Origin of the sequence: Mesorhizobium sp. WSM4935 (genome assembly GCF_029625735.1) — a bacterium.
GTDB lineage: Bacteria > Pseudomonadota > Alphaproteobacteria > Rhizobiales > Rhizobiaceae > Mesorhizobium.
Genome location: NZ_JARTVR010000004.1, coordinates 1 through 55639, shown reverse-complemented (window position 1 = coordinate 55639; position 55639 = coordinate 1). Strand labels below are relative to the sequence as shown.

55 protein-coding genes and 1 tRNA gene (1 of these 56 cut by a window edge) are annotated in these 55639 nt (G+C 64.2%); 25 read left to right on the top strand and 31 right to left on the bottom strand.

Annotated features, from left to right (window positions below; translation table 11 throughout):
* Positions 1–418, top strand: partial view of a DUF992 domain-containing protein gene (locus P9273_RS11915; RefSeq protein ID WP_040997316.1) — the 3' portion only. It extends 59 nt beyond the left edge of the window; only the last 418 of its 477 coding nucleotides appear in the window; its start codon lies beyond the left edge, outside the window; it ends in the stop codon at positions 416–418.
* A 228-nt stretch (positions 419–646) separates the two neighbouring features.
* Positions 647–2113, top strand: coding sequence for an MFS transporter (locus P9273_RS11910; RefSeq protein ID WP_278049089.1), 1467 nt, complete (start codon positions 647–649; stop codon positions 2111–2113).
* A 65-nt stretch (positions 2114–2178) separates the two neighbouring features.
* Here P9273_RS11910 and coaBC read toward each other — a convergent pair whose 3' ends face one another.
* The 3 genes from coaBC to ubiE form a co-directional block, all read right to left on the bottom strand.
* Positions 2179–3654: a bifunctional phosphopantothenoylcysteine decarboxylase/phosphopantothenate--cysteine ligase CoaBC gene (gene coaBC, locus P9273_RS11905; protein ID WP_278049088.1), complete on the bottom strand. Its 1476-nt coding sequence runs from the start codon at positions 3652–3654 to the stop codon at positions 2179–2181.
* A 74-nt stretch (positions 3655–3728) separates the two neighbouring features.
* The gene (gene ubiB, locus P9273_RS11900) at positions 3729–5303 is read right to left on the bottom strand and encodes a 2-polyprenylphenol 6-hydroxylase (protein ID WP_278049087.1); all 1575 of its coding nucleotides are present in this window, start codon (positions 5301–5303) and stop codon (positions 3729–3731) included.
* A gap of 64 nt (positions 5304–5367) precedes the next feature.
* Complete coding sequence (gene ubiE, locus P9273_RS11895) at positions 5368–6144, bottom strand: bifunctional demethylmenaquinone methyltransferase/2-methoxy-6-polyprenyl-1,4-benzoquinol methylase UbiE (RefSeq protein WP_278049086.1); 777 nt, start codon at positions 6142–6144, stop codon at positions 5368–5370.
* 168 nt (positions 6145–6312) lie between these two features.
* Here ubiE and P9273_RS11890 point away from each other — a divergent pair, with 168 nt between their 5' ends.
* From P9273_RS11890 to P9273_RS11880, 3 genes are all read left to right on the top strand, one after another.
* Positions 6313–7287, top strand: coding sequence for an adenosine deaminase (locus tag P9273_RS11890; RefSeq protein ID WP_278049085.1), 975 nt, complete (start codon positions 6313–6315; stop codon positions 7285–7287).
* A gap of 160 nt (positions 7288–7447) precedes the next feature.
* Positions 7448–8077 (top strand): uracil phosphoribosyltransferase, encoded by a 630-nt coding sequence (gene upp / locus P9273_RS11885; RefSeq protein ID WP_278049084.1) that lies wholly within the window; start codon positions 7448–7450, stop codon positions 8075–8077.
* Between the two features lie 105 nt (positions 8078–8182).
* Positions 8183–8749 (top strand): TIGR02281 family clan AA aspartic protease, encoded by a 567-nt coding sequence (locus P9273_RS11880; protein WP_040997738.1) that lies wholly within the window; start codon positions 8183–8185, stop codon positions 8747–8749.
* A gap of 108 nt (positions 8750–8857) precedes the next feature.
* Here the strand turns inward: P9273_RS11880 and deoA are convergent, their stop codons facing one another.
* The 6 genes from deoA to P9273_RS11850 form a co-directional block, all read right to left on the bottom strand.
* Positions 8858–10174 (bottom strand): thymidine phosphorylase, encoded by a 1317-nt coding sequence (deoA, locus tag P9273_RS11875; protein WP_278049083.1) that lies wholly within the window; start codon positions 10172–10174, stop codon positions 8858–8860.
* Positions 10174–10977, bottom strand: coding sequence for a purine-nucleoside phosphorylase (locus P9273_RS11870; protein ID WP_040997329.1), 804 nt, complete (start codon positions 10975–10977; stop codon positions 10174–10176). The genes deoA and P9273_RS11870 overlap by 1 nt, the downstream gene beginning before the upstream one ends.
* On the bottom strand, positions 10974–11366 hold the full coding sequence (cdd, locus tag P9273_RS11865) for a cytidine deaminase (RefSeq protein WP_040997740.1): 393 nt from the start codon (positions 11364–11366) through the stop codon (positions 10974–10976). The genes P9273_RS11870 and cdd overlap by 4 nt, the downstream gene beginning before the upstream one ends.
* Before the next feature lie 76 nt (positions 11367–11442).
* Positions 11443–12414 carry an ABC transporter permease gene (locus P9273_RS11860; RefSeq protein ID WP_278049082.1) on the bottom strand — a complete coding sequence of 324 codons (972 nt, stop codon included), beginning with the start codon at positions 12412–12414 and terminating at the stop codon, positions 11443–11445.
* 1 nt (position 12415) lies between these two features.
* A complete protein-coding gene (locus tag P9273_RS11855; protein ID WP_040997333.1) occupies positions 12416–13555 on the bottom strand; it encodes an ABC transporter permease in 1140 nt (379 codons plus the stop codon).
* Positions 13552–15084 (bottom strand): ABC transporter ATP-binding protein, encoded by a 1533-nt coding sequence (locus tag P9273_RS11850; protein WP_278049081.1) that lies wholly within the window; start codon positions 15082–15084, stop codon positions 13552–13554. The genes P9273_RS11855 and P9273_RS11850 overlap by 4 nt, the downstream gene beginning before the upstream one ends.
* Before the next feature lie 255 nt (positions 15085–15339).
* Here P9273_RS11850 and P9273_RS11845 point away from each other — a divergent pair, with 255 nt between their 5' ends.
* On the top strand, positions 15340–15549 hold the full coding sequence (locus P9273_RS11845; RefSeq protein ID WP_278049080.1) for a SlyX family protein: 210 nt from the start codon (positions 15340–15342) through the stop codon (positions 15547–15549).
* Between the two features lie 20 nt (positions 15550–15569).
* Positions 15570–15977, top strand: coding sequence for a hypothetical protein (locus tag P9273_RS11840; RefSeq protein ID WP_278049079.1), 408 nt, complete (start codon positions 15570–15572; stop codon positions 15975–15977).
* A gap of 94 nt (positions 15978–16071) precedes the next feature.
* Here the strand turns inward: P9273_RS11840 and P9273_RS11835 are convergent, their stop codons facing one another.
* From P9273_RS11835 to P9273_RS11820, 4 genes are all read right to left on the bottom strand, one after another.
* Positions 16072–16530, bottom strand: a complete 459-nt coding sequence (locus P9273_RS11835; RefSeq protein WP_278049078.1) for a GNAT family N-acetyltransferase — start codon at positions 16528–16530, stop codon at positions 16072–16074.
* A gap of 64 nt (positions 16531–16594) precedes the next feature.
* Positions 16595–17584, bottom strand: a complete 990-nt coding sequence (locus P9273_RS11830; RefSeq protein ID WP_040997342.1) for a BMP family lipoprotein — start codon at positions 17582–17584, stop codon at positions 16595–16597.
* A 236-nt stretch (positions 17585–17820) separates the two neighbouring features.
* A complete protein-coding gene (locus P9273_RS11825) occupies positions 17821–18147 on the bottom strand; it encodes a hypothetical protein (RefSeq protein ID WP_040997344.1) in 327 nt (108 codons plus the stop codon).
* A gap of 83 nt (positions 18148–18230) precedes the next feature.
* Positions 18231–18926: a hypothetical protein gene (locus tag P9273_RS11820; protein ID WP_278049077.1), complete on the bottom strand. Its 696-nt coding sequence runs from the start codon at positions 18924–18926 to the stop codon at positions 18231–18233.
* A gap of 465 nt (positions 18927–19391) precedes the next feature.
* Between P9273_RS11820 and P9273_RS11815 the strand changes: the two genes are divergently transcribed.
* From P9273_RS11815 to P9273_RS11805, 3 genes are all read left to right on the top strand, one after another.
* Positions 19392–19481 (top strand) — tRNA-Ser (locus tag P9273_RS11815).
* 174 nt (positions 19482–19655) lie between these two features.
* On the top strand, positions 19656–20081 hold the full coding sequence (locus tag P9273_RS11810; RefSeq protein WP_278049076.1) for an SGNH hydrolase domain-containing protein: 426 nt from the start codon (positions 19656–19658) through the stop codon (positions 20079–20081).
* A complete protein-coding gene (locus P9273_RS11805; RefSeq protein WP_278049075.1) occupies positions 20054–20374 on the top strand; it encodes an SGNH hydrolase domain-containing protein in 321 nt (106 codons plus the stop codon). The genes P9273_RS11810 and P9273_RS11805 overlap by 28 nt, the downstream gene beginning before the upstream one ends.
* A 199-nt stretch (positions 20375–20573) precedes the next feature.
* On the opposite strand, the gene P9273_RS11800 is transcribed toward P9273_RS11805, so the two are convergent.
* The 3 genes from P9273_RS11800 to P9273_RS11790 form a co-directional block, all read right to left on the bottom strand.
* A complete protein-coding gene (locus P9273_RS11800) occupies positions 20574–21731 on the bottom strand; it encodes a glycosyltransferase family 9 protein (protein ID WP_278049074.1) in 1158 nt (385 codons plus the stop codon).
* A gap of 345 nt (positions 21732–22076) precedes the next feature.
* The gene (locus P9273_RS11795; protein ID WP_278049073.1) at positions 22077–22775 is read right to left on the bottom strand and encodes a hypothetical protein; all 699 of its coding nucleotides are present in this window, start codon (positions 22773–22775) and stop codon (positions 22077–22079) included.
* The gene (locus P9273_RS11790; RefSeq protein ID WP_278049072.1) at positions 22772–23410 is read right to left on the bottom strand and encodes a hypothetical protein; all 639 of its coding nucleotides are present in this window, start codon (positions 23408–23410) and stop codon (positions 22772–22774) included. The genes P9273_RS11795 and P9273_RS11790 overlap by 4 nt, the downstream gene beginning before the upstream one ends.
* A 755-nt stretch (positions 23411–24165) precedes the next feature.
* Between P9273_RS11790 and P9273_RS11785 the strand changes: the two genes are divergently transcribed.
* Together P9273_RS11785 and P9273_RS11780 are read left to right on the top strand one after the other, a co-directional pair.
* Entirely contained in the window at positions 24166–25134 is a 969-nt protein-coding gene (locus tag P9273_RS11785) for an RNA polymerase sigma factor (protein WP_278049071.1), read from the top strand.
* A gap of 105 nt (positions 25135–25239) precedes the next feature.
* Positions 25240–25719, top strand: coding sequence for a carboxymuconolactone decarboxylase family protein (locus tag P9273_RS11780; protein WP_278049070.1), 480 nt, complete (start codon positions 25240–25242; stop codon positions 25717–25719).
* A 280-nt stretch (positions 25720–25999) separates the two neighbouring features.
* Here the strand turns inward: P9273_RS11780 and P9273_RS11775 are convergent, their stop codons facing one another.
* Positions 26000–26209: a KTSC domain-containing protein gene (locus P9273_RS11775; protein ID WP_040997358.1), complete on the bottom strand. Its 210-nt coding sequence runs from the start codon at positions 26207–26209 to the stop codon at positions 26000–26002.
* A 103-nt stretch (positions 26210–26312) separates the two neighbouring features.
* Between P9273_RS11775 and P9273_RS11770 the strand changes: the two genes are divergently transcribed.
* The 3 genes from P9273_RS11770 (at position 26313) to P9273_RS11760 (ending at position 28685) form a co-directional block, all read left to right on the top strand.
* Complete coding sequence (locus P9273_RS11770) at positions 26313–26924, top strand: alpha-ketoglutarate-dependent dioxygenase AlkB (protein WP_278049069.1); 612 nt, start codon at positions 26313–26315, stop codon at positions 26922–26924.
* Positions 26925–27005: 81 nt separating this feature from the next.
* Positions 27006–27416: a hypothetical protein gene (locus tag P9273_RS11765; RefSeq protein WP_278049068.1), complete on the top strand. Its 411-nt coding sequence runs from the start codon at positions 27006–27008 to the stop codon at positions 27414–27416.
* A gap of 78 nt (positions 27417–27494) precedes the next feature.
* The gene (locus P9273_RS11760; protein WP_278049067.1) at positions 27495–28685 is read left to right on the top strand and encodes an NADH-quinone oxidoreductase subunit D; all 1191 of its coding nucleotides are present in this window, start codon (positions 27495–27497) and stop codon (positions 28683–28685) included.
* Between the two features lie 81 nt (positions 28686–28766).
* Here P9273_RS11760 and P9273_RS11755 read toward each other — a convergent pair whose 3' ends face one another.
* Positions 28767–29201, bottom strand: a complete 435-nt coding sequence (locus P9273_RS11755; protein WP_040990203.1) for a hypothetical protein — start codon at positions 29199–29201, stop codon at positions 28767–28769.
* A gap of 300 nt (positions 29202–29501) precedes the next feature.
* Between P9273_RS11755 and P9273_RS11750 the strand changes: the two genes are divergently transcribed.
* Positions 29502–29801, top strand: a complete 300-nt coding sequence (locus P9273_RS11750) for a hypothetical protein (RefSeq protein WP_278049066.1) — start codon at positions 29502–29504, stop codon at positions 29799–29801.
* A gap of 31 nt (positions 29802–29832) precedes the next feature.
* On the opposite strand, the gene P9273_RS11745 is transcribed toward P9273_RS11750, so the two are convergent.
* Positions 29833–30492 (bottom strand): class I SAM-dependent methyltransferase, encoded by a 660-nt coding sequence (locus tag P9273_RS11745; RefSeq protein WP_278049509.1) that lies wholly within the window; start codon positions 30490–30492, stop codon positions 29833–29835.
* Between the two features lie 209 nt (positions 30493–30701).
* Here P9273_RS11745 and P9273_RS11740 point away from each other — a divergent pair, with 209 nt between their 5' ends.
* A complete protein-coding gene (locus tag P9273_RS11740; protein ID WP_278049065.1) occupies positions 30702–31328 on the top strand; it encodes a TetR/AcrR family transcriptional regulator in 627 nt (208 codons plus the stop codon).
* 30 nt (positions 31329–31358) lie between these two features.
* On the opposite strand, the gene P9273_RS11735 is transcribed toward P9273_RS11740, so the two are convergent.
* Positions 31359–32543, bottom strand: a complete 1185-nt coding sequence (locus tag P9273_RS11735) for a Gfo/Idh/MocA family protein (protein ID WP_278049064.1) — start codon at positions 32541–32543, stop codon at positions 31359–31361.
* Between the two features lie 208 nt (positions 32544–32751).
* Between P9273_RS11735 and P9273_RS11730 the strand changes: the two genes are divergently transcribed.
* The 8 genes from P9273_RS11730 (at position 32752) to P9273_RS11695 (ending at position 41839) form a co-directional block, all read left to right on the top strand.
* Positions 32752–33651 (top strand): MurR/RpiR family transcriptional regulator, encoded by a 900-nt coding sequence (locus tag P9273_RS11730; protein WP_278049063.1) that lies wholly within the window; start codon positions 32752–32754, stop codon positions 33649–33651.
* A 171-nt stretch (positions 33652–33822) separates the two neighbouring features.
* Positions 33823–34605: an SDR family oxidoreductase gene (locus P9273_RS11725; protein WP_278049062.1), complete on the top strand. Its 783-nt coding sequence runs from the start codon at positions 33823–33825 to the stop codon at positions 34603–34605.
* Positions 34602–36128 carry a mannitol dehydrogenase family protein gene (locus tag P9273_RS11720; protein WP_278049061.1) on the top strand — a complete coding sequence of 509 codons (1527 nt, stop codon included), beginning with the start codon at positions 34602–34604 and terminating at the stop codon, positions 36126–36128. The genes P9273_RS11725 and P9273_RS11720 overlap by 4 nt, the downstream gene beginning before the upstream one ends.
* Before the next feature lie 19 nt (positions 36129–36147).
* Positions 36148–37059, top strand: coding sequence for a sugar phosphate isomerase/epimerase family protein (locus P9273_RS11715; RefSeq protein ID WP_278049060.1), 912 nt, complete (start codon positions 36148–36150; stop codon positions 37057–37059).
* 71 nt (positions 37060–37130) lie between these two features.
* On the top strand, positions 37131–38183 hold the full coding sequence (locus P9273_RS11710) for an ABC transporter substrate-binding protein (protein WP_442920211.1): 1053 nt from the start codon (positions 37131–37133) through the stop codon (positions 38181–38183).
* A 178-nt stretch (positions 38184–38361) separates the two neighbouring features.
* Positions 38362–39873: a sugar ABC transporter ATP-binding protein gene (locus tag P9273_RS11705; protein WP_278049058.1), complete on the top strand. Its 1512-nt coding sequence runs from the start codon at positions 38362–38364 to the stop codon at positions 39871–39873.
* Positions 39870–40856, top strand: a complete 987-nt coding sequence (locus tag P9273_RS11700; RefSeq protein WP_278049057.1) for an ABC transporter permease — start codon at positions 39870–39872, stop codon at positions 40854–40856. Before P9273_RS11705 ends, P9273_RS11700 begins: the two co-directional genes overlap by 4 nt.
* Positions 40853–41839, top strand: coding sequence for an ABC transporter permease (locus P9273_RS11695; RefSeq protein WP_278049056.1), 987 nt, complete (start codon positions 40853–40855; stop codon positions 41837–41839). The genes P9273_RS11700 and P9273_RS11695 overlap by 4 nt, the downstream gene beginning before the upstream one ends.
* 20 nt (positions 41840–41859) lie before the next feature.
* Here the strand turns inward: P9273_RS11695 and P9273_RS11690 are convergent, their stop codons facing one another.
* From P9273_RS11690 to P9273_RS11640, 11 genes are all read right to left on the bottom strand, one after another.
* The gene (locus P9273_RS11690; RefSeq protein ID WP_278049055.1) at positions 41860–44529 is read right to left on the bottom strand and encodes a nitrate reductase; all 2670 of its coding nucleotides are present in this window, start codon (positions 44527–44529) and stop codon (positions 41860–41862) included.
* A gap of 3 nt (positions 44530–44532) precedes the next feature.
* Positions 44533–44862 (bottom strand): nitrite reductase small subunit NirD, encoded by a 330-nt coding sequence (gene nirD / locus P9273_RS11685; RefSeq protein ID WP_278049054.1) that lies wholly within the window; start codon positions 44860–44862, stop codon positions 44533–44535.
* 5 nt (positions 44863–44867) lie between these two features.
* Positions 44868–47318, bottom strand: coding sequence for a nitrite reductase large subunit NirB (nirB, locus tag P9273_RS11680; protein WP_278049053.1), 2451 nt, complete (start codon positions 47316–47318; stop codon positions 44868–44870).
* Positions 47319–47335: 17 nt separating this feature from the next.
* A complete protein-coding gene (locus tag P9273_RS11675; protein WP_278049052.1) occupies positions 47336–48637 on the bottom strand; it encodes an MFS transporter in 1302 nt (433 codons plus the stop codon).
* Between the two features lie 64 nt (positions 48638–48701).
* Entirely contained in the window at positions 48702–48875 is a 174-nt protein-coding gene (locus P9273_RS11670; protein WP_278049051.1) for a twin-arginine translocation signal domain-containing protein, read from the bottom strand.
* A 320-nt stretch (positions 48876–49195) separates the two neighbouring features.
* Positions 49196–50422: a CmpA/NrtA family ABC transporter substrate-binding protein gene (locus P9273_RS11665; protein WP_278049050.1), complete on the bottom strand. Its 1227-nt coding sequence runs from the start codon at positions 50420–50422 to the stop codon at positions 49196–49198.
* On the bottom strand, positions 50419–51021 hold the full coding sequence (locus P9273_RS11660) for an ANTAR domain-containing response regulator (RefSeq protein WP_278049049.1): 603 nt from the start codon (positions 51019–51021) through the stop codon (positions 50419–50421). The genes P9273_RS11665 and P9273_RS11660 overlap by 4 nt, the downstream gene beginning before the upstream one ends.
* Positions 51003–51254: a hypothetical protein gene (locus P9273_RS11655; RefSeq protein ID WP_278049048.1), complete on the bottom strand. Its 252-nt coding sequence runs from the start codon at positions 51252–51254 to the stop codon at positions 51003–51005. The genes P9273_RS11660 and P9273_RS11655 overlap by 19 nt, the downstream gene beginning before the upstream one ends.
* A gap of 56 nt (positions 51255–51310) precedes the next feature.
* Positions 51311–52642 carry an HlyD family type I secretion periplasmic adaptor subunit gene (locus P9273_RS11650; protein WP_278049047.1) on the bottom strand — a complete coding sequence of 444 codons (1332 nt, stop codon included), beginning with the start codon at positions 52640–52642 and terminating at the stop codon, positions 51311–51313.
* Entirely contained in the window at positions 52639–54366 is a 1728-nt protein-coding gene (locus tag P9273_RS11645; protein ID WP_278049046.1) for a type I secretion system permease/ATPase, read from the bottom strand. The genes P9273_RS11650 and P9273_RS11645 overlap by 4 nt, the downstream gene beginning before the upstream one ends.
* 34 nt (positions 54367–54400) lie before the next feature.
* Positions 54401–55639 (bottom strand): VCBS domain-containing protein (locus P9273_RS11640; RefSeq protein ID WP_278049045.1); only part of this gene is annotated, 1239 nt, incomplete at its 5' end.

The window sequence follows — 55639 nt, the reverse complement described above, 5'->3', positions numbered from 1 at the left end:
GGTAAGCGCCGGCACGCTCCGGCTCGGCACGCTCGATTGCACCATCGACGGCGGCGTTGGCTACGTCATCACATCGAACAAAGGTGTATCGTGTGTCTTTCGCCCCTCCCATCACGGCCCGGCCGAGATTTATACCGGGATGATCTCCAAGCTCGGCGTCGATGTCGGCAAGACGCATCAGGGCCAGCTCGTCTGGGCGGTGCTTGCCGCCACCCGCAACCATGATGCGGGCGATCTCGCCGGCAGCTATTACGGCGTCAACGCCGAGGCTTCCGTGGTGACCGGCGGCGGCGCCAACGTCCTGGTCGGCGGCCTGGACAGCGCCTTCATGCTGGAGCCGCTGAGCGTCCAGGCGCAGACCGGTGTCAACCTGGCCGTCACCGTGGCGTCGCTGGATCTCGTCCACTCCTATAAGTGAAGCTTCGGCTCCAAAGCCTTCGCTTGCAATCGGCCCGGAACACCTGTTCCGGGCCGATTGCTTTTGGCAGCCGGACGGCCGGCGCGATCGTGGCTCTACCCCCACAGCGGACTCCATGAAAAAGCCTCTTGAGCTCAACCGCGCTTGAGGTTCTACAAGCGCTGCCGAACTGGACCTGGCGCTTCCTTCGAAGCGAATGAGGCTGCCGTTGGCAAGCAGGAGATCGATGTGACGGCAGCAGGCGGCAACAGGGTGGTCGGCAAAAAGGTGGCCGATGGCAGGGTGGATTGGCGGGCGCTGTGGGCGAGCGGCGATCTGGCCCGCTTCTGCTTCGTCAGTCTCGGCATCCTGCTGCATGCCACCAACGAGACAATGGTCGCGACGGTGATGCCGGCCATGGTCGGCGATCTCGCGGGCGTGCAACTGGTCGGCTGGTCGTTGGCGATCTACGAGCTCGGCGCGATCGTCGCCGGTGCCGCGGCCGGACGGCTGGTCAGCTATGTCGCCCTGCGCTCCAATATGATGGTCGCCGCGCTGCTCTACGCGATCGGCGCGCTGATCTGCGCCACGGCGCCTTCCATGCCGTTGTTCCTCGTTGGGCGTCTGGTCGAAGGGCTTGGCGGCGGCGCGCTTGTGTCGCTCGCCTTCGTCTCCGTCGAGCGCCTGTTTCCACGCAATATCTGGCCGCAGCTCTTCGGCATCATGTCCGCGATCTGGGGCGTCGCAGCCTTCAGCGGCCCGATGCTCGGCGCGCTCATGACCGAGTTCCTGTCGTGGCGCTGGGCTTTCGGCATCTTCACCTTCGGCGGCGCGGCGATGGCGCTGGCAAGCTTCATCGTACTCGACACGCCCGAGGCGAGGAAGCCGCAGGCGAGCAGCGGCAAGGCGCCACCTTTTCCCTATCCGGCGCTCGTCTGTCTCGGCTTCAGCGTCGTGCTGATCGCCGCCGCCGGCATCGACATCACCCTGCTGCGCTCGTCCCTGCTCCTCCTGCTCGGCCTGATCGGCCTGGCGCTGTTCTTCCGCATCGATGCCCTCAGGCCGCAATCGCGGCTCTTTCCCTCGCCCTTGTTTTCATGGCGCTCGCCGCTTGGCAGCGGCATGACCATGGTTGCGGCATTCTCGGTAGCGACCTGCACCTTCACCATTTACGGGCCGCTGCTTCTCACCACGCTACACGGCATTCCGATCCTGACCACCGGCTACATCATCGCCGCCGAATCGATCGCGTGGTCGATCCTGTCGATCCTCATCGCCAATGCGCCACTGGAGCGCGAAAGGCTGATCATCGTCATCGGCGCACTGATGATCGCCTCCGGCCTTGCCGGCTTCGCTTACACCATCCCGGCAGGCTCGATCCCGCTGATTCTGCTCTGCGCCCTGCTGCAGGGCGGCGGCTTCGGCGTTTGCTGGCCTTTCCTCACACGCGTCATCGTCGCTTCGGCGCGCGATGGCGAGCAGACGATCGCCTCGGCCGCCGTGCCGACCATGCAACGTATCGGCTATGCCGTGGGCGCGGCACTTGCCGGCATCGTCGCCAATGCCAGCGGGTTCTCGGAGGGTCTGAACCGTGAAGCGGCTGCAGGCGTTGCCGGCTGGCTGTTCCTGGCCTTCGTGCCTCTGGCTATTCTGGGATGCATCGCCGCCCTGAGGACCGCGTTGCCGACGCTGCGGCCTCAGCAAGCGCCCGGCTAGAGCAATTCCAGGAAAAGTGTGTAACGGTTTTCGGCCCGGAATTGCGTCAAAACAAAGGGTCTAGACTAAACAGTCACGGTCTGCTGCAGACGCTCCGCGATCAGCGCGGCGAGCCGCGCCGCCACCTCGTCCTTGCCCATCTCCGGCCATTCCTCGACGCCGGTTCTGGAGACGATGCGCACCTTGTTGCGCTCGCCGCCCATCACGCCGGACGGCCCGATGCCGCTTTCATGCGAGACGTCGTTGGCGACGATGAAGTCGGCGCCTTTTTTCTTGAGCTTGGCCTCGGCATTGGCGATGAGATCCTGCGTCTCGGCGGCGAAGCCGACGACGAGGCCCGGCCTCTGAACGTGATGGCCGATGCCGGCCAGGATATCCGGGTTCTCGACCATCTGCAGCGAAGGCGGCCCTTTGCCCGCCACCTTCTTGATCTTCTCGCCGGCGGCATTGGCCGTGCGCCAGTCGGCGACGGCGGCAACGAACACGGCGGCATCCGCCGGCAGCAGGCTCTCGACCGCTTGCTTCATCTGCGCGGCTGTTTCGACGTGAGTGGTCGCGACACCGGCCGGATCGGCGATGGTGACCGGGCCGGACACCAGCCGCACGTCGGCGCCGAGCTTTGCCAGCGCGGCAGCGATCGCATGGCCCTGCTTGCCGGAAGACCGGTTGGCGATGTAGCGCACCGGATCGATCGGCTCATGCGTCGGCCCGGAGGTGACGATGATCGTGCGGCCGGCAAGCGGCTTCGGCCTCTCGTCGAGCATCGCCTCGATCGCGGCGACGATCTCCAGCGGCTCGGCCATACGGCCCTCGCCCGCTTCGTTGCTCTCAGCCATCTCGCCCTTGGCGGGACCGACAAAGGCGATGCCGTCCTTCAGCAAGGCCGCCCGATTGCGCCGCGTGGCCGGATGTGCCCACATTTTCGGGTTCATCGCCGGCGCCATCAGCACCTTCTTGTCGGTGGCCAGAAGCACCGTCGAGGCAAGGTCGTTGGCATGGCCGTTGGCGAGCTTCGCCATCAGGTCGGCGGTGGCGGGCGCCACCACCAGCAGATCGGCCTCGCGCGACAGCCTGATATGGCCGACATCGTGCTCGTCATTGCGGTCGAACAGTTCGGTGAAGACATGATCGGCCGAAAGCGCGCCGGCCGACAGCGTGGTGACGAATTCCTGCGCGGCTGACGTCATCACCACCCGCACCGCAGCGCCGCGCTCGCGCAGCCGTCGTATCAGGTCGAGCGCCTTGTAGGCGGCGATGCCGCCGCCGATAACGAGCAGGATGCGCTTGCCGGAGAGAGAACCTCGCGAAACTGATTTGGCGGATGCGGCGACGACCGGTGCCGCCTGCTCCTTCGAGCCCGTCAGCGCACGCAGCTTTTGCTCGATCTGGCCGATGCGGTCGGCCTGCCCTGCCCGGCCTTCGACCGCGGCGCGTATCATCGCCCGCGCCTGCTCCTCCATCGAACGGCCATTCTCGGCCGCCAGCTGCCGGAGCAGGTCTTTCACTTCATTGTCAAGATTGCGGATGGTGATGCTGGCCATGCGATTGCACTCGCCCCTCGGATAATCGCTTGCAATGATAGCAATGCAATCTATTGGCCACAAGCCGCGTGGGGTCAGAGCAATTTCCACGAGATATAAATCAGCGTCAGCGCGATAACCCACAGCGCCACGCGGCCGGAGCGGGTGTGGCGCGCTTCCGCCCTACCAATTGCGTGCGCGGTCGCTTCGTCGAAGCGGAGGCCGTTCTCGGCCATCAGGTCGATCTCGCGCGACAGCCGCTCGGTGCGGGCCACAAGATCCGGCGCCTGCCTTGCCAGTGACACAAGGGCTCTGCCGGCGTCACGCGCGTCCGTGAGCATGCCGCGCGGGCCGAGATTGCCGGCGATCCAATCGCTGACCACGGGCTCCGATGTCTTCCACATGTTGAAGGCCGGATCGAGTGTGCGGGCGACACCTTCGACCACCACCATGGTTTTCTGCAAAAGCACCAGTTCGGTCCGTGTCGCCATATCGAACAGCTCGGTGACTTCGAACAGCAGCGTCAGCAGCTTCGCCATCGAGATCGTCTCGGCCGATTGGCCGTGGATCGGCTCGCCGATGGCGCGGATTGCCTGCGCGAAGGCCGAGACATTGTGCTGGCGCGGCACATAGCCGGCCTCGAAATGCACCTCGGCGACGCGCTGGTAGTCGCGCACGATGAAACCGTAGAGAATCTCGGCGAGGAACCGCCGCTCCTTCTTGCCGAGTCGCCCGGCAATGCCGAGATCGACGGCGACGATGGTGCCGTTCGCCTCGACGAACAGGTTTCCCGGATGCATGTCGGCATGGAAGAAGCCATCGCGCAACGTGTGCCTGAGAAACGACTGGATGAGGTTGACCGCGATCGCCTTGAGGTCATGCCCGGCGGCGGCAAGACCCGCCAGATCGTTCATCTTGATGCCGTCGATCCACTCCATGGTGAGCACGTCGCGGCCGGTCCGTTCCCAGTCGACCGCCGGCACGCGAAAACCCGGATCGTCCTTGGTGTTCTCACCGAGTTCCGAAAGCGCTGCCGCCTCGAGCCGCAGGTCCATCTCGATTCTGGTGGTCTGCGCCAGGGTCTGGGTCACCTCGACCGGGCGCAGCCGGCGCGACGAGGGAATGTATTTCTCCTGTAAGTGGGCGGCGAGGAAATAGCTTTCGAGGTCCTGGAAGAAGCGCCGCCGCACGCCGGGCCGGATAACCTTCACCGCCACGCGCGAAGCGCTGCCCTCGCACAAGACCTCGGCACCGTGCACCTGCGCGATCGAGGCCGCCGCCACCGGTTCGCCGAAGCTCGAATAGAGATCGTCAATCCTGCGCCCGAGCGAGGCTTCGATCGCATGGATCGCTGCGGCCTTCGGGAAAGTATGCATCTTGTCCTGCAGCAATGCGAGGTCGAGCGCCATGTCGTTGCCGACGACGTCGGGCCTCGTCGCCAGGAACTGGCCGAGCTTGACGTAGGAGGGTCCGAGCCGCACCACCGCGCGCGCCAGCCTGTCGCCGCGCTGATAGCTCAGCGCCCGGCGGCGGGTGAAAAGCCGCGCCACGCGCCAGCCGAATTTCGGCATGCCGGAGAGCTCTTCGCCCGGCAGCGCGGCGACGACGCCTTCGCGGACCAGCACCCAGCCGGCCCGGGCGAGCCTGAAGGCGGCGGCGACGCTGCTCATAGCCCAACCTGCGTCAAAGGAGGCTGCTTCAGAGGGGCCTGCTTCTGCTGCAAAGCGCCGCGCCTCAAAGCTTCCAGCCGGAATGAAGGGCGGCGATACCGCCCGAGTAATTGCGGAAGGTGACGCGATCGAAGCCGGCGCGGGTAATCATCGCCGCGAAATTCTGCTGGTTGGGGAACTTTCGGATGGATTCGACCAGATAGGAATAGGGCTCGCCGTCGCCGGTCACCGCCCTGCCGATCCTGGGGATCGCGTTGAACGACCAGGCTTCATAGGCCTTGTCGAGCAGCGGCATGTCGACCTCCGAGAATTCCAGGCACAGAAACCGTCCGCCGCGCTTCAGCACGCGATAGGCTTCGGTAAGCGCGATCTCGATGCGCGGCACATTGCGGATGCCGAAAGCGATCGTATAGGCATCGAAGCTATCATCCGCGAACGGCAGTTCCTCGGCATTGGCCTCGACGAAGTCGGTATTGGCTGACAGGCCCTGCTTTTCGGCGCGGTCGCGGCCGACGGTGAGCATGGAGCCGTTGATGTCGAGCACGGTGGCGTGCGCATGGCGCTGGCTGGCCTCGACGATGCGGAAGGCGATGTCGCCGGTGCCGCCGGCGACATCGAGCACCTTCCAGCCCGGCCGCTTCGGCGGGTTCAGCCAGGCGACCATCGCGTCCTTCCACAGCCGATGCAACCCGGCCGACATCAGATCGTTCATCAGGTCGTATCGGCTGGCCACCTTATGGAAGACGTCGTTGACCAGGGGCTGCTTCTCCCCTGCCCCGACCTTCCTGAAACCATAGGAGGTTTCCATCCCGCCCGCGGTCGTGGTTCTCTCAACTGACATTATTTTGATCCGTCATAAAACCGGCGGGACCATAGCCGATCGATGGTGCCGACGCTATTGTCCAAGGCGCGGTTTTCGGCCGCGCTTTCAAAACCCGGCCGGGAGAGGTCTTGCATGATTTTCCGGCCAGCCCCTGTGCGAGAGCAGCATACCGGACGGGATGACCGCATGATTTTGAAGGCCGAACTGCACTGCCACATCGAAGGAGCGGCAGCGCCCGAACTCGTCGTCGCCCAAGCCCGCAAATACGGCAAGGACCCTTCGCCCTATATCCAGAACGGCTCATTCGTCTGGCACGATTTCACCTCCTTTCTCGCGGCTTACGATTTCGCTTCCGACCTGTTCCGCAGCGAAGAAGATTATGCGCGCCTCGCCGACCATTATCTGACCAGCCTCGCTCGCGACGGCGCCATCTATTCCGAGGTTTTCACCTCGCCGGACCATGCCAAAAGGGCCGGGCTGTCGCCAAAGGCCTATACGGATGCGCTGGGCGAAGGCATGGCCCGCGCCAGGGCTAAAACCGGCATCGAGGGCCGCATGATTGTCACCGGCGTGCGCCATGTCGGCGTCGAGGCGATCGAGCAGGCGGCGCGCTTCGCGGCGCGCTGCGGTCATCCGCTGGTGACCGGCTTCGGCGTCGCCGGAGACGAGCGCATCGGCGATTTCGAGGATTATGTGCGCGCCTTCGAAATCGCCCGCGAGGCAGGCCTCGGCATCACCATTCATGCCGGCGAGCTGATGGGCTGGGAAAGTGTTGCGGCGGCCCTCGACCACATCCGCCCGTCGCGCATCGGTCACGGCGTTCGCGCCATCGAGAACCCTGACCTCGTCCGCCGCATAGCCGACCAGGGCGTGGTGCTGGAATGCTGCCCGGGCTCCAATATCGCGCTGAAAGTGTTCGACAGCTTCGCCGACCATCCCTTTCCGGCGCTGCGCGCCGCCGGCTGCAAGGTGACGCTCAACTCCGACGACCCGCCCTACTTCTGGACCTCGCTGAAGCGCGAATACGATATCGCCGCCGAGCATTTCCGCCTGGACGACAAGGCGCTCACCGCCGTCACCAGGACGGCCATCGAGGCGGCCTTCGTGGACAAGAAGACCAGGGCGATGCTGCTGAGCCGGCTGGACGTGAAGGTGCGGTGAGTGAGTAGGGAGTACTCGGTAGTCAATAGTTATGGATTTGGCCGAGCGCGCATAGATCGGTTGAAGGCCGGAGCTTCCCCGAGGCCAGGACTCGCAAATCGGCTCACTATTCACTACTCACTACTGACTACTACCCACTGCGAACCAGTCGGAGCACATCATGCAGGGCGTCACCGTCGTCGACCACCCCCTTGTCCAGCACAAGCTGACTATCATGCGCAAGAAGGAGACCTCGACGGCCGGTTTCCGGCGGCTGCTGCGCGAGATTTCGCTGCTGCTCGGCTATGAGGTGACCCGCAATCTCGAGCTGACCACGACCATGATCGAGACACCGATCGAGGAGATGGAGGCGCCGACGCTGGAAGGCAAGAAGCTGGTCTTCGCTTCGGTGCTGCGCGCCGGCAACGGCCTGCTCGAGGGCCTGCTCGACCTGGTGCCGGCCGCGCGCGTCGCCCATATCGGCCTCTACCGCGACCATGAGACGCTCGAAGCGGTCGAGTATTTCTTCAAGGCGCCGAGCGATCTTGCCGACCGGCTGGTTATCGTCGTCGATCCGATGCTGGCGACCGCCAACTCGGCGATCGCGGCGATCGACAAGCTGAAGGGACGCGGCGCCACCAACATCCGCTTCCTGTGCCTGCTGGCCGCCCCGGAAGGTATCGAGCGTTTCACGAAGGCGCATCCGGACGTGCCGATCTTTACCGCTTCCATCGACCGCCAGTTGAACGAGAAGGGCTACATCATGCCCGGTCTCGGCGACGCCGGCGACCGCATGTACGGGACAAAGTGAGCGCCTTTCTTAACTGGCCGTTTACGCAAGCTTGCGGTTCCGGCACGGGTTAAAGTCGTAAAAACCATGCCGGGCTTATGGATGCTGCTTCGCGAAGGGGCATCCATGCTGCGCAAGCTTCTCATCCTCGGCATCTTTGCCGGAACCTCGGCTTCGATTCCGATCGTCTATCAGGCTAACCCGCATCTGGTGGACGGCCTCTTGAAATCGACCGTCGCCTCGCAGCCGGCAGCACCGGAGGCCCAGCCGCAGGTCAATCTCGCTTCGGTCCCGGCCAAGCCGGCGGCGCCCATGCCGCTCGGCCGCCAGGTGCTGGTCAACGCCGATGCGCGCGGCCACTTCACATCGCAGTTCAAGCTCAACGGCCGCCAGATCGACGGCATGATCGACACCGGCGCGACATTGGTTGCCATCAACGCCTCGACCGCGCGCAGGATCGGCATCTCGCTCAACCCGTCCGACTTCAATCGACAGGTGAACACCGCCAATGGCGCGATCAAAGCCGCCGTGGTGACGGTCGAGCGCCTGCAGATCGGCAAGATCTCGGTCGACAATGTCCAGGCGATGGTGCTCGACGACCGGGCGCTGCAGACCAACCTGATCGGCATGAGCTTCCTGCAGCGGCTGCAGAAATACCAAGTCCAGGACGGCTCGTTGCTGCTCGTTCAATGAGTCCGACGTAAGCAATTCCAGGAAAAGTGCGCAGCGGTTTTCCGTCCGGAATTGCGTCAAACACAAAAGATAGAGCAGTTCACCATTTCCGCGAAATGATGAACTGCTCTAGCGAGGCAGTATCCGCCTGAGCACGGTCTTCTCGGCGGGCGGTTTGGAACCCCCGATCGTATAAGCGGCACGCACCGCCGCCGCCGCCGCCTCGGCTTCCGCATTGGTGCGGGCATGGACCAGCGCCAGCGCCTCGCCCGGGCGCAGCTCGGCACCGACGGGCAACAGCCGGGTCAAACCGACGGCGTGATCGATTTTGTCGTCCGGACGGGAACGGCCGCCGCCGAGCGTGACGACGGCAAGCCCGATATCGCGCGTGGCGATGCCGGTCACGAACCCGCCCTGTTCCGCTTTCACGGCCAGCTCGACCGGTGCCGTCGGCAGGTACTTTTCCGGGTTCTCGATGAAATCGCCGGGACCGCCGAGCACGGACACCATCCGCGCGAAGACGGTAGCCGCGCGGCCGCCGGCGAGCGCTTCGTTGGCGCGCCTGATGCCGTCCTGGTTGGACGAGACGAGCCCCGCCGACTGCAGCATCTCGGCGGCCAAAGCCAGCGTCACGTCCTCGAGCCGGCGGTCACGATAGCGGCCGGTGAGGAAATCGACGGCATTCTTCACCTCGACGGCATTGCCGGCGGCCGAAGCCAGCGGCTCGTTCATGCCCGTCACCAGCGCCGACGCGCTCAGGCCGGCGCCATTGGCCACCTCGACCAGGCTGTTCGCCAAGGCGGCCGCGTCGCGCGACTTTTCCATGAAGGCGCCGTTGCCGACCTTGACGTCGAGCACCAGCGAGCCCAGGCCCGCGGCAAGCTTCTTCGACAGGATCGAAGCGGTGATCAGCGGGACCGATTCGACCGTGCCGGTCACGTCGCGGATCGCGTAGAGCCGGCGGTCGGCCGGCGCGAGATTGGCCGTCTGGCCGATGATGGCGCAACCGGCCTCGAGCACCGTCTTGCGGAACAGCGCCACGTCCGGCTGGCTGGCATAGCCGGGGATGGCATCCATCTTGTCCAGCGTGCCGCCGGTGTGGCCGAGGCCGCGGCCCGAAATCATCGGCACATAAGCGCCGCAAGCGGCGACGATCGGCGCCAGCATCAGTGAGACATTGTCGCCGACGCCGCCGGTCGAATGCTTGTCGGTGGCCGGACCCGGCAGGTCGGACCAGTCGAGCACGTCGCCGGAATCGCGCATGGCGAGCGTCAGCGCCACCGCTTCCTCGCGGCTCATGCCGTTGAGGAACACGGCCATGGCGAAAGCGCCGACCTGGCCTTCGGAGATGCTGCCGGCCGTCAGCCCGGCGATGAAGGCCGCGATCTCGTCGGCCGAGAGTTTGTGGCCGTCGCGTTTGCGGCGGATGATCTCCTGCGGCAGCATCAGTCGGGCAAGCCGTCCTGGAAGACGCGCCGCAGGATCATCGCCAGCCGCGCGCCGCCGACCGGCGCCATGTCCTTGGTTTCCTGGTGCGAGAGTTCCGCCCCTGTCATGCCGGCCGCCAAGTTGGTGATGACCGAGCAGGCGGCGACCTTGAGCCCTAGGAAGCGGGCAAGGATGACCTCCGGCACGGTCGACATGCCGACGGCGTTGGCGCCCATGACGCGCGCCATGCGGATCTCGGCCGGCGTCTCGAAGCACGGTCCGGAAAACCACATATAGACGCCTTGATGCAGCGCGGTCCCCGTTGCCTTCGCCGCCTTCTCGATCGCGCCGCGCAGGCCCGCATCATAAGCCTCGGTGAGGCCGACGAAGCGGCGGTCGCTCGGCTCGCCGATCAGCGGGTTAGAGCCGGAGAAATTGATGTGGTCGGTGATCAGCATCACCGAGCCCGGTCCCATTTCCGGGTCGACCGAGCCGGCGGCATTGGTGAGGATCAGATGCGAGATGCCGATGCCGGCAAGCACCTCAAGCGCCGGACGCATCGCTGCCGCGTTGCCATGCTCGTAATAATGCGCCCGGCCGGAGAGCATCAGCACCGGCGTGCCGGCGAAATGCCCGGCGACCACCTCGCCGGCATGGCCGGAAACACCGCTGCGCGGAAAGCCCGGCAGTTCCGCATAGGAGATGCGCCTGGCATCCTTGACCTGGTCGACCAGCCCGCCGAGGCCCGAGCCCAGCACGAGCGCCGTCGTCGGCGCCAGCCCGTCCAGTTTCTCGACCAGATGATCCAGCGCTTCCTTCATTTCAAGATATCGCCTCTGAAGCCGTAGGGCAGCATGTCGCCCATGGTGACCGTCTCGGCCACGCCGCTGTTGTCGCACAGATAGAGCTTCGTATCCGGCCGGCAGAATTCCGCCAGCCGCTGCCGGCAGCCGCCGCAAGGTGAGCATTTGGCCATGCGTTCGGCGATCACCGCGATTTCCACGATCTTGCCGCCGCCGCCCATGATGTAGTGGCCGAGCGCCGTCGTCTCGGCGCACCAGCCTTCCGGATAGGACGCCACCTCGATATTGGCGCCGGTGAAGACGCGCCCATCCTCGGTGCGAAGTGCTGCACCCACCGGGAACTTCGAATAGGGCGCATAGGCCTTGGCCATCGCCGTCTTCGCCGCCTCGAACAGATCATGCGACATCCGGTTCTTCTCTCCCACGATCGTGTCCAAATGCCGGTCGCCGCCGGACGAAATTCTGCCCCGGCGCTCGGCGACCTCAACGTTCCTTCACATAGGGTACGCCGCCGGCGCGCGGCGGAATGGCCTTGCCGATGAAGCCGGCGAGCAGGATGACGGTGAGCACATAGGGCAGCGCCTGCATGAACTGCACCGGCACCTTGCCGATGACCGGCAGCGGCGAGCCTTGCAGGCGAATGGCGGCTGCATCGAGAAAGCCGAACAAAAGGCAGGCGAACATCGCGTTGACCGGCTTCCATTTGGCGAAGATGAGCGCTGCCAGCGCGATATAGCCCTTGCCCGCCGTCATATCCTTCACGAAGCCGCCATTCTGCACCATGGAAAGATAGGCGCCGGCGACCCCGGTGAGGATGCCGGTGCAGATCAGCGCGCGATAGCGCAGCCAGGCGACCGAGATGCCGGCGGTATCGACGGCGGCAGGATTTTCGCCGACGGCGCGCATCCTCAGCCCAAAGCGTGTGCGAAAAAGCACCCACCATGTGAACGGCACCATGGCGAAGGCGAAATAGACCAGGATCGAATGGCCGGAGATCAGCTCGGCATAGATCGGGCCGATGACCGGCACATCCTTGATCGCATCGGCGCCCGGCCAGGTGATCGCCTCGAAGCGCTCGCCGGGCTGCAGCGCCGGCGTGCGTCCGCCTTGGCTGAACCAGGCCTGGCCGAGGATGATGGTCGATCCGGCGGCGATGAAATTGATCGCCACGCCGGAGACGATCTGGTTGCCGCGATGCGTGATGGAGGCGAAGCCGTGCACCAGCGCGAAGGCGACCGAGATCAGCACCGCCGTGCCGAGGCCGATCATCGCCGAATGGAAGACGGCGGCCGCGGAAGCCCCGGCAAAGGCGCCGACCAGCATTTTGCCTTCGAGCCCGATATCGAAGATGCCGGCCCGTTCCGAATAGAGGCCCGCCAGGCAGGCGAGCAGCAGCGGCACTGAAAGGCGGATGGTCGAATCCAGCACCTGGACGATGGCGTTGAACGTGTCCATCTCAGGCTCCCTTCCCGTTCACCGCCTGCATGCCGACCGACTTCGGACTGACCGAGGCGAACAGCGCCTGGATGTAAGGCCTGAACATGTGTTCCAGCGCGCCGGCGAAGAGGATGACCAAGCCCTGGATGATGACGATCATGTCGCGGCTGATCGCCGGCATCTCGAAGGCGAGCTCGGCGCCGCCCTGATAGAGCATGCCGAACAGGATCGCTGCCAGCACGATGCCGACCGGATGCAGCCGGCCCATAAGCGCCACCGCGATGCCGACATAGCCGGCGCCCGAGACGAAATCGATCGCGACATTATGCTGGTCGCCCATGACAGGATTGAGCGCCATCATGCCTGCCAGCGCGCCCGAGATCATCATCGCGGTGATGATGATGCGGGTTTCCGAAATGCCCGCATAGCGCGCCGCCTTCGGACTGTGGCCATAGGTGCGCATCTCATAGCCGAGCCTGGTGCGCCAGATCAGAAGCCAGACCAGGAAGGCCATGACCAGCGCCAGCAGGAAGCAGATGTTGAGCGGCGCGGAACGGATCTTGGCGCCGAACAATTCGATGATCCAGTTGAGCTTCGGCAGTTCGGCCCCGGCGAGGAAGTTGCGCGTCTGCGGCGCCTGCGAGCCGGCCGGCTTCAGCGGGCCGACCAGGAGATAGACCATTACCGAGGCGGCGATGAAGTTGAACATGATGGTGGTGATGACGATGTGCGAGCCGCGCTTGGCTTGCAGATAGGCAGGGATGAAACCCCAGGCCGCGCCGAACACCGCCGCGGCCACGATCGCGATCGGAAAGATCACCCACCAGGGCAGCACGCTGTCGAGGCTCAGGCACACGAGCGCGATGCCGAGGCCGCCTATATAGGCTTGGCCTTCGGTGCCAATGTTGAACAGGCTGCAATGCGCCGCCACCGCCACCGACAGCCCGGTGAAGATGAAGGTGGTGGCGTAGAACAGGGTGAAGGCGATGCCCGTGCCCTTGCCGAAGGCGCCTTCGACCAGGATGACGGCGGCGCGGAACGGATTTTCCCCGACCAGCATCACGACGAAGCCGGCAACGATGAAGGCGACCGACAGGTTGATCAGCGGAATCAACCCATAATCGGCCCAGGCCGGCAGCTTGGCGTAAGGCGTGCTCATTCGGCGGCCTCCTGGTGCTCGACGCCGGCCATGAGCAGGCCGAGCTCGCCTTCGGTCGCGTCGGGGCCGCGCTCGCCGACGACACGGCCGGCGAACATCACCAGGATGCGGTCGGACAGCGAGCGTATCTCGTCGAGCTCGACCGAGACCACCAGCACCGCCTTGCCCTGGTCGCGCATGGCGATCAGCCGCTTGTGGATGAATTCGATGGCCCCGACATCGACGCCGCGCGTCGGCTGGCCGACGATCAGCACGCCGGGATCCTGTTCCATCTCCCTGGCCAGCACGATCTTCTGCTGGTTGCCGCCGGAGAAGTTCGCCGTCTTCAGCCGCGGATTGCCGGGGCGGATGTCGTATTTCTCGATCTTGTCCTTGGCATCGGCCATGATGGCATCGATGTCGAGGAACGGTCCCTTCAGATAGCGCTCGTCGTCGTGATAGCCGAGGATCGAATTCTCGTTCTCCTCGAAGGCGAGCACCAGCCCGACATGGTGGCGGTCCTCGGGCACGTGGGCGAGCCCGCGGTCTCGCAATTCTCCCGGATCGGCCTTGCCGGTGAGATCGATCGGCTTGCCCTCCAGCATCACCTCGCCGGAGACCGCATGCCGGATACCCGAGATCGCTTCCAGCAGTTCGGACTGGCCGTTGCCGGCAACGCCGGCGATGCCGACGATCTCGCCGCCGCGCACGTCGAAGGAGACATTGTCGACCATGGTGACGCCGCGCGAATCCTTCACCGTCAGGTTCTTGACCGACAACCTTATCGCGCCGGCTTCCGACTGGCCCTTCTCGACCCTGAGAAGCACGCGCCGGCCGACCATCAGCTCGGCCAGTTCGCCGACTGTGGTTTCCTTCGTCACCCGGGTCGCCACCATCGTGCCTTGGCGCATCACCGAAACCGTGTCGGTGATGGCCATGATCTCGCGCAGCTTGTGCGTGATAAGCACGATGGTTTTGCCCTGCTCCTTCAATTGCTTGAGGATGCGGAAGAGGTGGTCGGCCTCGGCCGGCGTCAGCACGCCCGTCGGCTCGTCGAGGATCAGGATCTCGGCGCCGCGATAGAGCGCCTTGAGGATTTCGACACGCTGCTGCAGGCCGACCGGCAGCTCTTCGATGACGGCGTCGGGATCGACCTCGAGCCCGTATTCGCGCTCCAGCCGATCGAGCTCCGAGCGCGCCTTGGCAATGCTGCTCTTCAAGAGCGCATCGTTCTCTGCGCCGAGGATGACATTTTCGAGCACCGTGAAATTGTCGACCAGCATGAAATGCTGGTGCACCATGCCGATGCCGAGCGCGATGGCGTCGTTGGATGTATTGATCGACACCGGCTTGCCGCTGACGCGGATTTCGCCGCTGTCGGCCTGATAGAAGCCGTAGAGGATCGACATCAGCGTCGACTTGCCGGCGCCGTTCTCGCCGACAATGCCGTGGATGGTGCCGCGCGCCACTTCCAGGTTGATGTCGCGGTTGGCGCGCACGGCGCCAAAACTCTTGTTGATGCCTATGAGCTCGATTGCGGCTTGCGCCATGCAGCCTGTCCCACTCGTTATTTTTATCGCTTGGTCAAAACGCCTAGCATGATGCCCCGCTTATGCCAATCGGCCGTTCACTCTCGACAAATCCCCGCGCCCTTGTCAATTTCGAACCTGAGCAGGTTCCGCAAAAGTGTCCCGCGGTTTTGCGATCGGAACCTGCGGGAACCAACAGAGCATAAGCAGATATTCGCGGGCATCACACGAATATCTGCTTGGGTGAAGGCTTCATATTCGCAAGGGTCGGTTTGCATGGCTACGCCTGACGATCGGCTGACGACGCTGGAAATCCGCGCCGCCGAGCAGGAAAAGACCATCGAGGAACTGTCCGGCCAGATCGCCGAACAGTGGAAGGTGATCGAGCGGATGGAGCGCAAGCTCGCCGCCCTCACCGACCGGTTCCTGGAGTTGGAGGAGAAGACCGCCCCCGATGTTCCGGTGACCAAGCCGCCGCATTGGTGAGGCCATGGGGAAGGACGGCCATGTCCAATGAAAGTGACCGTGTCGCCAGGGCCGGCGATTATGTCTTTGGCCTGATGAACGACAGGGAACGCGCCCGCGCCGAGCGCGACCTCGAGATCGATCCCGCCTTTCGCGACACGGTGCTGCGGCTGGCCGAGCGCTTGCGCGCCTTCGATCCAGCGGGACCCGAGGGGCGCGACAGCCGCTGGGAACTGGTCACGCAACGCCTTGCCGAACTGCCGCAGATGCAGACGCGTCTGGCTGGCATTCCTACCCCCGTCGCCGAGCCGCCGCCTGTGATGATCCACCGGCTCGAGCGCAAGCCCTACGGCGTCGGCCTGCATTCGCTGGGCGGCAGGCTGGGTTTTGTCATCGCGCTCGCCCTCACGGCCGCCTTTGCGCTCGGCTATCTCGCCGGCACGCTATAGCGCGCTTCACAGTTTCACGGAAACGGCGAAACGCCCTATCTTTTTGTTTTTACGCAATTCCGAACGGAAAGCCGCTCACACTTTTCTGGAATTGCTATAGGTCGCGCGACATCAGAAGCATCGGCGCGCCGTCCTGCTCGAAAGTCTCGACTGCCGTCCAGCCAAGCGCTTCGTAAAACCCGCGCGCCTGCCAGGTGTAGAGATAGAGCGTGCCGATGCCGGCCGACGCGGCATGGGTCTCGACGGCCTTGACCAGCGCCGTGCCGATGCCGCCGCCTCGATAGGCTTCCTCGACAACCAGTCCGGCCAGCCATGGCGTGAGATCGTGCGGCGAATCGATTTCGTCGCGGACGAGCAGGCAGCTCCCGATAGGCCGGCCACGGTCGCGGGCCACGAAAGCCGCCTCGAAGCCGTCGCCGGCGATCAGCCCGCGCAGCCCGGCCATGTCTTCGTCGAATGTCCGGCCGGTGCCTTCAAAGAAAGCCTTGAGCCGAAGCCGCGCTATCGTCTCGACGTCGCCTTCGGCCATGGTTTCGATCGTCGGTTGCATCATGCCGCCTCCAAAACGAAACCGCCGGGCCATGGCCCGGCGGTTCAAAGCTTGGTTCAACTGCCGATCAATACGGGCAATTGTTGTCGGAGGTGTAGTCGTGCACCTGCACCTTGCCGGCGATTATATCGGCCTTGGCCTTTTCGACGGCCGCCTTCATCTCATCGGTCACCAGGGCCTTGTTGTTGTCGTCCATGGCGTAGTCGACGCCGCCTTCCTTGAGGCCGAGATTCTCGACGCCGCCCTTGAAGGTGCCGTTCTTGCCGTCCATGAAGGCGTTGTAGACGGCAACGTCGACACGCTTCATCATCGAGGTCAGCACCTTGCCGGGCTGCAGGCCGTTCTGGTTGGAATCGACGCCGATGCCGAGCTTGCCGGCATCCGCCGCCGCCTGCAGCACGCCGACGCCGGTGCCGCCGGCAGCCGCGTAGACCACGTCCGCACCCTGGTCGATCTGCGTCTTGGCGATCTCGCCGCCCTTGGCCGGGTCGTTCCAGGCGGCCGGCGTGTCGCCGGTCATGTTCTGGATGACCTCGGTGGCGCCGGCCGACTTGGCGCCGCCGACATAGCCGCATTCGAACTTGCGGATCAGCGGGATGTCCATGCCGCCGACGAAGCCCACCTTCTTCGACTTCGACGCCATCGCCGCCAGGATGCCGACGAGGTAGGAGCCTTCATTCTCCTTGAACACCAGCGAGCGGACATTGGGCAGGTCGACGGCATCGTCGATGATGGCGAAGTTGAGGTCGGTATATTCGGCCGCGACCTTCTTCAGCGCGTCCTCCCAGGCAAAGCCGGCCATGACGATCGGGTTGCGGCCGTCCTCGGCGAAGCGGCGCAGCGCCTGCTCGCGCTGCGAGGCGTTGGAGACCTCGAATTCGACATAGGAGACGCCGGTTTCCTTCTTGAACTTCTCGGCGCCGTTATAGGCGGCCTCGTTGAAGGATTTGTCGAACTTGCCGCCCAGATCGTAGAGAATGGCCGGCTGCACATCCGCCGCGAAAGCCGGAAGAACCATTGCGGTTGCGGCCAGAAGGCCGAGAACGATACGTTTCATGTGATCCACACCCTGTCGGTTATTTTTCCGTTTGCATCGCCTGCCCGCCCGGTTCTCCGGCGGGCTTGCGAGGCCAGGCAGGAAGTGTTTTCCCCTCCCGCTCGCGGTCAATCTGGCACGGCGCGAAACAAAATTCACGTGGAATTTTGACCTGTTGGAAAAAGCGGTTACCGGCGGTTGGGCTCGGCGGCTTCGCCGTAGCCGTCCCTCCGCAATTGCGTCAAAAACGAGAGCCTTCAAGGGGTTGGGGCGAATTCCGCGCCGCGGCGCTTGCGCCGGTAGCCGATGGCGTAGAGCAGGAAAGCCAGCACCGCGAACACCGCGAAACCGGGTTGCGCGAGCACCCAGGCGACGGCGCCGTCCCAGACCAGCGGGCCTGCCTTGGTGCGCACGAAAGTCTCGAAGGCCGCGCGGGTATCCGGCGAGACGGCCAGCCAGCTTGCATTGAGCGGCGTCATCACCAGCGTGGAGGCCGCGACCGAGCGTGTCGTGTCGATCACCGCCATGATGACGGAAATCGACAGCGCAACCATGGCTGCCAGCCGAAAGATGAAACGCAACATCGACGCCCTCCCCGGGAACGCTCCGTCTACCCCGCAATCGACATAGAGCGTGCATGGTTCCCGCGCAATCGCCGCCCATAAAATTAGCGAGCCCGCGCCGGCCTGCGCCGGTTCACCCGCCAGACGGCGAAAATGCAGCCGGCGATCGCGCCGACGATCAGGCCGCCCAGGCCGACAAAAGCCGCGAAAAATCCGCAGGCGCCCTCGAAGCAGCTCATATGCGTAAGGTCCGCGATCAGCGAACCGGCGAAGAACCCGCCGCATGCGCCGATCACGCCGCCAAGGATGATGCCGAGCAGCGCGGCAAGGATCGAGACGAAGACCGGCGGCCGCTCGGTCTCCGGATTGGCATAGACGGTCTCGGAGCCGGCACCATTCCGCAGCAGGTAGATACAGAGCAGGCCGATGGCAATCTCGGCCACGGTGAAGCCCAGAGCCTCGACCGAGAAGACGAAGGCATAGGACACATAGGCCTGGCGCAGGACAAGCCAGATGATGACGGCGATCTGCCAGATCGTGTAATGGCGCGGGAAACGAGCCGAGCGGTTGAAGGCCAGGCCAAGCAGGTACAATCCCCACAGGATGGTGATCACGCCGCCGGTCAGGCCGCCATAAACGAGAAAGAATGCATTTTCCGGCAGGCTGAAGTCGCCGATCAGCCGCCAGTTCGCAATCAGGCCGTAGGCCGACAGGCCCATGACGATGACGAGCCAGGCCACCGGTATGAAGGAAAGCCCGCTGTCCGGCCGCCCCGCTGGTTGCTGGTCGATCGACGCCATGCCAGGACGATGCCCCTCGCCCGAACAATTCCATGGAAAGCGCGTGATGGCTTTCCGTCAGGAACTGCAAAAAACTGAACCCGCAATTCCAGGGAAAGCTCGCAACCGTTCCAACCGGGATTGCACGGAAACCAAGAATTCCGGGCAGTCGACAGCCGCGCGCAGCCGAAGTCAAGCACAGCCAGCCGGAGGCGGCCGGCCTGTGCACATCATTCGAACGCAACACCTCTTCTGGGACCCGGCTTTTGCTGCCATCCAGGGCAAAAGCTGCGGCAATGCCATTATGGCTTGGCATTCGCTTTCGGATCGACTAGATGAGCCCCGCGCCTGTTTGCCTAGACGGCTATCGGCGCAGGGAAGGGTTGCCTGCCGGTTGAAGGCACACCAGATATCCGTTGAGGACTTCCCATGGGAGCATCTCCCCAACCCGCACGGCGAAACCGGCCGGCGCGAGATGCTACGGACGGAGAGGTGGCCGAGTGGTTGAAGGCGCACGCCTGGAAAGTGTGTTTACGGGAAACCGTAACGCGGGTTCGAATCCCGCTCTCTCCGCCAGCTAACTTCCCAAACCAGATTAAGAAGTGGCGGACCCCCAAGAAGCGCGCGCTACGCAAACTTGATCGGCGTCATCGGCGACAAAGAGATCGCTCGCCTGACGCGCGATGACACAGTCGCTTTCCATGAGTGGTGGCAGAAGCGGATCGTCGGGGGCGGTCTCGATATCGCGCAATGGCTCCGGCCATCGACGTAGCCGCCACGCAAACCGGCGTTTCCGGTCTCTTCGCCGGTCATTCATCATGTCCGCCTTTGCCAGGCGTTCAGCTTACGCCGCGTGGCGATACCAAACGGTGCGGCGACTTCAATGGAGCAGTGCGCGATCTGATCCTATCCAGGCACATCCCCCTCGTCTACCTGCTCGCCTACTGGCCCAAATACGTGCACGATGCCGAACTGCCGAACGAAGGTGTTTATTTCGACCCCTCGGTGCCCCCACCGCTTGACGACAGATCCGCCTCGGTCGTCGAAACGCTCGATCGTCTGATGAAAGAGTTGACGCAACAAGACACTAAGCGCAACAAGACACTAAGATTGTTTTGGTCATGGATGTCCCAGAGATGGGACATTATATGCCGGAGGCGGTCGCCAAAGCGATGATTGCAGGACGGTCCACCGATGTGGCCGCTCCTTTGGATTATGTTGAGAAGCGGCAGGCGCTTTCACGTGCGATATTGGCGCGACTGGCCGCAAAATATGGCGCTGCCATTATCGATCCGCTTCCAACGATCTGCAGCCATGGCCATTGCAACGCAGTTCGAAACGGCTTGCCGATCTATAAGGATGCTGATCACATTACCGCAACCCATGGCAAGGAACCTGAGCTCTCTGTATATCCCTTCGCTATCGACGACTCGTCAGTCGCCGGCGATGCCCACCCCCTGAACATCTAGTCGCGATTTAGATCTGGGCAGATTGGATGTGCACAGTTGGGAGACGATGGGAGGTGTTTGACAGCCAGCAGCGTTCAAACTCGGTCTGGAGACTGAACGCGTTGTCGAGCGAGCTGGTGAAGCTGTACTGCTCGCCGATCACCGGATCGTTGACCGCCCAATCTTCTCGACATAGGCCTCCAGGCCTTTCTTCACGGTTTCAAGCCAGCCGGTCATGGCTGTCGCCAGTGTTTGGAGCAGGTTCAGTTGGTGTCTCACTAGCCCGCTGTCTCACTGCATCTATTAAGTCTCGTGTCGCTTGAGCGACTTTGGCAACGGGTAGTCGCTGAACGCAATATACGCCGCCCGGGTTGTTAGGTTTGCACAAATCGGGCGCAACACACTGGCAAGGCAACGGCGGCGCAACGGTGCGGTGAAGCACCCCAACAGGCCCCCAGATGTCGGGGGGCGTAAGGCCATACAGGCCCACAACTGGGGTTCCCACTGATGCAGCCAAGTGCATTGGGCCGCTTTCGTTTCCGAGAAAAATAAATGCATCCGCAAGCAATGCGGTTAGCGTCTCAAGCGAGGCTTCGCCAACAACGCTCACCAACGGCGACTTTGCCACGTTCAAGATCGCTTGCGCGGTTGCCCTTTCATCAGGTCCACCGACCAGCAGTGACCGCAGGCCAGTCGTTGCATAAACCTCGTCGATTACAGCGAACCGTTCAGGTTGCCAACATCGCCCTTCGAACCTTGCTCCAGCGTGTACTGCAACGAAAGCTTTTACAGGCAGATTGCTTTGCGCCAGAATCTGGGCAGATGCGCTCCGCCCGACTGGTGTAGGTTCAAGCCTCGGTGTCACTTCGCGTAATTCTATACCAAGCGCTTTAACCGGGGACAGATATCGGTACAAGTAGTGCGCGCCACTACGGCGGCCCGAGGGTTCGGCAAATATATTAGCAGGCTGAACTTCCCAGAATTTCAGCGGCCTGTCCGGTGGATTATATCCGACGCGCAGCGGAGCCCCGATCAACCTCTGCACTATCCTGGATGTCTTCGAGTCAGCCACATCAATGGTGAGATCGAATTTTCGGCGGCGGAGGTCAGCGACCAAGCTTGAATATTCCGTCACTCGCTGAAGCAGACTTCTACCAGCACTTCGACCGTCGAATCCGATGGCCACGTCAGCGATATTCTGGCGGACTACGAAGTCTCGCAGGCCAGGAGCGCAAAGCATGGCGATCACAGCGTTTTGGTAAGCGAGGCGCAGGTTTCGCACGAGCGCCGAGGTCAGAACAACATCCCCGATGTACTTCGTCTGAATAACGAGAATGGACTTGATAGCCAGCCGATCGGTCGTCGAGATATTCAGCACATCCACCTCACGAAGGGCGGGTGACATCGGTGATGGCGGGCTCACGGTTCCGGCTAATGGACGTTGCCCTTTTCAAAGTCGAAGCATGGTCGCCTTTGCTATGAAGTTCGGAATGGGCCTCCATATTGCGAGCTCCTGAGAGACACTGCGCACTCTCCCTCCCGATAACACGCAGAGGTGCGCAAAGGATGCTGCGACAGGAAAGCCGCTCACATGCGAAACCTCAAATCCTTGGCCGCTGACGCCGGTTGGCTTCACTATCGTCGGCGCTTTTGGAAATGCTAGGCGATGCCGCACCGGCCCGAGTATCTGCGCTATTCGCCATCGGCCCTGCTGCTGTCGTCGTCATGGCATCTGCCCCTGCCACAAGGGCAATCCACTTTCTGCAGCGAAATCTCTATCCTCTGCGTAGATCGGCTCGCCCCTTCTCACCACCCGCCGAAGCAAATCCGCGTCTTCGTCGGCATGATAGCGGAAGGCATTTCGGGTGTCGTATCCATGCCCGGCTTGGGAGAGGGAAAACCCGCTGACTACAACGGGAGCGAACCCGGCGAAACGCGCCAGCATGATTGCGAAGGCTCCGGTGGAGATTTTCCGATACCAGCCGCGGGATACATGATACTTGCCGCTAAGCCGCCAGACGATGTTGGCAAGCTGCCATTTGGTAAGCGCTTGTAAGGTGTCATAACGATAATTGAAGGTGCGACAACCGGTTTTCAACTTGTCCTCAGCGTCCGTCCAAACCGGGATGATCAGATGCTTTGCTTGCCGTCCTTTTAACAAATCGCGCTTGTAAAAGTCCTGGTCGCCACTGTCGACTAGAATGCCGCGGCGTATCACCGCAAGATCAGGAACCCGGAGGCCGAAGGTTTCCGCCAAAAGCTGAGAAGCGTTAACGGTCACAAGCGCCCAGTCGGCATCATAGCCCTTGGGAAGGCGAAAATTCGGCGCCGACCCCATCACCAAAGCAGGACCCATGACCCTGGGCAAGTGAAGAATTGGTTTTGAGAAGGTTGGCAGGAGCTTCAAAAGCGAAGTTTTCATGCGGGAATCTGAATCGCATATTCCTCAAACGCGCGCAGAATGCTCTCTTCTCGGCTCCACAAGTCGTCCCATTGCGTGGCACCGGACCAGCCCGCAAACCAAGGACCGCCGAGCGTATAGTGCGCCAGCGAGACATCGGCGGGATCCAGTTCCGAAGCCGAAGCCCCTACGAGGTAGTTCCAGGCCAGAGGCAATTCCCCAATCTCATGGTCCTCAAGCCATTTGAAGGCGTGGAGGTCACGTCCGGGCCAGGTATTGAGCATCTCATTGGTCAGCCGTTTGTTGGAGGGATGATCTAGATTCCACAAAACGACCGACGACCAGTTTTTGCGGCGATAGAAGGTCTGCGTTTGTCCATCCATCTTGACAGCTTCGGATTCGCGTTGCTGGTGCTTAACCGCCATAATCGCGTAGGAAGGATCGACTAGTTCGAGCAACTTGACTGGATCCTTCAAAAAAAGGACGTCACAATCGCAGAACATCGCCCAGCCGCTTTGCCTCAAAAACGGAACGGCAAAACGCGATATGGCAAACTCGGTCGCCATCGGTGCCTCGGAAATCGGGCACCAGAGCTTACCATCACGCACCACTATCGGCCGCTTCATGATTCCTTGGGCTTCAAGATCTTTGAGCACGAGTGGCTCTATCTGTAACGGCGCGCTTGTCCGCCGATAGGCGCTCCATCGCGCTACGTCTAGAACTCGGGATTCGCGTGGATCGTACCCAATGTAGATTGGTATCACGTGCCAACTCTATAATTTGACTTCGATTTACTCGAATTAAGCATGGCAGCGCTGCTAGCGGAAGACCCGGAGTTCAGCGGATCACCTCGTCGCGTGCAACCCGACTCCGGCGTCCGTCCTGCACGGCAGGCGGTATGATCCTCCGCTCCCTGGCAAGCATCCCCTCGAAACGATCAACCAACCCAGCCCTTAGTCGAGCAATGCTGGTGGCCATGAGGTTGAGCGGGAGCGGCCAAACTTTACCATGAAAATTCGTCGTCGTCCCGATCTTGGGCACGCGAGCCAGCCAGCCTTGTAGCTAGAGCGGTTGGCGTGAGCGGAACCGGTATGAGAGTCTGATTTCAGACGTTTCAAATCGAATCCCGCTCTCTCCGCCAACCTCGCATAGGCCCCTAAAGCGCTGGAATTAGTGTTTTTGTGGCCGTGCCCATGGCGGTGCCCGCGCGTCGGCACCGACTCCATCGCTCGGACGCCGCGAGATAGTTGAAGCCCCACGCCGTTCAGACGGCCGGGCAAAAAACCGCTGATATCACCGCGTGGCAAACGCGAACTGCTGCCCCATTCGAACAGAAATCTCGACCGTCAAGCGAACTTTCCTTTCCGCCGGGCATCTTTGATGATGATATTGTCGAAATCCGGAGGCGCGTATGGAGCACGTGAGCTTTGCGCAGCGGAAGGGAACCAGCGATGCGGCGCTGGTCATCGAGGCCCGGAATGGCCAGGTGCACAGCCTCGGTCTGCTCTTCGAACGCCACCGGCCGCAGCTCTATGCGGCAGCCGTATCGCTGCTCGGCTACACGAGCAACGCCGAGGACGCCGTTCACGACACTTTCCTGACCGCGCTCGCGCGGCTCGACCAATTGCGCGAGCCCGCGGCCGTAGGCGGATGGCTTCACGCGATTCTCAGAAACTGCTGCCTGACCGAGCGGCGGCGGCGCCGGCCCCAGATCGGCGGCGCGCAGGCGGAGCAGCATTTTCGCGACATGCCGGACGACGAGCGGATCGAGACCGGCATCGAAAACCGCGAGCTGCGCGACTGGGTGTGGGCGGCATTGCGGAAGCTGCCGGAAGAGCATCGCGCTACGGTCATGCTGCGCTATTTCAGCTTCTACAATTCCTATGAGGAGGTTTCGACCATCCTCGGTGTTCCGGTCGGAACCGTGCGAAGCCGGCTGTTCGATGCCAAGATCAGGCTGTCCGAACTGCTCCTGTCCGCCGCAGGCGACCGCGACGAGACGCACGAGCAACTCCAGGCGGAACGTCGGTCATTTTATGAAGACGCCTTCCGTACGCTCTATTGCGGGCAGCGCGACAAGTTCCTTTCGCATTTCTCCGACGACCTGCAACTGATCTGGTCAACCACCGGCAACCGCTTCCACGGCCGGGAACATTTCGATGCGGAAATGGATTCCGATCTGCGAACGGGCGTGCGGGTCCAGCCGAAGCGGATCATGGCGAGCGACAACATCACCGTGCTCGAGGCGGCGATCGCCAATCCGCCGGAAACGCCCGATCTCTGCCCGCCCGGCGTCGTGATGGTCATGAAGGAGGGCGCGGCGCAGGTGGAGCGTCTCTATCTCCATATGGCTGCGCGTCCTCCGTTTCCAATCGGCTGACGCTGACGAAATATCCGCTCCTTCTCGCCGAGCGAACTTTCGCGGCGGCGAATGCATCTCTTTCCCATAGGGACCGCTGTGGTCCCCAGACCAGGAAGGACTTCCATGATGACCGCTTTGCTTTCGACCTTCGCGCGGGTGCTGGCCGCCGGCGGCGCCGCGGCATTTCTAATCTATGTTCCGTCGCCCGCTTATGCCGACGATGCGTCCAATGCCCTCGCCGCAACCCATAAGGATATCGAACAGACCTTCGGCAAGGTGCCTGATTTCCTCAAGGCGTTTCCCGACAGCGGGTTGCCCGGAGCCTGGGCGGAAACCAAGGCTCTCGAGTTCAGCGACGGCGCCCTGACGGTGAAGACCAAGGCCCTGATCTCACTCGCCGTATCGGCGCAAATCCCTTGCAGCTACTGCATCTGGTCCGACACGGTCTCGGCCCGGCAGGCGGGCGCCACCGACGCCGAAATCAAAGAGGCGGTGGCGATGGCGGCCATCACACGGCATTGGAGCACGATCTTCAACGGTATGCAGGTGGATTTCGAGCAGTTCAAGAAGGACCTGGGCGGCGACACCACTGCCAACAAGTAGCCGGCGCGGCGCCAATCCTCGGCGAACGGTGCGCAATGGCATCCGTTCGCCGGTTGGCGCAACCTCCCCATCACCTGTTCGCAAGGCAGCCCAACCACTCCAACATTCCCGGAGGGCCACGTGACTGCGTGCAACGTCTTTCGGACCAAGCCTGGGCATTCATCAAGGCGCGCCTAAGCCGTCGTCGCGACGTTGGCGCCACCCTTCACGGCTTTGCGCTCCGCAGCGATTTCGCTGCCGCTGCCTGGGAACATCCCTCTGTTCATACCGGCCATAGCGATCAATCACCACGTTCGACCCGACGATATTTGAAACGATCGCGCACGAATTTGTTGAAGAATCGCCCTTTTGAGGACGCTTCCTTGAAACCCGAATAAATCTTGGGCCCGACACCCTCGTAGTCGTAGCGCTCGCCGCTTGGAACGAACCATACGGAAAGAATCCGCCTCGACGGATCGTAGCGAATGTTCTGGATCGCGGTGGAAGGCATATATCGACATCCTGCTTCCACCTCTTAATCCGGCACGCGCCGCCAGGTTCCTCCATACGGGAATCGGCCTTGCACAGGTGTTCCGATTGCCTATCTGAGCCCCATGTCATCAGCCAGAAACCGAAGCGGCGGGCGCGCTTTCCAGGGCGACCTATTCGGCGCGCCCGCAAGCCCGCCGCCCGCACCCGAAGGCTTCTCCTACCAGCCGGACCTGATCGACCGCGACGAGGAGCGCGAACTGATCCGTGACATCCGGGGCTTGCCTTTCAAGCCGTTCGATTTTCACGGCCATCTTGCCAATAGGCAGGTCGTCGGCTTCGGCCTGCGCTATGATTATGAGCGCCGCGAGGTGCTCGAAGCGCCACCGATTCCGGACTTCCTGATGGCGCTTCGCACCAAGGTCGCCGCCTTCGCGGGCGTCCCGGCAAGAGAATTCGCGCAGGTGCTGATCAACGAGTATCGCCCGGGCGCCGGCATAGGCTGGCACAGGGACAAGCCGCATTTCGACCTCGTCGCGGGCGTTTCCCTGCTCTCGTCCTGCAGTTTCCGGCTGCGCCGCAAAAACGGCGCGGCATGGGACCGTGAGACAGTCGAGGTCGAGCCCAGGTCCGTCTATCTCATGGCCGGCCCGGCGCGGAACGAGTGGGAACACAGCATCCCACCCGTCGAACACCATCGCTATTCGGTGACGTTCCGGACAATGCGGCCTCTTTAAGCAGCTGCACCGGCGAACATCCGGGAACCATCGCCGGACCCCGGGGTTGTGTCGTCAGATCCGAGATCGAAAGGAAAGACGATGCGTATATTGACGATGGTCCTGACACTGTCGGCAATGGCGTTGGCGCAGCCCGCTTCCGCTCAACGCGCCGATCCGCAGCCGCCGCAAGCCCCGCCTCCTGCCCAGGAGCCCATACCCGGTCAGCCGCAACCCGGCCAGCCCCAGCCCGGCCAGGACGATGCCGCTCAGAACGTCACCAACATCGTCGTGGTGGCGATGGAGGACTTGCCCGCGGAAGTGAAGGCGCAAGCCGAAGCCATAGTTACCAGGACGACCGCCAAGGAACTGGCCAAGCTGCAAAGCTCGGTCGACGCCTCGCCCGAGGCGACGTCGGTTCTGCATGCGAACGGGCTGAATTCGTCGCAGGTCGTCGCCGCCAACATCGACGGTGACGGCACGCTGACGCTGATCATCCAGACGACGGCCTGACCGGGGGGGCATGCCCCGGCCGAACGGCGGCCGACGGCCCGCGGTTCGCATTCCATCCTCACTCTTGCGGAGGCCGTCATGACCGAAACCGCAGTCCGCAACTTCACCCTCAACTTCGGACCGCAACACCCTTCGGCCCATGGCGTGCTCAGGCTGGTGCTGGAACTGGACGGCGAAATCGTCGACCGTGCCGACCCGCATATCGGCCTGCTGCATCGCGGCACCGAGAAGCTGATCGAATACAAGAATTATCTGCAGGCCCTGCCCTATTTCGACCGGCTCGATTACGTCGCGCCGATGAATCAGGAGCATGCCTTCTGCCTCGCCGCTGAAAAGCTGCTCCAGCTGTCGGTCCCCCGGCGCGGCCAGTTGATCCGCGTGCTGTTTTGCGAGATCGGGCGGCTCCTGTCGCATCTTCTCAACGTCACCACGCAGGCCATGGACATCGGCGCGCTGACGCCGCCGCTCTGGGGTTTTGCCGAGCGCGAGAAGCTGATGGTTTTCTATGAACGCGCATCCGGCGCCCGCATGCATGCGAACTATTTCCGTGTCGGCGGCGTGCATCAGGACCTGCCGGAAGAGCTGCTCGACGACATCTGGGATTTCTGCGATCCGTTCCTGAAGGTTTGCGACAATCTCGAAGGCCTGCTCACCGACAACCGCATCTTCAAGCAGCGCAATGTCGATGTCGGCGTGATCTCGCTCGATGACGCCTGGGGCCTGGGCTTCTCCGGGCCCATGATTCGCGGATCGGGCGCCGCCTGGGACCTGCGCAAGGCGCAGCCATACGAATGCTACCCCGAGATGGATTTCGACATCCCGATCGGCAAGCACGGTGATTGCTACGATCGCTATCTGGTGCGCATGGAAGAGATGCGCCAGTCGGTGCGCATCATGCGGCAGTGCCTGGAAAAGTTGCGCTCGGCCGATAGCCGGGGTCCGGTCGCGGTGCCGAACCAGAAGATCACGCCGCCGCCGCGCGCCACCATGAAGCGCTCGATGGAAGCGACCATCCACCATTTCAAGCTCTTTACCGAAGGCCACCGCGTGCCGCCCGGCGAAGTCTATGCGGCAGTCGAGGCGCCGAAGGGCGAGTTCGGCGTCTATCTGGTCTCGAACGGCAGCAACGTTCCCTATCGCTGCAAGATACGCGCGCCGTCCTTCGCCCATCTCCAGGCGATGGATTTCCTCTCGCGCGGGCATATGGTGGCGGATGTCGCAGCCATCATCGGCTCGCTCGACATCGTCTTCGGCGAGATCGACCGCTAAAGAGGGAGCGCAGAGGCCCCGGTCAGGCCTCCACCGCTCCCATCAGGTCTTGATCGGTCGCGAGTGCATGCATCGCGGCCGTCAATGCATGAACACCGCTCTCAACCAGGCAAGAATACCCGCGCCCGGAGAGATCGCCGCGCGCACGCGCGATGCCGCCCAGCGGGCCGGCATGTTGGCGCCGACATGGCAATGGCAGACGACCTCATGCAGTTGCCAGTCGCTCATCTCGAAGAAGCGCCTGGCTTCACCATAGGTGTCGTCCCGCAAGCCTTGCGCGCGAAAGATCGGATCCTCGAAAGCGACGGTGATCGCCGATCCGTCCGTGCGCATTCTTTGACGCACATCGGGCGAAGCGTATTCGGTGCCGGTCAGCGCCGTGAGGCGGCGGCCGGGATTTTCTTCGAGAAGTTGCGCCCAGCGCTCGAGGCGCTGGCCACGATTGGCGATGAGAGCCGGTGCTTCGGCATGAACGTCGGCAACGGCGTTGATTTGGTCAAGGGTTTGGTGCTTCACGGCCGTCTCCTGTACAGGCACAATTGGCCACCCGCTGACAATGGAACTAAGGCACGGCCAGTCGCCGGCAAGAGCCGAAACAGGCGCGCAGAATCATTTGATCGCCACTTGCCGTCATCGCGCGGAGCGGTCGTGTTGGAACCATCCGCGGGCGTGGCCGTTTTGCCGGCTTGCGCGGCCCATCGCTCCCGACGAAGCGGCTGAATGCGGCAGCGATCACACCATCGTTTCAGGTCGGGCTGCAGATCCCGGTTTTGGCTCGCGGCAAAGCTCGTCGGCCACAGAGTGGAAGGAAACGCGATGGCCATTCTCCCCAATCCGGACCCGTCCCCCACGCCGGTGCCAACACCGCCGCCGATCCCGGAGCCGAAGCCGATGCGCGAGCCGGATCCCGACCGGTTACCCGACGAGGAGCCGGTCCCCAATCCCGACGAGAATGACGCGCCGCCCAAGCATTCCGCGACCGGACGCGCCTCCGCCGTCAACACCGGCCTGAGCATGACGGGCGCCACGCTCGCCGTACCGCCGCCGCTGGTGCTCTTCGTCTTCCTGCAACGCTTCTTCGTCGATTCGATTGTGGGCTCGGCGATCAAGGGATAATGCCGCGCCGGCGATCGGCGTGGGTGGGGCTTCACGATCTGACGGCGCGCAGGTAATGCAGGCTGAGCCAGTTGAGCGGGCCGCCTTCTATGCGTTCGAACCCGGCTCCGGCCAGCGGTTCGCGAAGGCGGTGCAGGTCGAATTGGCCATGCAGGCCGTGTTTTGCTGACATGTGTCCGCGCTCACTCACCGGACCGCCATAGTCGATCAGCAGCAGCCGCCCGCCTGGGGGCAGAACGCGCGCGGCCTCGCGCAGGCAAAAGCCGCGCCTTGCCTCCGGAACCATATGCAGCACCGTCGTGAAAGTGACGACGTCGAAGCGACCGTTCTCGAACGGCAGACTGGCCGCATCAGCGTGATGAAACGGAATTTCCAGCCCGGCCCGGTTTGCCTTGCGGCGAGCGGCGGCGAGCATTTTTTCGGAGACGTCGACGCCAACCACCGATCCACCGGGCTGCACGCGGCGCCAAGCCGAAATCGCCTGGGTGCCAGTACCGCATCCGACGTCCAGCAACTGGAAGCCCGGCGCCAAGCCGGCCAAATCGAGCAGCGCCTCACGATAGGCCCTGTCGCGCCCACGGGTCAGCATGAGGACCAGGAGGTCATAGAGGCGCGGAAAGCCGATGCCCTTGTTGGCCTCAGGACCGACTGCGGCTCCGGCGGCACGTATTTCGCTTCGCAAATGGTGCATGTTTGTCACGTCCTCTCTTCAGCGGCGGGGCCGGCCAATGCCGGCATTGCGACTGAGGCTGGTGCTGTTTCGAAACGGCTCGTATGATAATGGACAGCTTGTTCGGGATTTTCGACGAACAAAGCGGATGGAACGTTCGTTACCGAACAATCCCGACCCGCTGTCCCGGAAAAGTCGCCCCATCCATGTGAGCAGCAAGGAAGCGACCCATGCCACGGGATATCGACCGGCGGGCCGCCCGCACCCGCAAAGCCCTTCACCAGGCGCTGCTGACGCTGATGCTGCGCAAGGGCTACGAGGCCCTTTCAGTGCAAGACATTATCGACGAAGCCGATGTCGGCCGCTCGACATTCTATGCGCACTATACCGGCAAGGAGGACCTGCTGCGCAGCGGCTTCCAGATGCTTCGGGGAGAACTCGAGGAGGCGCAATCGACAGCGCGCGCCGGAGCCGAAGCATCGCATGACGATCCGCTAGGCTTCAGCACGGCCATGTTCGAGCATGCGGCCCGGTATGCCGACCATTACCGCACGATGATCGGCGGTCGGGGCGGCGCCGTGACGGAAAACGAAATTCGCCTGATCCTGTCGGAAATGGTGCGGCAGGAATTGCCGCCTACCCTCCACGGCGATGCCATCCCGCGCGACTTCGTCGTGCAATTCATCGCGGACGCCTTTCTTACGGCGCTGAATTGGTGGTTCGAACGAAAGCCTCGGCTGCTTCCGTCTCAGGTCGACGTCATGTTCAGGCGCCTCGTGCTCGGCGGGCTCTCACAGCTGATCGGCGACGAGCGCCGGCAGATCGATCGCCCGGCTGCAAATCGCGATACGGATTGATTGGTCTCATGGACGCAAGAGGCGCATCGCTTATCCAAACCGCGCCGGCGTCCACGCCCCTCCAGCCGCGTTCGACTCCACCGCCGCCGCGACGAACTTCACGCCGCGCGCGCCGTCGACCACGTCTGGCACCTGCGCGACGCGCCCTGGATCGACCGCAGCGCCCGAACGATGCGCGCGGATGATGTCGGCGGCGTCGCGGTAGAAGTTGGCGAAGGCCTCGATATAGCCTTCCGGGTGGGCGGCCGGCATGCGCGAGACGCGCCGGGCTTCCGCCGTCGAGCCATGGCCGCCGCGCACCAATGTGCGCGTTTCCTCGCCATAGGGCGAGAAGCGCAGCTCCTCCGGCCGCGATCCAGACCATTCGAGCCCGGCCTTCTCGCCATAGAGGCGCACCGAAAGGTCGTTGTAATGGCCGGGCGAGGTCTGGCTGGCGAGGATCGTGCCGCGTGCTCCGCCTGTCCAGCGCACGAGCACATGCGCGTTGTCGTCGAGCCGCCGTCCGGGCACGGCGGTGAAGAGGTCGGCCGAGACCGCCTCAGCCTCGAAACCGGACACGAAGCTTGCCAGGTTGAAGGCATGCACGCCGATGTCCGCGAGCACCGCCGACTGGCCGGCACGCGCCGGATCGGTTCGCCATTCGGCCTGTTTCTGGCCCTCGGCGTCGATCGGCTTGGTCAGCCAGTCCTGGATATAGGCGCCATGCACCGACACGATCCGGCCGAGCTCGCCCGCCGCCACCATTTCGCGCGCCTGGCGCACCATGGCGTAGCCGGTGTTGTTCAGCGTGACGACGAAACGGCGCTGCTTCGCCTTCGTCAGCGCCACCAGCGCTTGCGCCTCCTCAAGCGTCGTCGATAGCGGCTTGTCGCAGATCACGTCGATGCCGGCCTCGAGGAAGGCGGTGGCGATCGGCGCATGCAGGTGATTGGGCGTGACGATGACGACCGCCTCGATGCCATCGACCCGCGCCGCCTCGGCTTTCGCCATGGCGTGATAGTCGGCATAGCTGCGCTCCGGCGCGATACCGATCTCCGCGGCGGAGGCCGCGGCATTCTCCGGATCCGAGGACAATGCGCCGGCGACCAGCGCGATCTGGTCGTCGAGCCGCATGGCGAGGCGATGCACGGCGCCGATGAAGGCGTTGCGGCCGCCTCCGACCATGCCGACCCGCAGGCGTTGACGCGACGTACCATCCGCGGTTGCATAGACCATGATTGCGGTTACTCTCCCAAGGTTTGGTATGTCGGTCGGTGCGGATGCCATGACCGGCGGCTGTTTCTCGAATGATATTTCCATTTTTTGTTTTGTAAAACGATTGTGCCGCGTTAGCTTCTTGCCCTCGGTCTAGATGACGGGCCGCAGCCGGAGGACAGGGATCGGATGACGCATCCGATGGTTGGGGCACAATGAGGCATTTCCTATGAGCGGCCGCAGCAAGGCGGCCGACGAGCCGTCTGCGCACAGTCTGGAGACGGCGGCGAGAAAGCGGAGCCGACCGCTGGCGGCCCTTGGCTACACCAAACCGCAAACCTATGAAGAGCTGCGTGCGGTGCTTTCCTCTGGAACCGTGCATTTCCCCAAGCGGCTTCGCCAGGTGGCGATCTTCCTCTGGCAGCATCCGAGCGAGGTGGCGCTGGGCACGATCGCGCAGGTGGCGGACCAGGCCGGCGTGCAGCCCTCGACCCTGGTGCGTTTCGCGCAGATCTTCGGCTATTCCGGTTTTTCCGATTTCCAGCTCCTCTTCAAGGAGCGCATGAAGGGCTCCTGGCCGGATACGCAAGGCAGCCAGGACAAGGCCGAAGAGCCGAACGCGAACCTGCATTTCCTCAACGGCATGGTCGGCGCCTGCCAGGCCTCGCTCGGCCGCATCGGCACCGGTTTCGACATCGACGCTTTCGAGACGATGGTTGATCATCTCGCGGCGGCCGATCTGATCTATGTCATCGGCAGCAAGCGCGCCTTCCCCGTCACCACCTATCTGTCGCTGACGCTCTCGCAGCAGGGCGTACGTAACGTGCTGGTCGATAATGTGGGTTCCACTGCCTTGGATCAGGTCGGCTGCATTACGCCGCGCGACGCGGTGCTGGCCGTCTCCTTCAGCCCCTACAATTCGATCACGCCTGACCTCGTCGCCGTCGCGCATGAGCGCAAGGCCCGCATCCTCGCCATCACCGACAGCACCTTTTCGCCGCTGGCAAAACTCTCCGATACCTGGCTGGAAGTGGTCGAGCAGGACTTTGGCGGTTTCCGCTCGCTCGCCGCCTCGCTTGCCGTCGGCATGGCCTTGGTCCACGGCATCGTCGCGCGTCGGACGGGCTGACAAGAGCAATTCCAGGAAAAGTGTGGGCGGTTTCCGTCCGGAATTGCGAAAGACAAGGAGATAGAGCGGTTCACCGGTTCCGTGAAAACGGTGAACCGCTCTAGCACGATTGACTAAAGAGAACCATCGTTCCATATTCGAAAAAATGGAAACTTTGTTCCGGGAGGAGGAATGGAGGTTCGTCTCGACCACAAGGTGGTGCTGGTTACCGGCGCGACGCAAGGCATCGGCCGGGCGATCGCCGAGACGCTTGCGCGCTCTGGCGCCGCGGGACTGCTGATCACCGGGCGGGACCAGAACCGCGGCGACGCGGTGGCCACCGAGCTCTCGGCCATGGGCACCCCTGCCGCCTTCGCTGCTGCCGATCTCGGCGATCCCGAAGCTCCGGCACGGCTGGCTGAGTCCTGCATCGAACGCTTCGGCCGCATCGACGGCCTGGTCAACGCCGCCGGCCTGACCGATCGCGCCTCCTTCGTCGATGCCAGCCTCGACGATTGGTCGTCGCTGTTTGCCGTCAACGCTCGCGCGCCCTTCTTCCTGATGCAGGCAGCGATCGCCGACATGAAGAAGCGCGGACAAGGCGGCTCGATCGTCAACATCCTGTCGATCAACGCGCATTGCGGCTCACCGGAGCTGGCCGTCTATTCCGCCACCAAGGGCGCGCTGGCGACTCTGACCAAGAACGCCGCCAACGCCCACCGCTTCGACCGCATCCGCGTCAACGGCATCAATGTCGGCTGGACCGACACGCCGGCCGAACGGGTCATGCAGGCCGAGACGCTCGGCCAGGGTCCGGGCTGGCTCGACGCCGCCAATGCGACGCAGCCGTTCGGCCGGCTGTTCTCTGTCACCGACATCGCCAACCTCGCCGTTTTCCTGCTCTCCGACGCGGCCGGCCCGATGACCGGCGCGCTGATCGACCAGGAGCAATGGGTGATCGGAGCCAACCGGTGAGCGCCGGGAATCTCAGCCCTGCCCTGCTCGACCGCCTGCCGTCCGAGGTCCGCAAGCCGGCTTACGGTCGCGCAGCACTCAAGCCCGGGATCGCCCATATCGGCGTCGGCGCGTTTCACCGCTGCCACCAGGCCGAATACACCGACGATCTTCTGGCCAAGGATTTCGATCGCTGGGGCCTGGTCGGCGTCAACATAAGGCCGCCTCTGCTGGCCGAGACACTCGGCCGGCAAAGCGGGCTCTACACGCGGCTCATCCGCCAGAACGACGAGATCGAAGCGCGTGTCATCGGCAGCATCGTGCGCGTCATCGACAGCCAGGACACTGCCGCCCCGGCGCTGGAAGTGCTCGCTTCGCCCGAGATCGAAATGGTCACCATGACGGTGACCGAGAAGGGCTATTGCCATATCCCGTCGAGTGGCGCGCTCGACCTCGACCACCCCGATATCGTCCACGATCTCATCAATCCTGAGACGCCGCGCAGCGTGCCCGGCATCATGGCGCGCGCGCTGGAATTGCGCATGGCCTCGCATGGCCGGCCGGTGACGCTACTCTCCTGCGACAACATCCCCAGCAACGGCATCATCCTCGGCAATGTCGTGCGCACATTCGCTGAGCAGCGCGGCGGGAAGCTGGCGGACTGGATCGAAGCCAACACCGCTTTGCCCTCGACCATGGTCGACCGCATCGCGCCGGCGACGACCGAAGCTGACATCGAAACCGTCGAAAAGCGCTTCGGCTACCGCGACACCGCCGTGGTGGTGGGCGAGCGCTTCCGCCAATGGGTGATCGAGAACCGCTTCGCCGGACGCGCGCCGCGCTGGGATCTTGTCGGCGCGGCTTTCGTCGACGATGTCACGCCGTTCGAGCATCTCAAGATGCGGGTGTTGAACGGTGCCCAGACGACGCTCAGCTATCTCGGCGTTTTGGGCGGCTTCGAGCATACGTTCGAAGCGATCGCCGACCCGCTTCTGGCCCGGTTCGTCCGTCGCATGCTGACGGAGGAAACGCTGCCGACGCTGATGCCCGTGCCCGGCATCGCGCCGGCGGCCTATGCCGAGCAGAGCCTGTCGCGCCTCACCAACACCGCGATTCGTCATCGCAATCACCAGATCGCCACCGACGGCTCGCAGAAGATCGTGCAGCGCCTTCTGAACCCGATCCGCGACCGCCTGGCGAAGGGCGGGAGCATCGCGCTCCTCTCGGTGCCGGTCGCCGGCTGGATGGCCTATCTGATCAAGGCTTCTGCCCGCTTCGGCCGCGCCTGGCAGGTGTCCGATCCGTTTGCCGACAAGATCGCTGCCATTGCCGACCGCATCGGTGCGGACAGCGAAGCGCTTGCCGATTCGATCCTCGCCATCGACGCTATCTTCGACCCGTCCTTGGCCGCCGACGCGGCGTTTCGCGCGTATATCGTCGCCGGGCTCGATGGCTTGCTCTCGAACGATCCGATGGGCTTTGTCGGACAAGTCTGCGCTGGGCCAACCGATGCGCGGTTGAAGCAGCCGGCGCGATCTGCATAGTTAGGACCTGGGAGGGATCATGAAGCTTGGACTGCTGACAGCACCGTTTCCGGATACGCCGCTCGGCGAAGTCGCCGACTGGGCGCGCTCGGCCGGCTTCGAGGCACTGGAAATCGCCTGCTGGCCGAAGACGTCCGGCGCCAGTCGCCGCTATGCCGGCACCAGCCATATCGACGCGGACGTCTCGGCCGCTGAGGCCAAGGACATCGCCGACGAACTTGCCGGCAAGGGCCTGGCCGTCTCGGGTCTCGGTTTCTACCCCAATCCACTCCATCCCGACCGGGCGCATCGCGAAGCCGTGATCGACCATCTAAGGAAGGTGATTGTGCTGGCGAGCCGCATGGGTGTTCCGCTCGTCAACACCTTCTGCGGCGGCGATGCTTCGAAGAATGTCGACGCCAACTGGGAAGACGCGCAGGAAGTCTGGCCGGCGATCATCGCTCATGCCCGCGAGCATGGCGTGAAACTCGCCTTCGAGAACTGCCCGATGATCTTCAGCTATGACGAATGGCCGGCCGGACACAACATTGCCTACTCGCCCTACGTCTGGCGCCGCATCCTTGAAGCCTGGGGCGGAGATGTCGGTATAAATTTCGACCCTTCGCATCTCGTCTGGCAGATGATCGACCAGGAGCGCTTCATCCGCGAGTTCGGCGGCAACATGCTGCATATGCATGCCAAGGACCTGATGATTGATCATGATGGTTTGTACGAGCGCGGAATCCTTTCGGCCGGCATAGGCTGGCAGGTGCCGCGCATGCCGGGACTTGGGGATATCGATTGGAGCAGGATTTTTTCGGGCCTCTACCGGGCCGGATATGACGGGCCGGTCATCATCGAGCACGAGGACCGGCGCTTCGAGGGGACGGACGAAAAGGTCAAGCGCGGCTTCCTGCTGGCCCGCGACGTGCTGCGCCCCTTCATCAAATGACCAAAAGCTTGGCGCCGACCGCATCGGCGCCCAGGAACTGAACCGAAAAATCGAACTGACCTGAAAAGATCATGTGGAGGAGTACTGAAATGAAAAGACATCTGACCGTGGCTTCGCTGCTTGCCGGCGCCGCCTTGCTTGCCTCGGTGGGCGCCTCGGCCGCCGCGGGCAAGTACACGATCGGCATTTCCAACACCGTGCAGGGCAATGGCTGGCGCGAGGAGATGATCTGCGCCATGAAGGCGCAGGCGCTGGCTTCCGGCGAGGTGGCGAAGCTCAACATCGCCCACCGCAACACCGACGCCGCCGGCCAGCTCGAGGACATCCGCAACTTGATCAGCGCCAAGGTCGACGCCATCGTCGTCAATCCGGCCGATCCGGCAGGCATCAAGGCCGGCCTCGAGGAAGCCACGAAGGCCGGCATCGTCGTCGTTGCCGTCGACCAGGCGGTCACCGAGCCGTCCGCCTACATCATCTCCAACAACCAGGAAGAGTACGCCTATCTCGGCGCCAAGTGGCTGTTCCAGCAGATGGGCGGCAAGGGCGAGGTCTTCTACATGCGCGGCGCCGCCGGCGCTTCGGCCGACAGCGATCGCGACAAAGGCTTCAAGAAGGCGCTCGCCGAATTCCCCGACGTGAAAGTCGCGCAGGAGGTCTTCACCGGCTGGCAGCAGGACCAGGCCAAGCAGCAGATCCTGTCCTTCCTCGCCACCGGCACGCCGATCAACGGCATCTGGACCTCCGGCATCGATAACGTCATTGTCGACGCGCTGGTCGAGCAGCAGGCGCCTATGGTGCCGGTCGTGGGCGCCGACAATGCCGGCTTCGTCGGCCAGTTGAGCTCGGTCAAGGGCCTGGTGGGTGCGGCCGTCACCAATCCTGGCTCGATCGGCGGCGCGGGCATCACGCTGGCGTTGCAGATCCTCGATGGCAAGAAGCCGGCGCAGCAGACCGTTCTGGTCCAGCCGCAGCTCTGGGAAAACGCCACCGAGGAAGGCAAGGCCAAGCTGAAGAGCGTCGTCGATCCTTCGCTGAGTCCCGAATGGCCGGTCTCGATCTCGATCCCGGACTGGACGACCTACACCAAGGAGCAGATCATCGCCTGCAAGGGGCCCGGCGAATAAGAGATGAAACACCCTTCTGCCTTCTCCCCTTGTGGGAGAAGGTGGATCGGCGCGCTGCGCCGAGACGGATGAGGGGTGCTCCAGCGGAGTGAGACGTCGGCATCAGTTTCTGGAACGAGAACCACACGATTTGACAACCAACCCGTCGCCTCAAAGCCCCCTCCTCGACGCCACAGGCGTGGCGAAGAACTACGGTGCTGTCGCCGCGCTGCGCAACGCCTCGCTCTCCGTGCTGCCGGGCGAAGTCCATGCGCTGATGGGCGCCAACGGCGCCGGCAAGTCGACGCTGGTGAAGATCCTGACAGGGGCAATCAAGTCGGATGCCGGGCGCATCCTCATCCGCGGCCAGCAGCTCGATGTCCGCTCGCCCGCCGACGCCCGCCGCGCCGGCCTGCTGCCGGTCTACCAGGAACCGGCGCTGATTCCCGACCTCGACGTCCTGTCCAATCTTCGGCTGACCGGCACGCCGGTCGAGCCCTTTCGTGCTTGGGTGCGCGAGCTCGGCATTCCCGACCTCGATATCCGCGAGACGGCTCGCCATATTCCTTTGGCCATCCTGCGCGTGCTCGACCTCGCCCGCGCGCTCGCCGTCGAGCCCGACGTGCTTCTGCTCGACGAGATGACCGCGGCCTTGCCGGCGAACCTCGCCGAGAAAGTGCTGGAAGTCGTGCGCCGCCAAGGCGACGCCGGCCGCTCGGTCATCTTCATCTCGCACCGTTTCGTCGAGATTTCCGCGCTCTGCGACCGCGCGACCGTGCTGCGCGACGGCTCTACGGTCGGTGTCGTCGACATCGAGCCGGGCATCGAGGAACGAATAGTCGAGATGATGCTCGGCACCCGCATAGAGAAGACACGCGTCACCGCGCGCGCGGCAAACGATGTGGTGATTGCCGGCGGCGGCCGTCCGCGACTGTCGGTCCGCAATCTGCAGCTCGGCACCAAGCTAAACGACGTCTCCTTCGATCTCGCCAATGGCGAGGTTGCCGGCGTCTTTGCGCTCGAGGGACAGGGCCAGGACGAGCTCTTCGCCGCCCTTGCCGGCTCGATCCGCCCGACAGGCGGCAGCATCGAAGTCGACGGCGCGCCGGTGAAATTTTCGCATCCGAGCGACGCCATCCAGGCCGGCATCGCCTATGTGCCGGGCGACCGCGCCGAGGCCTTGGCCATGCAGCGTTCGGTGCGCGAGAACATCGCCCTGCCCTTCAGCGCGGCGCTGCGCAAATGGGGGCCGATCCGCATGCGCCGGGAGCAGGTGGTGGTTTCCGGCGCCATCGGCAGATTGCAGATCGACACCCGCGCACAGGGCGAAGTGCAGCGCCTTTCCGGCGGCAACCAACAGAAGGTGACGATCGCCCGCTGGATCGCGGCCAACGCCCGCACCATTCTCTGCTTCGATCCGACGCGCGGCATCGATGTCGGCACCAAGCAGGAGATCTACAAGCTGCTGCGCGAGCTCGCCGGCCAGGGCAAGTCGGTGCTGTTCTACACGTCCGAGATGGAAGAGGTGCAGCGTGTCTGCGACCGGGTCATCGTCATCTTCGGCGGCCGCGTCGTCGACACTTTCCCGGTCGAAGAAGCCGACGAAGCGGCCTTGATGCGGGCTGCCTACGGCCTACCGCGCGGCGCCAAGGCGGATGTCGGCATCCTTGCCGAGGTCAAACCCGGTTCCCATACGGAGGCCGCGTCATGAGCCGCTTCCTCCGCAACCAGGGCTGGGTCGCAGGCCTCTTCGCCCTGCTGATCTTTCTTTTCGTCGTCACCAAGCTGATCCAGCCGGGCTATGGCAGCGGCGACTTCGGTTCGCTGGCGCGGGCGGTTCTGCCTTACGCCTTCGCGGTCGCGGCCCAGACGGTCGTCGTTATCGCCGGCGGCATCGACCTGTCGGTCGCAGCCATGATGGCGCTGACCAGCGTGACCGCCGCCTCGATGATGAATGGCGCCAGCGAGGAATATGCGTTCTTCGTCGTGCCCTTCGTGCTGGCCATGGGGCTGGTGCTCGGCGCGCTGAACGGCATCCTCATCGTCGTCACGCGGGTGCCCGACATCGTGGTCACCCTTGCCATGCTGTTCGTGCTGCAGGGAGCGGCGCTGCTTGTGCTTGAAGCGCCCGGCGGCGCCGCCGCCGAATGGCTGAAGGCAAGCGTCATCGGCACCGTGCCGATCCCCGGCCTGCCCGATTGGGCCGACGCCTGGGTTCCCAAGGCTCTGGTGCTGCTTTTCGTCTGCCTCTGCATCGTATGGATTCCGCTCCGGCGCTCGCGCCTCGGCCTTTCCATCTACGCCATCGGCAGCAACGAGCTCGCCGCCTTCCGCAGCGGCGTGCCGGTGGCGCGCACCAGGATCGTCGCCTATGCGCTCTCCGGCCTGTTCGCCGCGCTCGGCGGCCTGTCGCTCACCATCAGCACCGGCATCGGCGCGCCCATCCCCGGGCCTTACCTGCTCGCCAGCGTCGCCGCGGTGGTGCTGGGCGGCGTCGCCCTCGGCGGCGGCAAGGGCGGCCTGCTCGGGCCGATCATCGCCGTCTTCGTGCTGAGGCTGGTGCGCACCGACCTGACGCTTCTGGCCATCGATCCGAACGTCACCGCAATCATCGAGGGCTTGATCATGGTCGCGGTCGTGATGTTCGGCGCCTTCATCACCATGCGCAGCCGCCCGGCAGGAGCAACGGCATGACCGACATCGCGACCATGCCCCAGCCGGTCTCGTTCGGCCGGCGCCTGAAGCGCTTCATGGCGGACCGGCCGCTCATCCCGCTGATTATCCTTTTGATCATCCTCGTGGTGATCCTGCAGATCCTGCGCCCCGGCATCGTCAACGAGCGCTGGATCGCCAACACGGCGAAATTCGCCATCCCGCTGGCGATCCTCGCCGGCTGCCAGACCATGACCATGCTGACCGGCGGCATCGACCTTTCCGTCGGCACGGTGGCGACGATGAGCGCCTTCATCATGGCTACCCAGATCGTCAACCAGGACCCGGCGGTGGCCTTTCTGCTGGCCATGCTGCCCGCCGTGCTGATCGGTCTCGTCAACGGCGTCGGCGTCGGCGTGTTCCGGGTGCATCCACTGATCATGACGCTCGGCACCAGCCTGATCGGCACCGGCTTCCTGCAGGTCTACCAGCGCACGGTGATCGCTTCCGGCGCGAAAATCCCGGGTTTCCTCAACTGGCTGGGCACCGGCCTCACCTATGGCTTTCCCAACGCGCTCTTCCTGTTCGTGCCGGTGGCGGTGCTGATCGTCTTCATGCTGAACCGCACCGGCTTCGGGCGCCTGCTCTACGCCGTCGGCGACAATGAGCGCGCCGCGCGTCTCTCCGGCGTCCGCTACTGGCAGGTCATCACGGCGCTCTACGTCCTCTCCAGCCTGCTCGCCGGCATCACCGGCCTGCTCTATATCGGCCTGATCAAGGCGCCCTCGCTGTCGCTCGCCGAACCGCTGGTACTGCCTTCGGTGGCAGCGGCCGTCATCGGCGGCACGTCGATCTTCGGCGGCCGCGGCGGCTACACGGGCACCATCATCGGCGCGCTGATCCTGACCGTGCTGACGACGCTGCTCACCATCCTGCAGATGCCGGAAGGCAGCCGCCGCATCCTGTTCGGCTTCATCGTGCTGTTCGTGACGGCGGCCTATCTGCGGATCGTCGAGGACCGCTGAAACCGGCCGTAACGGGCAGCTCACTCCGCCGCCTGCACCTGGCGGGCGTCGATGATCGCCCGGATCTCGGAGCGGCACGAGCCGCAATTGGTGCCGGCGCGCAATGTCGAGCCGATTGCTTCGAGGCTGTCGCATCCGGAAGCCACCGCCGACGCAAGCTGGTTGGCGCCGACATGGAAGCATGCGCACACAACGCGGCCGATGGCCGGCATCGGCACCGGCGAGCGGCCGGATAGAAGCGCATGACGATCGGCTGTCGACAGCGGCTGGCGGGTGGCCAGCAGCGACACCAGCCAGTCGCGCGTGGGCAACTGGTCCGGAGTGGCGACGAGCAGGGCTTCGGCCATGGCGCCGGCATCGTCGATGGCGGCGGCGCGATAGGCGAGGCCGCGGCGGTCGGTGTATTCCAGGATCTGGTCCTGCCGTTGCACGCTTAGCAGCTTGCGCGCCAGAAGAATGCCCTGGTCCGGCGGCTCGGTACCGGTCAGCTCGTAAACCCAGCCGCCGTCGACCGCATATCGGCTCCAGTGGACGAAACCCGTCGGCCTGAGATCGCGGCGGGTGATGAGCACGCCGGCCCAGCCGGTCTCTTCCCGCACGATCCGGACCGGAACGTGCTTGAGTTCCGGCTGGCCGGAATGCGGATCGGTGACCGGCGAGGACAACAGGCCGGCGGAAGCCCTGGCCGCGAACTGCCCGCTCCAATGCATGGGCATGAAGGCTTGGCCGCGCCGCTGTGCGTCCGCCACCCGCACCCTCGCGCGGACGAAGCCGAAGCGCGTCGAAAGCTGGGCGAGGTCGCCATCCTTGAGATGACGCGCGGCCGCATCCGCCGGATGGAGATCGACCGCAGGTTCCGGCGCGTTCGCCATCAGACGCGGCACATTCCCGGTGCGCGTCATCGTGTGCCACTGGTCGCGCAGCCGGCCGGTGTTAAGGGCCAGCGGATAATCGGTATCGACCGTGAATGCCGTTGCCTCCTGCCGCACCGGTACGAAGCGCGCGCGGCCTTCCGGCGTCGGGAAACGGCCGTCAGCGAACAGCCGCGTCCGCTGCTCGTGCCGCTCCGGCGTGGGCCAGTGGCGCGGCGCGAAGGCGGCGTAGCCGGCGTCGTCGAGGTCCGCCAGACCGCCGAGATCGAACAGGCGCTCGCCGTTGTTCTCGAAGGCGGAGAGCGCGGCGTGCTCGCCGAAGATCTCGGCCGGTGACTGGTAGGCGAAGGCATCGCCAAAGCCCATGCGGGCGGCGACCTCGCAAATGATGCGCCAGTCGGCGTTCGCTTCGCCAGGCGGCGGCAGGAACGGCCGCTGACGCGAGAGGCGCCGCTCCGAATTGGTGACTGTGCCGTCCTTCTCGCCCCAGGCAGCGGCCGGCAGCAGCACGTCCGCATAGCGCGTGGTGTCGGTGCGGGTGACATCCGAGACGGCGACGAAGTCGCATTTGGACAGCGCCACACGCACGCGCGAAGCGTCCGGCATCGAGACCGCGGGATTTGTGCCCATGATCCACAGCGCCTTGATGCGGCCGTCGGCGACCGCCTGGAACATGTCCACGGCCTTCAGCCCGGCGCGGCGCGCGATGCCGGGCGCCTTCCAGAAGCGAGAGACCCGGTCGATGTTTGACTCGTCCGCGAAGTCCATATGCGCAGCGAGCTGGTTCGCCAGACCTCCCACCTCGCGGCCGCCCATGGCGTTCGGCTGGCCGGTGACCGAGAAGGGCCCCATGCCGGGCTTGCCGATGCGGCCGGTGGCGAGATGGCAGTTGATGATGGCGTTGACCTTGTCGGTGCCATGCGCCGACTGGTTGACGCCCTGGCTGTAGACGGTGACGGTCCGCTCGGTGCCGGCGAAGAGATCGTAGAAGGCCTCGACGTCGGCGGCCGCCAATCCGCAGCCTTTGGCGACACGCGCGATCGACGGCGCATCGGCGCCGGCCAGCGCGGCTGCGGCGTCGAAGCCGGACGTATGCTCGCGGATGAAGTCTAGATCGATCTTTCCGCTGTGGACGAGATGCGCGAACAGGCCGCTGAACAAGAGCACGTCCGTGCCGGGATCGAGCGCCAAGTGCAGATCGCATTCGTCGGCCGTGGCGGTGCGGCGCGGGTCGATGACGACGATTTTCGTCCCACGCTCCCTGCGCGCCGTAAGCATCCGCTGGTAGAGGACGGGATGGCACCATGCGGTGTTGGAGCCGGTGAGCACGATGAGATCGGCGCACTCGAAATCCTCATAGACGCCAGGAACGATGTCCTCGCCGAAAGCGCGGCGGTGGCCGGCGACGGACGAGGCCATGCAGAGTCGCGAATTGGTGTCGATATTGGCCGAACCGATGAAGCCCTTCATCAGCTTGTTGGCGACGTAATAATCCTCGGTGAGCAATTGCCCCGAGACGTAGAAGGCGACCGAATCCGGCCCATGCTCGGCAATTGCCCGCGCGAATTTTGCGGCCACAAGGTCGAGCGCTTCGCCCCAACTCGCGGGCTTGCCGCCGATTTCGGGGTAAAGCAAACGGCCGTCCAGGCCGAGCGTCTCGCCGAGCGCGGCACCCTTCGAGCAGAGCCGGCCGAAATTGGCCGGATGCTCGGGGTCGCCGCGGACGGTTGTCTTGCCGTCCGCGGCGATCTTGGCCAGCACGCCGCAGCCCACCCCGCAATAGGGGCAGGTGGTCTTCACCTCGCGTGCTTCTTCCATGCCTCAGGCCGCTTTCGAAGCCAGCGCTTCGAGCGCGATGAACAGCCGTTCACCCTCGACCTTGACCGGGATCGTCCTGACCGAGCCTTCGTCGGCGCCGAGCGCTTTGCCGGTCTCCAGCGAGATCACCCAGTTGTGCAGCGGGCAGGTCACCGCCGCACCATGGACGATGCCCTGGCTGAGCGGCCCGCCCTTGTGCGGACAGTGGTCGTCGATGGCAAAGACCTGGTCGTCCGCGGTGCGGAAGACCGCGATCTTGCCTTGCGGGGTGGCCACGCAGCGCGCGCCGCGCATCGGGATGTCGGCGATGGAGCCGATTGCAATCCAGTTCATATTGGTCATTCCGCCGCCTCAGCGAAGCCGACCGTGGCAAGTGGCCGGAACTCGTGCTTGTCCTTGCCGGAGACGCGCTCCGACCACGGGTCGACCTGCGCGAATTTCTGGGAAAAGACGAAGCGCTCGAAATAGGCGCGGCGCTTCTCGACGTCGTCCAGGATCTGCTTCTTGATCTCGGCGGTGCCGACGCGCTTGGCCCATTTGTAGATGCGCTCCAGATAGCGCGCCTGCTCGCGATACATCTGGACGAGCGCCACGATCACCTCCAGCGCCTCGTCCTCGGTCTTCACCAGGCCGAGCACTTCGGTGCCCTTGATATCGAGGCCGGCGGCGCCCGCAAAGTGGATCTCGTAGCCGCTGTCGACACAGACCACGCCGACATCCTTGCAGGTCGCTTCCGCGCAATTGCGCGGGCATCCCGAGACCGCCATCTTGACCTTGGCCGGAGTCCAGGAGCCCCACATGAATTTCTCGATGCGGATGCCAAGTCCCGTCGAATCCTGCGTGCCGAAGCGGCACCAGTCGGAGCCGACGCAGGTCTTCACCGTGCGCAAGCCCTTGGCATAGGCATGGCCGGAGACGAAGCCGGCCTTGCCGAGATCGGCCCACACCGCCGGCAGGTCCTCCTTGCGGATGCCCAGCATGTCGATGCGCTGGCCGCCGGTGACCTTCACGGTCGGGATGCGGAACTTGTCGACCACGTCGGCGATGGCACGCAATTCGCTGGCGCTGGTCACCCCGCCCCACATGCGCGGCACGACCGAATAGGTGCCGTCCTTCTGGATGTTGGCGTGCACGCGCTCGTTGATGAAGCGCGACTGATAATCGTCGGCATATTGGTCCGGCCAGTCGCAGACGAGATAGTAGTTGAGCGCCGGCCGGCATTTCGCGCAGCCGCAGGAGGTCTTCCATTCGAGTTCCTGCATGATGGCGGGGATCGTCTTCAGGCCCTTCGCCTTGATCAGGCGCCGCACGTCGTCGTGGCCAAGCGTCGTGCAGCCGCACATGGGCTGCACTGCCGCCGGATTGTAGGCCTCGCCCAGCGTGAGCTTCAGGAGCTGTTCGACGAGACCCGTGCACGAACCACATGAGGCCGAGGCCTTGGTATGGGCGCGCACGTCGTCGAGGCCGGTCAGGCCCTTGGTTGTGATCGCGCCGGTGATCTTGCCCTTGCAGACGCCGTTGCAGCCGCAGATTTCCGCATCATCCGCCAGTGCCGCAACGGCCGCCAAAGGGTCCGAGGAAACGCCTCCCTGGAACGCCTGTCCGAAGATCAGCGTGTCCCGCATCTGAGAGATGTCGGTCGCCTTCTTCTTGAGGTCGTTGAACCAGGCGCCGTCGGTCGTCTCGCCGAACAGCACCGTGCCGATGATGCGGTTGTCCTGCAGCACGACGCGCTTGTAGATGCCTGCCGATGCGTCGCGAAGGATGATCTCCTCGCGGTCGTCGCCGTCGGCGAAGTCGCCCAGCGAATAGAGGTCGATGCCGGTGACCTTGAGCTTGGTCGGCGTGTCGGAGTGGACGAAGCGCTTGTCCTCGCCATCCGCCAGCCTGGCAGCCGCGACACGGGCCATCTCGTAAAGAGGCGCGACCAGCCCGTAGACATGGCCGCCGACCTCGGCGCATTCGCCGAGCGCCATGATCGCAGGATCGGACGTCTGCATGCGATCGTCGACGACAATGCCGCGATTGACCTCCAGCCCGGCTTCCTTGGCAAGCGCGCTGTTCGGACGGATGCCGACCGCCATCACGACCAGCGTCGCCGGGATGATCGTGCCGTCCATAAGCTCGACACCCTCGACCTTGCCATTGCCGACAATTGCCTTGGTGTTGGCCTTGGTCATAACCTTGATGCCGCGCGCCTCGACGGCTTTTTGCAGCAGGTAGCCGGCGGCGGGATCGAGCTGGCGTTCCATCAGCGTCGGCATGACGTGCAGCACGGTGACGTCCATGCCGCGCTCCTTCAGCCCGGCAGCGGCCTCAAGGCCGAGCAGCCCGCCGCCGATGACGATCGCCTTGGCGCGCGACTGCGCGGCAAGCAGCATGGCGTTGACGTCGTCGAGGTCGCGGTAGCTGAGCACGCCGGGCAGGTCCTTGCCCGGCACCGGGATGATGAAGGGCACCGAGCCGGTGGCGATAACGAGCCGGTCATAGCTCGCGGTCACGCCATGGTCCGAGGTGACGGTCCGCGCTTCCCGGTCGATGGCGACGATCCGGTGGCCCTTGTAGAGCGTGATTCCGTGCTTGATGTACCAGCCGTCGCCATGGATGACGATTTCCTCGAATTCCTTCTCGCCCGACAGCACCGGCGACAGCATGATGCGGTCGTAGTTCACGCGCGGCTCGGCGTTGAAGATGGTCACGGCGTAGCGGTCGGGTGCTGCCTCCAGCAGGTGTTCCAGCATCCTGCCCGGCGCCATGCCATTGCCGATGATGACGAGTTTTTCGCTCATATCCGGTCAGCTCCGATCTATTCGGCGGCGTAGGAAAGGGACGGGCTCTTGACCTCGGCCGCGCGCTCCATCCGGCGAACGGTGACGTGCATCCAGACGAGGCAGGAGACGACGATCAGGAAGAGCAGCATGAAGCAGCTCGACCAGACGCCGGTGAGGTCGTTCAGCGCGCCGAAGGCGATCGGCAGGATGAAGCCGCCGAGACCGCCGATCATGCCGACGACACCGCCGACCGCGCCGACGCTCTGTGGGTAATAGGCCGGGATGTGCTTGTAGACGGCTGCCTTGCCGAGGCTCATGAAGAAGCCGAGCACGCAGGCGACGGCGATGAAGGCGAGCGGGCCGATCTCGACATGGAAGGGGATCGGCCCGCTGATGCCGCGCACGACATAGTCTGCCGAGGGGAGAGACAGAACAAGCGTCGCGACGGCACAAACGCTGAAGGTCCAGTAGAGCACGGTGCGGGCGCCGATGCGGTCGGAAAGTACGCCGCCATAGGCGCGGAAGATGCTTGCGGGGATCGAATAGGCGGCGCCGATCATTCCGGCGGTGGCGATGCCGAAGCCGTAGACGCCGATGAGATAGCGCGGCAGCCAGAGCGACAGCGCCACGAACGCGCCGAAAGAAAAGAAGTAATAGAAGGCAAAGCGCCAGACCTGCAGGTTCTTCAGCGGCGCGAATTCCTGCCAGAAGCTCCTCGCGGGCATCGCCTTGCCGGCGCGACGTTCGCGGATGACCGGATCGTCGCTGGTGGTGAGCCAGAACACGATCGCCATCACGACCAAGGCAGCGGCCCAGATCAGCGCCACCGACTGCCAGCCCCAGGCAAGCAGCACGAGCGGTGCCAGGAACTTAGTGACCGCCGCGCCGACATTGCCGACGCCGAAAATGCCGAGCGCGGTGCCCTGTTTCCCGGCTGGGAAGAAGCGCGAGACATAGGCGACGCCGACCGCGAAGGAGCCGCCGGCTAGCCCGACACCGAGCGCGGCGAGCAGCATCTGCCCATAGGTATGCGCGAAGGCGAGCAGGAAAGTCGCGACCGCTGCCGCCAGCATGGTGAGCGTGTAGACGAGGCGGCCGCCGTAACGGTCGGTCCAGACGCCGAGCACCATGCGCACGAGCGAGCCGGTGAGGATCGGCGTGCCGACGAGCAGGCCGAACTCGGTCTCGTTGAGCCCAAGCTCCTGCTTGATGCGCACGCCGATGATGGAAAAGATCGTCCACACCGCAAAGCAGACGGTGAAGGCGATGGTGGACATGACAAGCGCCTGCCGGGAGCTACTGTCCTGGCTTTGCGCGGCTGGGAGGTTTGCGGTCATGGTCGGCTCCGGTTTGCGGCGTGGGAGGCACCGCGTGTTCTGTTGGTCAAAGGCGCGGCATCGGTCAGCGCGGCGAGAGCGGGCCTTGCGCGGTCACTTGCGGACCCTTACCCTCGGTTTCGTGATTGGCCGGGAACAGCAGCAGCGCCGCGATGAACAGCGCCGCCGTCAGCGCGCTGCTCGCCAGGAAATCGCGGCGGGTGAAATCCTTGAGCGAGGATCCGATCCATCTGGTCATCGTCGTCTCCGGTCCAAAACGAAAAAAACTGCCGTCCAGGCCTCTCGCGTCCGTACATCCGGGATCGCGCGGTGACCTGAGCGGCAGCTTTGCCTGTGGCGCCCGCCATTGGACGCCTGTTCCATTGCCCGCGAGCGGGCTCGATTATTTCAAAGCACGAAGCGTGCCAGTTTCGCGCGGAACCTGAAACTCACGGAAAATCAACGAATTGGGAGTTTTGACCCTCGGCCACGCCGAGCGGCGGCGCGGTCAAACATTGATCAACGGCATAGACATGCAGCATAATTTTTGTGCAATGCACAAGAATGGCGCGCAAACGATCAGGTGCGTTTCTGGCCCGCGATATAGGTATCGATCCTGTCCGGATCGAAAATCTGGCCGTCGAAAAATCCGTCCGGGCCGAGCATGAGGCTTGCCCCTGCCGAGCCGACCGGCGTCGCCGTCTTCAAGGCCCCTTCGACCTTGGCATTGGCGCCCGGCAGCGCCACGCCGAGCGGCTTCAGCGCCGAGCGATAAAGGTCGGGCCGGTAGCAGTCGCGGGCGATGGCAAGATTTTGCGGCGTGTGCGGCAATTGTCCCCAGCGCACCATCTGCGTGTAGAACCAGAGCGCGTGGCTCTTCCAGGGAAAGTTCGCCGCCTTGTCGAAGGGCAGGAAGAAATCCTCCACGCTCCGTTCCGCGCCGCCGCCAAGCTGAAGGCGTCCGGTGAGCGCCGGCATCTGGATCGCCTCCGGCTGGCTGAGGAAGGCGGATCTTGCCATCAGCGCGGCCAGCTCACCGCGGTTCGCAGGATCCTGGCACCAGCGGGCGGAATGATACAGCGCCCTCAAGAGCGCCGCCAGCGCGTCCGGATTCTCTTCGGCCCAGCTTCTGCGCACGCCGATCACCTTTTCGGGGCTGTTGCGCCACAGCAGCGCCTTGACGGCGACGATGCGGCCGGTGCCGGCCGCCACGGCGGCGCTGTTCCAGGGCTCGCCGACGCAATAGCCGTCGATGCGGCCCGCCGCCAATGCATCAGCCATGAAGGGCGGCGGCACGATGACGATCTCGATGTCGCGGTCGGGATCGATGCCGCAGGCGGCGAGCCAGTAGCGCAGCTCGTAATTATGGCCCGAGTGCGGATGCACGACGGCGAAGCGCAGCGGCTCGCGGCCGGCGCCAGCTCGCTCGCGGATCAAAGCGCCGAGCGCCGCCCCGGCACGCGCCGGATCGAGATCAGCCGTGGCGCCATGCGCCGCCATGCCTTCCCACAGCGTGTTGGACACGGTGATGCAGTTGCCGCCGAGCCCGAGCGAGAACGGCACGATGGTTTCCGACGCAAGCGGCGTGAGGCCGAGGCTGCAGGCGAGCGGCATTGGCCCAAGCATGTGGGCGACGTCGAAATGGCCGATGGCGATGCGGTCGCGGATGTTGGCCCAGGACGTCTCGCGATTGAGCTTGAGCTCTACGCCCTCGCGGGCGGCAAAGCCCATCTCGCCGGCTGCGACCAGGACAGCGCTGTCGAACAGCGGCATGAAGCCGGCGGTGATCTCATGCGTCGTGCTCATTCGCCCTCCAGCGGACCCAAAAGCCCCGCCGCCGTCACCAGGCTCTGGGCGATCTCGGCAATCTTGCGGTTCTGGTTCATGGCGGTCTTGCGCAGAAGCGCGTAAGCCGCCTCCTCGCTCAGGCCCCGCGACTTCATCAATATTCCCTTGGCCCGATCGACGACCTTGCGGTTCTCGAGCTCGCTGCGCGCTTCCTCCAGTTCGCGCGCCATGCGCGAGAAGGCGTTGAAGCGGCTGATCGCCATGTCGAGGATCGGCTTGATGCGCTCCTTCTTCAGCCCGTCGACCACATAGGCGGACACACCGGCATCGACGGCCGCCTCGATCGAGGCCTGGTCGGAGCGGTCGACGAACATGGCGATCGGCCGTTTCACCGCGCGCGAAAGCTGGAACATGTTCTCCAGCATGTCGCGGTTCGGATTTTCCAGATCAATGACGATGACATCCGGCTCGAGCTCGGCGATGCGCTTGGCGATGCCGGCCACGTCATGGACCACGGTGACATGCCGATGGCCGGCGTCCCGCAATCCGGCCTCGATGATCGAGGCGCGGATGCGGTTCTCGTCGATAACAAGGATGGTCAACGAACCGGCGGACATGCGCCTATTGTGCAGGCGGACCGGATTTGTGCAATGCGGCAATCGATCGGATCAGGCAGAGCCTGTTCATCCTGAATGATCGCGCCGGAATAGTTCGCGCTTTCCGGCGCTTCTGCGAGCAGTACCACGCCAAGGCGGAAGGGCCGGCGGCGGGCGCGGCATTGGACCGGCTGCTCGACGCCAAGCGGCTGATCGCCCGTCTCAGCGACCCAATGGCCGCCGTCTCCACCCATCGCGCGCAGCCTCCCGATCGAGAATGCTGTTGCGCAATCATAGGCTCGAGGCGCTCTCAATCCTCCCTGAAGGCATGAGCAAAACTGTCGGCGACCGGCTGGAAGAGATATTCGAGCATGGTTCGCTTGCCGGTGACAACGGAGACGTCCACCGGCATCCCCGGATATAGCTTCACCTGCGGAAGCTTCCTGAGTTCATCGGCGCCCACCTCGACCGTCCCCCGGAAGAACGTCGCCCCGCTGCGCTCGTCGACCTCGGCGTCGGCTGACACACGGGTGAGCGCGCCTTCCACCGTAGGCGTGGTTCTCTGCTTGTAGGCAACGAGCCGCACCGTCGCCGGCAGGCCGGGGCGAACGACATCGATGTCAAGCGGCTGAATCTTGACGTCCAGCACCATCTTGTCCTGGTCCGGAACGAGATCGAGGATGATGCCCCCCGGCGGTACAACTCCGCCCGGCGTGAAATAGCGAAGGTTCATCACCACCCCGTCCTCCGGCGCGACGACATCCCGGCGCGCCGCGCGTGCGCCGGTCTTCTGAAGCGCCTTTTCGAGCTCGGAGCGTTTGGTCTGAACGTCACGAAGGTCCTCGGCGGCCTTCTTGATATACGAAAGCCGGCCATTATCGATCTGCGCATTGGCCTCGGCGACCTGCTGCCGCAGGCTTTCTATATTCGCCCGGTTCGCGTCTGCCTCGCCCTGGACCGCGAGGATCTGCCGCTCCAGCTGGAGCACCCGCGACTTAATCCCGTAGCCTCTCTTGAGGAGTGTGCGGGCATCCGCCAACTCTTCCCGCAGAGACGGCAGCTGGACCTCGAAGGCCGCAACGCGCGCGGCGAGCGACGACATCTGGGCATGGTACTGGGCGATCCGCTGCTGCCAGACCTCGACCTCCGATGCCTGCACCTTGGCTTGGTCCCGAAAGATGCGCTCCTGTCCGGCCATGGCCTCGGCGACGGCCGGTACGCTTCGCCGGGCCGACAGGTCCGCCGGAAAAGGAATCGTGCTCAGGCCGTCGCGCTGCGCGATCAGGCGGGCTTCCCCGGCCAGCGCGGAATCGAGTTCGCCGCGCACGGCATCGCGATCGGACTCCGCATCGAGCCCGTCGAGGCGGACCAGTATCTGACCCTGCTTGACCAGGTCTCCCTCCCGGACCAGGATCTCCCGGATAATGCCGCCTTCCAGGTGCTGTATGGTCTTGCGATTGCTGTCGACCTTCACCACCCCGGGCGCGACCGCCGCGCTCGTCAGCGGCGCGGTGGCCGCCCAGACGCCGAAGCCGCCGAACAGCAGGCCGATGACGGTCAGGCCGCCGAAGACATGGGCGCGTACCGCCGGCCAAGCGGGCGGTGGCGGCGGCATTTTCAACGACAGCGCGGCTTCCGTCATGACCCAGTCCTTTCGGAGCTGACGACCCGGACCTGCGGCGCGGCGGACTGCTGCTCGGGACGGCGCAGTTGCGCAAGCACGCCGTCGCGCGGGCCGAACATCTGCGGCTGGCCGTCGTTCAGCACCAGGACGCAATCGACGTTCACCATCAGCGACGGGCGGTGGGCGACGATCACCACGGTCGAACCTGCCTCCTTCATCGCGGCAATCGCCTGGTTCAGGGCTTCCTCGCCGACGGCGTCGAGATTGGAGTTCGGCTCGTCCAGCACCACCAGCGCCGGACGGCGATAGAGCGCCCTGGCAAGTCCGATGCGCTGGCGCTGCCCACCGGAAAGCACGGAACCCTGTTCGCCGATCTCGGTATCGTAGCCGTTCGGGAGCTTGAGGATCATCTCATGCACGCCGGCCATCCGGGCGGCGGCCACAATCTCGGCCGGGTCTCCCTGCTCCATGCGGGCGATGTTCTCGCGGATCGTGCCGGGAAAGAGTTCGACGTCCTGGGGGAGGTAGCCGACATATGAGCCGAAGTCGGTTCGGTTCCAGGAAAACACATCGACACCGTCCAGCCGAAGCCGGCCCTGCTGCGGCGAAAGCATGCCGACGATCAGGCGGGCGAGCGTCGACTTGCCTGCCGCCGACGGCCCGATGACCGCAAGCACCTGGCCCGGCGGCACGACGAAGGAGAGGTTCCTCAGTACGGGCTCCTTGGCGCCGGCTGGCGTATAAGCGACAGCCTCGACCGAAAGCCGCCCCTGCGGGCGCGGCAATTCCATCCCCGGCGGGCGGAGCGAAGGAGCCTCGAACATCCGGTCCAGCCGACGCCAGGCCTCGCGCGCGGCGGTGGTCTGCTTCCAGGTGGCGATAGCCTGTTCGACGGGCGCGAGTGCGCGCGACATGATGATCGAGGCCGCGATCATGGCGCCGGGCGAGACTTCGTGGCGCAGCGATAGCCAGGCGCCGAGCCCCAGCACCGCGACCTGCAGGAACATCCGGAACGGCTTGGTGAAGGCGTTGATCAGGCCGGCCCAGTCGCTGGCCGTCGTCTGCAGCGCGAGCACGGACGCATTGGCCGCATCCCAACGCCGGGCGAGCACGCCGCCCATGCCCATCCCGTCAATGACTTCGGCGTTGCGGAAACCGGCATCCGCCGCCTGGTAGGCGCGCGCGGAAGCGGCATTGGCCTGTTTGAGCGTGCCCGCCGTCAGCGCGTTGTTGGCAAGGGCGAGGCAGAAAAGCACGATGGCGCCGCCCAGCGCCAGAAGCCCGAGCAGCGGATGAAGCAGGAAGATGAAGCCGAGATAGAGCGGCATCCACGGCGCGTCGAACAGCGCCATGATGCCGCCGCCGCCGAGATAGCCACGCAGCGTGGCGAGGTCACGCAGCGCCTCGGTGCGGTAGGAGGAGCCGCGCAACGCGTTCTCAAGCCCGCGGCCCAGTACCTGCGGCGACAGCACACGGTCGATCCAGGTGCCGAGCTGCACCAGCAGCCGCGAGCGGAAGAATTCGAGCGCGCCCATTGCAGCCAGTGCCGCCGCAGCAATCAGCGTCAGGTAGACAAGCGTCTCGACGCTGCGGCCCGGCAGCACGCGGTCATAGACCTGCAACATATAGATCGAGGTCGAGAGCACGAGCAGGTTGATGACGAAGCTGAACCCCGCCACCGCGGCGAAACCGCCGCGGCAGCGAGAGAGCACAAGCTTGAGGGGAGAGAGGCCCTGCATCATCTTACCTGCCGCCCTCTGCCATTTTTCGTGCCTGTCAGGCGTGCAGGTTGAAATCGCTGGCACTGAGCGTGGAGACCCCCATCAAGTGGATTTCGATGATGTGGGCGCCACCTGTCACACTCTCGGTCGAGCTTCCGGTATTGGCATAAACGATCATGTTGCCACTCCCATCGCTCTGCCAGGCAACGGTATGAGCGGCCAGATTTCCTGCCGAGACCGTGCCGGTTGTGGTCAGGCCAAGGGCATTCGCAAAGTCGATGAAGTCGTGACCCGACGCGCCCGTCCCATGCTGGAAATCGAGAATGGTGTCGAAGACCGCATGGGTTGAATCTGTTACCGCCTCGAATCGGAAATGATCATCCCCGGCTCCGCCGCTCAACCAGTCGGCGCCACCAAGGCCCTTGATCGTATCGTTGCCGCTTCCGCCGAAGATGTAGTCGACGCCGCTGGAGCCTGTCAGCCCGTCGGTGCCGGCACGACCGTCCGCTATGTTGGGATTCGTGCTGCTGAGAACGATCCCGTCATCCCCGTTTCCGCCGCTGCTGCCGTTGCCGATCCAGACATTGAAAGTTTGCGGCGACGAAGAAGCAGCATGGTTGTCGGTCGCGGTGACTGTGAGCGTCCCGGTCAGTATCTGTCCCGTTGGCACGTTGACAATCAGTGAGCCGCTGCTGGAAACGGAGACCGAGCCGTTGCTGTTGGGGCCGGGTGTGAAAGTGCTCGTGAATGTGACGGTGTCCTGGGCATCGGGATCTGTCGAAACAAACGAGCCTAGGCTCGGAGCCTGTCCATCCGGCGATGGCGTCGAGCTTGGAACGAAGACCGGGGCACTCGGCGCATGGTTGGTCACGGGTTCATCGGCACCGTTCACCGTGATGTCGATGATATGATCAGTGCCGTCTACCGACGTTACATGGATCTGATCGTGCGGATGGTCCGCGGAGTTCAGAGCCTGAACGTTGGCGGCGCCATTGTTGAGCGTATAAACCCAGTTGCCGGCGGCATCGATGGTCAACGACCCGTATGTGCCCGCGATCGGATTGCTGCCATCGTGCACCTGGAACGAGCTCTGGCCTGCGTCAGGGTCGGTGGCGCTTAACGTGCCGCTCGCGTTGAACACCGCATCTTCCGTCACCGAACCGGTGCTGCTGCCGGTGATCACCGCCGCATCGTTGGTGCCGTGCATGGTGACGGTAAGCACCTTGCTGGTGCCGTCCGCGGTCGCCACCGTGATGCTGTCGGTGTAGTCCTGGCCGCCCACGAACTCGTTGTG

Excerpts from the sequence above, each read along its gene's own strand:
- P9273_RS11710 (WP_442920211.1), top strand. The coding sequence starts at position 37,131 with ATGTGGAGGAGTACTGAAATGAAAAGACATCTGACCGTGGCTTCGCTG.
- P9273_RS11825 (WP_040997344.1), bottom strand. The coding sequence starts at position 18,147 with ATGTTGCGTTTCATCTTTCGGCTGGCAGCCATGGTTGCGCTGTCGATT.
- P9273_RS11795 (WP_278049073.1), bottom strand. The coding sequence starts at position 22,775 with ATGAAAACTTCGCTTTTGAAGCTCCTGCCAACCTTCTCAAAACCAATT.
- nirB (WP_278049053.1), bottom strand. The coding sequence starts at position 47,318 with ATGAGCGAAAAACTCGTCATCATCGGCAATGGCATGGCGCCGGGCAGG.
- P9273_RS11645 (WP_278049046.1), bottom strand. The coding sequence starts at position 54,366 with ATGATGCAGGGCCTCTCTCCCCTCAAGCTTGTGCTCTCTCGCTGCCGC.
- P9273_RS11850 (WP_278049081.1), bottom strand. The coding sequence starts at position 15,084 with ATGGCGCAAGCCGCAATCGAGCTCATAGGCATCAACAAGAGTTTTGGC.
- upp (WP_278049084.1), top strand. The coding sequence starts at position 7,448 with ATGCAGGGCGTCACCGTCGTCGACCACCCCCTTGTCCAGCACAAGCTG.
- P9273_RS11740 (WP_278049065.1), top strand. The coding sequence starts at position 30,702 with ATGCCACGGGATATCGACCGGCGGGCCGCCCGCACCCGCAAAGCCCTT.
- P9273_RS11670 (WP_278049051.1), bottom strand. The coding sequence starts at position 48,875 with ATGACCAGATGGATCGGATCCTCGCTCAAGGATTTCACCCGCCGCGAT.
- P9273_RS11735 (WP_278049064.1), bottom strand. The coding sequence starts at position 32,543 with ATGGTCTATGCAACCGCGGATGGTACGTCGCGTCAACGCCTGCGGGTC.
- P9273_RS11830 (WP_040997342.1), bottom strand. The coding sequence starts at position 17,584 with ATGAAACGTATCGTTCTCGGCCTTCTGGCCGCAACCGCAATGGTTCTT.
- P9273_RS11840 (WP_278049079.1), top strand. The coding sequence starts at position 15,570 with ATGTCCAATGAAAGTGACCGTGTCGCCAGGGCCGGCGATTATGTCTTT.
- coaBC (WP_278049088.1), bottom strand. The coding sequence starts at position 3,654 with ATGGCCAGCATCACCATCCGCAATCTTGACAATGAAGTGAAAGACCTG.
- P9273_RS11690 (WP_278049055.1), bottom strand. The coding sequence starts at position 44,529 with ATGGAAGAAGCACGCGAGGTGAAGACCACCTGCCCCTATTGCGGGGTG.
- P9273_RS11725 (WP_278049062.1), top strand. The coding sequence starts at position 33,823 with ATGGAGGTTCGTCTCGACCACAAGGTGGTGCTGGTTACCGGCGCGACG.
- P9273_RS11715 (WP_278049060.1), top strand. The coding sequence starts at position 36,148 with ATGAAGCTTGGACTGCTGACAGCACCGTTTCCGGATACGCCGCTCGGC.
- P9273_RS11785 (WP_278049071.1), top strand. The coding sequence starts at position 24,166 with ATGGAGCACGTGAGCTTTGCGCAGCGGAAGGGAACCAGCGATGCGGCG.
- P9273_RS11845 (WP_278049080.1), top strand. The coding sequence starts at position 15,340 with ATGGCTACGCCTGACGATCGGCTGACGACGCTGGAAATCCGCGCCGCC.
- P9273_RS11810 (WP_278049076.1), top strand. The coding sequence starts at position 19,656 with ATGGCTCCGGCCATCGACGTAGCCGCCACGCAAACCGGCGTTTCCGGT.
- deoA (WP_278049083.1), bottom strand. The coding sequence starts at position 10,174 with ATGCTGCCGCAGGAGATCATCCGCCGCAAACGCGACGGCCACAAACTC.
- P9273_RS11660 (WP_278049049.1), bottom strand. The coding sequence starts at position 51,021 with ATGTCCGCCGGTTCGTTGACCATCCTTGTTATCGACGAGAACCGCATC.
- P9273_RS11675 (WP_278049052.1), bottom strand. The coding sequence starts at position 48,637 with ATGACCGCAAACCTCCCAGCCGCGCAAAGCCAGGACAGTAGCTCCCGG.
- P9273_RS11780 (WP_278049070.1), top strand. The coding sequence starts at position 25,240 with ATGATGACCGCTTTGCTTTCGACCTTCGCGCGGGTGCTGGCCGCCGGC.
- ubiB (WP_278049087.1), bottom strand. The coding sequence starts at position 5,303 with ATGAGCAGCGTCGCCGCCGCCTTCAGGCTCGCCCGGGCCGGCTGGGTG.
- P9273_RS11760 (WP_278049067.1), top strand. The coding sequence starts at position 27,495 with ATGACCGAAACCGCAGTCCGCAACTTCACCCTCAACTTCGGACCGCAA.
- P9273_RS11700 (WP_278049057.1), top strand. The coding sequence starts at position 39,870 with ATGAGCCGCTTCCTCCGCAACCAGGGCTGGGTCGCAGGCCTCTTCGCC.
- P9273_RS11730 (WP_278049063.1), top strand. The coding sequence starts at position 32,752 with ATGAGCGGCCGCAGCAAGGCGGCCGACGAGCCGTCTGCGCACAGTCTG.
- P9273_RS11765 (WP_278049068.1), top strand. The coding sequence starts at position 27,006 with ATGCGTATATTGACGATGGTCCTGACACTGTCGGCAATGGCGTTGGCG.
- cdd (WP_040997740.1), bottom strand. The coding sequence starts at position 11,366 with ATGTCGCATGATCTGTTCGAGGCGGCGAAGACGGCGATGGCCAAGGCC.
- P9273_RS11855 (WP_040997333.1), bottom strand. The coding sequence starts at position 13,555 with ATGAGCACGCCTTACGCCAAGCTGCCGGCCTGGGCCGATTATGGGTTG.
- P9273_RS11860 (WP_278049082.1), bottom strand. The coding sequence starts at position 12,414 with ATGGACACGTTCAACGCCATCGTCCAGGTGCTGGATTCGACCATCCGC.
- P9273_RS11805 (WP_278049075.1), top strand. The coding sequence starts at position 20,054 with ATGCCGGAGGCGGTCGCCAAAGCGATGATTGCAGGACGGTCCACCGAT.
- P9273_RS11890 (WP_278049085.1), top strand. The coding sequence starts at position 6,313 with ATGATTTTGAAGGCCGAACTGCACTGCCACATCGAAGGAGCGGCAGCG.
- ubiE (WP_278049086.1), bottom strand. The coding sequence starts at position 6,144 with ATGTCAGTTGAGAGAACCACGACCGCGGGCGGGATGGAAACCTCCTAT.
- nirD (WP_278049054.1), bottom strand. The coding sequence starts at position 44,862 with ATGAACTGGATTGCAATCGGCTCCATCGCCGACATCCCGATGCGCGGC.
- P9273_RS11870 (WP_040997329.1), bottom strand. The coding sequence starts at position 10,977 with ATGAAGGAAGCGCTGGATCATCTGGTCGAGAAACTGGACGGGCTGGCG.
- P9273_RS11650 (WP_278049047.1), bottom strand. The coding sequence starts at position 52,642 with ATGACGGAAGCCGCGCTGTCGTTGAAAATGCCGCCGCCACCGCCCGCT.
- P9273_RS11820 (WP_278049077.1), bottom strand. The coding sequence starts at position 18,926 with ATGGCGTCGATCGACCAGCAACCAGCGGGGCGGCCGGACAGCGGGCTT.
- P9273_RS11750 (WP_278049066.1), top strand. The coding sequence starts at position 29,502 with ATGGCCATTCTCCCCAATCCGGACCCGTCCCCCACGCCGGTGCCAACA.
- P9273_RS11835 (WP_278049078.1), bottom strand. The coding sequence starts at position 16,530 with ATGATGCAACCGACGATCGAAACCATGGCCGAAGGCGACGTCGAGACG.
- P9273_RS11745 (WP_278049509.1), bottom strand. The coding sequence starts at position 30,492 with ATGCACCATTTGCGAAGCGAAATACGTGCCGCCGGAGCCGCAGTCGGT.
- P9273_RS11770 (WP_278049069.1), top strand. The coding sequence starts at position 26,313 with ATGTCATCAGCCAGAAACCGAAGCGGCGGGCGCGCTTTCCAGGGCGAC.
- P9273_RS11695 (WP_278049056.1), top strand. The coding sequence starts at position 40,853 with ATGACCGACATCGCGACCATGCCCCAGCCGGTCTCGTTCGGCCGGCGC.
- P9273_RS11665 (WP_278049050.1), bottom strand. The coding sequence starts at position 50,422 with ATGAGCACGACGCATGAGATCACCGCCGGCTTCATGCCGCTGTTCGAC.
- P9273_RS11880 (WP_040997738.1), top strand. The coding sequence starts at position 8,183 with ATGCTGCGCAAGCTTCTCATCCTCGGCATCTTTGCCGGAACCTCGGCT.
- P9273_RS11775 (WP_040997358.1), bottom strand. The coding sequence starts at position 26,209 with ATGCCTTCCACCGCGATCCAGAACATTCGCTACGATCCGTCGAGGCGG.
- P9273_RS11655 (WP_278049048.1), bottom strand. The coding sequence starts at position 51,254 with ATGGGTGGAGACGGCGGCCATTGGGTCGCTGAGACGGGCGATCAGCCG.